The organism is Desulfofundulus thermobenzoicus, from assembly GCF_009428905.1.
Classification (GTDB): Bacteria; Bacillota; Desulfotomaculia; order Desulfotomaculales; family Desulfovirgulaceae; genus Desulfofundulus_A; species Desulfofundulus_A thermobenzoicus.
This window is the reverse complement of sequence record NZ_WHYR01000001.1, coordinates 115,343-171,672: the sequence shown is the minus strand read 5'-3', so window position 1 is coordinate 171,672 and position 56,330 is coordinate 115,343. Positions and strand designations below refer to the sequence as shown.

The following is a 56,330-nucleotide window of genomic DNA, read 5'->3' as shown; positions in this document are numbered from 1 at the left end:
GGAGGGGTACCGCCCGCCGGGAGAGTCTCTCCTCCCGTCAGTTTTTATGCCAAAATGCCTCTCAGTCAGTTATTTCCCGGTCCAAAAAAATTCCCGCAAAAGCGGGTACCAAAGGACGGGTTCATATATAACTTTACCACATCGCTGGAAAAGAAACCATCAGTTTCTTGATTTGCCCGGGGATACTTCCTGGAAATGTCCCCGCCAGGGCCTTTCTCCCCTGGGGTCCGATATTCTAATTGTTAGTTACATTACTTAGATTTCTGATTCTTTGTCTCATAATGGGCCGATTCTAATTATTAGCAACGTAAACTTAGAATTCTAACACTTGGTTATAGTATTTTGATGTATGTTTCCACCAGCAGTACCATGGCTTGCCGTCAGCAAGGACATGGGGAGACATGGCAGAAACCTCAAGGGCCGGGGGTGGGGTATCACTCGCCCGTTGGGGTGGGCCGCCAGGTGGCCGTAGCCGGGCAGGTAATAACCTTACCCGGCTTTTTCTCGTTTCCAGGGGCCTTCTCGTGTGTCAGGGGCCTATTTCTGGCCACTCTTTAAAAATCATTACTCTAACTTGCGAATGCCCCTCCCGGCTGGTCCCACGCAAGGCTTCGACCTCCAACCGCCAGAGTTGGTCCAGACGGCATTTGGCGTCAGCAATTTCTCGTTTCAATGCCCTGATTCTCTCGATAGTCGCCGTAGCTTCCTGTTGAAGTTCTTCGATAGCCTTCATGGTATCCGCATCCGGTTCAGGTTTCGGCTTTAAATGTTCAATGTTGTAGGCTACTGCTAATTTGTCCACCTGCCGTTGCAGGTATTCTTCCGAAAATTCCCTGCGTATCCTTTCGAGAAAATGAGTGACGGCTTTCAGTTTATAATCCTCGATTTCCTTTAGATTCTCTTCTCCCAGTTGCACATCTGGGCCGTGTAGGTAGGCAAAATCGGCCTTGTACGCATTTTCAACATCCTGCTTTATGACTTCCACCAGTTCGCTCAAATTGAATTTTGGTTCTCTGATGTCCTCAAGTAACTTGCGTATTCTGTTTTTACCACGCGTTTTCTCTTCGTAGAGCAGGATTTGCGTAGCCATTTGACTGACAATTTCATCGAAAATTTCACTTGTGTCCACCAGCACCCGCCGCCGGGGTTGTCCTACCATAGAAAGGTATTGGTCGTGTTCCCGCTGGCGTGCTTTGTTGTCGATTTTGCTCATACCTTATTCCTCCTTTTTTCTTCCTGCAATTATTTGCTGGCATTGATGCTCAATCTCCCTCCACGGCCAGGGGCCGGGTTTGCCTGTCAATCCGCCGTTTTTCAGCTTACCCCGGCGGGCCAGTTCCTTCCGCCGGGAACGTTCGGCAAATTCATGACAGGTTGCACATAGTCCACCGAACACCGCTCCAGCCGCGTTGCACCTTCGACACATTCGCATGTTGTCCTTTAACCGCCGGACCTTTAAATTAGTTTTTACGAAGGACGCCATTTTTACCTCCTCCTTACCGCCATCAGCATGGTTGCTATTACATTGTCCCGCTCACGTTTGATTTTCTCATACTGTTGCATCAGGCTTGCGTGTTTCTCCACGTAAGGAGACAGTTCCGTGATTCTGTTTTCGATGTCGTTCAGTATGCTCGTTAGTGCTTCAAGTTTCGTGTTTAACTCTTTCCAGGCCGCCTTATCTCCTTTTTGCAATTCGATTATACTTCCCACATTTTACCCCTCTTTTCTCCTTTTGGGATTCAATTTATAACTGCCACCCTGCCGCCAGGCCAAAAACTGCCATTGGCGAATATATGCTTCAATCGCTGCCCTAACTAAATCGCTGGTGGTTGCCTTTAAACGTTTATTGTCACGGTTTAAGCATTTCTTCAGGGCCTCCAATTGGGCCAGTTGCTCCGGGGGCAGACGGACTGTTACCCTGGGCATCGGCTTTCCCCCTTCAGCTAAAAATCTTCCATACCGCTAGGCCAATGCAGGTGAGCAGGAAAGCTATGTAAAGGCGTAGCCACATGGTTAAGCACCCCCTTCCCCAAAATGGGCCAGCAGCTCAACAACCTTTTTGGCTTTACCGCCGTCAATGGCCGTGTTACGCCATAGATACACCAGAAAGGCGGGCAAGGGCAGCCAGTCCCAGTCCGGGCCGTGGGCCTTCTTGAAAGTCGTATTACAGCGTTTATGGGTAAATCTCAATTCACCGGGTTTTTTGTGCCGCCAAAGGACGTTTCCGTCCTGCTGAATCTGCTCGCCGCACACGTCACAAAGGAAAACCGGGCAGTTTTTGCTTCCTGCGTATTGAATCGTAATCATTTTACTCCCCCCTCCTTGTCCGCCTGTCGGGGCCGTCCAGAACAATGCGTTCGCACATCTCGGTGATCCGGCTAACAACTCTTTCACCAACAAGTTCTGTGAGATCCGCTTTGCTTAAATTCGTGCTCAAGATTACCGGAAGCATTTCGTTGTAACGTTCGTTGATGAAACTGCCGAATGCCGCCTGGTCGTATTCGGAGAACCTATTTGCCCCTATATCGTCGATTATCGCCAGTTCGCATTTGTAAGCATCTTCTTCAAGCTTCATCTTTGCAAACCCGTCTTTCATGGCCGCTTTGTGGAGATCAAGGAATTGCTGACAGGTAAAAAACTTCACCTGCGTCAAATAGCGGTTAATCAACTCAATGGCTAACGAAACAATTTTTTGTGTTTTCCCGACACCCACTTTACCGGCCAGCAGTAAGCCTTTACCCTCCCGTTTCAGGGCCTCAAAACCGTTCACATAGTCAAAAAGTTTCCTTACCTCTTCCCCGTCCAAATCGGACAGTTTCAGCCTCAGAAACCGCTTTGGCAGATTGGCCTCGGCTATAGCCTCCTTTACCCCCGTTTCCCAGGCTTTAGGACACTGAACTACCTCAAACTCACCGGGCCGTTCTGTTGGGGCCTTGTATGTATGTCGCGGATCTAAAGGATGAATATTACAACAATATCCTCTCATATGTTCAGCTGCCTCCTTGAAATACCTGATGTTTTCAACAATCGCCTCATCCGGCCAGGTTGCGGTAACAGGAAAAAGTTCTTTCACCCTATCGATTAGGCGTTCATCATAGCCAGTCGTTGAGTGTTGCTGATGGTTTTGCAACGGGTTTAATTCTGCCGCCATTTTGTTTACCTCCCTCTTGTTTTTTGGAAGCTATCTCTAACCAGTTCCTTAGTTGACTACGGGGGTTAGATTTCTTCGTTAGCGGTTTATCCTGTTTGTAGATTGCCCATTTCTTTGTTTCCGTTAGAATGTCTACGGTAGGGAATAGTTCTTTTAAGTTTCGTAAGAAAACTGCGTCTCTCTTTTTATTGAAAGGGTATCCTTCTACGGAGCTTATTAAAGAGAGAAATTCTTGTTCTTCGCTGGTAAGCGTAGTAGTAATATTATCTTCTTCTTCTTTTATTTCTTCTTCTTTACATGTCGGATTTTGAGGACATGGGTATGTCGGATTTTGCGGACATGGGCATGTCGGAATATCCGTCATGGGTATGTCGGATTTTCCAACATGGGTATCCTCTCCGTCATCAGCGATAGGATTAGTAATATCAAGGCTTTTAGCTTTCATGATTTCTTCAATCCTGCAAAAAAGCTGCGTAAAATCGTAAAAGCTCCTGTCTTTGCCGCCGTCAGTTCTCCTTCGATTAATCACCACCAGCAAGCCTTTTTTCTTTAGCCGGTTAACAATCCTATGCAAGCGGTCACGCCTAACGCCGCTTATCCTGGAGAGTTTACTTAGGGAGGGATAGGGCAAGGCATCACCCCACCGGAAAGAAAGGACGTAGGATATGAACCAAACCTCTTCCGGGCCTAACCCTAACTCCTTCTGGCAGTTGAATAAGCTGAAGGGAATTGCCGCAATGCCATTTTTTAGGATTGTCTGGCCGTATCGTTCCAGGAACGAATACTTGTTGCTGCTCATGGATTACACCGCTTTCAATCAAGATCGAACAATCGGGGTTGCAGTTTTTCTTGTGTAACGTTCTTCCAATACCTATATGGTAGATATTGCCTTTTTGGGTGTTTAGGGCCAATGCTGGCAACATCGGTTTTTGGATGAGATTGCAAAATGTGCAATGGAATTTCGTATGTCGTTTCATTGCCGGATTCGTCTTTGACTATGTGTCGGATTGTGCAGTCACCCGAAAGCGGGGGTTCATATTTCAAATCAACACCCGCCGCACCCCGGATTTGCAGAATGTCTTGCTTTTTGATTCGCTGAATGAAAACTTTCTTGCCATCTTCTTCAATCAGCTTGCCAACTTTTCTAAGCTGGCCGTTGCACCAGGCCGAAACGGGGACTCCGCCGTTAGTTTTCTTCCGGGAAGATTTCATTTTCCGCCACCTCCAGGGCTTCCGCAATCCTCTTCCGCCAGCCGGGAAAAGGTTTAATGATACCGTGTTCGATTTTGTGTAGATTCGCAACGTGAATCCCCGTCCGGCGGGCAAGCTCGAATTGCGTTATGTTTTTTTGTTGACGAATTTCACGCACCCGGTTCATTTTTAAAACCTCCCTCTTGAAAAGTTTCTATGCTCATAGTACAATATTGTTAACGGACAATAACGGACAGGAGAGGGAACAGAACATGGAAATTACCGCCACCGTCACCTTGAAAACACCGGGCAAATGCCGGGCCTGGATTGAACAAAAGTTTCCCTGGGAGATTACCCTGCCGGACAGAAAAGCAGAGGAGTTTTGGGAAAGCCACAGGCTGGCCGTGGAAACAGGGGAGGATTTACCGGGAAAATACCTGCGGCCATGCCTGGTATGGGAGAATCCGAAGAAAGCCGAAGATCTGCCGGCAGACATTGACAAGGAAGTTTTTGCACTGGCCACAAGGGTATTGGACGGCAACCATACCGCCTTGATTGATTTCTGGCAGGAATACGGGCCGCTTATTAACAGAAAGGGTAACGCCGTCCTGGTAAGCGAATTGGAAAATACCCTGGGCTTTTTCTACATGGTGGTGGACATTTGGGGGGCCGTTGTCCAGGGGGAGGAATCAAGGCTAAGGGGGTATTTCCTCCGGCCATTTGAGGAAGGATTTTATTCCGAAAGAGAGGAAATGCTTGTTCAGTTTCTTCAGGAGTTAGGGGAAGGGCCAAAGGCTTACCGCCTGTATATGCGGGGCAAAACACCCGTCCTCTTCTCCGAATACAGCAGTTTTGTCCATGACTTAGGGATTTACTACCTCCAGTTGAAAAAGCCGCCGGAAAACGGGCTTGTGGACTATACCCAAAAGATACTGGATCAGAACGTCAAAAGGTATCTCAGGCATCTTAGAAATTTCACCGAATTGGACGTTATCAAAGGCCGGGCCGTTATCTCGCCGCCGAACGTGTTCACCGCCGCACTATACGCATTCTTTAACCGGGAAATGGGGAAGGAACACGAAACACCGGCGAAAAGAATGAGTAGACGAAGGGCACAAGGGCTAGACTTGAAGGCACAAGTTTTGGACAAGTACAGGAAATGGAAAGAGAGGGGGAAAATAACGCCGGAACAGTATGAAAAGATGAAGTCCTACCGGGACAGGTTGTTTGAGAAAGGACTTTGGGAGAGGGAAGAATTGGAAATGAAGATGGAAAGATATTTCAAAAGGATGGTAAGGAAGAGTTCCCGGCCACGAAACTAAAATTTCTAAAATGTAGAAACATCTCGTTTCTAAAAAGTAGAAACCTCTTGCAGTAGCCAGACCACCCGCTCACCCGGCCACCATCTTACCCGGCCATCAGCTCATCTTAATACCTGATGGTCAGGCCACAGGGCCGGGGTATAATGGAATATTTATCGTGTCTACCGGTAAATTTTATGAGAGAGGGGGAAGGAAGCGGAAAACTTCCAGCGAAAACCTGACATCACCGGACTAACTCATCAGGGGAATTGTGTAACAACTTAAGTCCGGTGGTGTTGACGATACCGAAGAGGGAAAAAGTGCAGTGTTTATGCGGGTTAGCGGGTTCAGGCAAACATTACCGGACTCAAAATCCGGTGAGGCTCACCCCTCGTGTGGGTTCGACTCCCACCTTCGGCACCAGAGCAGACGTACCAAGGACTACGGGATTTTCACCACCGCAACGGACAGGGCAATCCGGGACAGCCGCAAATATGCCGAATCCGTTAGATCCCGGTGAAACCCCTGCCACCCCAGCGGATACCCCTTTCGCTGTCTCCACAAAAAACAAGCGAAGGGGGTTATTTGTTTATGGCCGGAAAGGCAAAGGATGGGACCCCAAAATCAGTATGGAAAGCCCGCAACCTGCTGGCACCTGTTTGCCTGTCTCTAAAAAAGCAAAACCAGCGTTGTTTTCCCGGGGACTTCGCGGTAATATCTTCCCTGGAGGAGCCGCATCATAAAACGTTGACTTTCCACGAAGAAAGAAATATAATCAAAATAAATTTTGGTTTTTTGGGGTCCCTGACCACCATCCCGGCAGCAGGAGTGATTTTAAAATGACCCTTACCCAACGACGCAAGCAATTCCTGCAAAAAATTGCCATCCTGTTCCATCAAACAGGTCTTCCCGTTCATTATGCCACCGTGGCCCAGGCACTGGGTGTAAGCAAGTGGACGGCCTACGATATCATGAAGGAGCTGGAAAGGGAGGATTTCCTGTACAGCGAATACACCCTGGACCGTAACGAAAAGGCTCCCGGGCGTTCCATGGTAGTTTTCCGGCCGACGGAAAAGGCATTGCAGCTTTTATACCCCCGCACAGAAAATGCCGCAGAGGAACTAAAAGCTGACAAAATGGAAGACTGGTCCTTAATCCGGGAAAGGCTGTTATCGGTATTTGACAACCTGAAGAACTTAAACCCCCAGAAGATCAGGGAAGAACTTCTGGAGGAAATGGCCCGGGTGGAATTGCCGGTGGTTTTCAGTGCCTATACCATTGCCCTCTTACTCACCCACATCCACGAAATCAATTCCCGGGGCATGGCCACCCTGCAGCACATTCTCCAGCTGGCCCCCAAGCCTGAGCTGGTTTTAAGTCTTTTCGCCGGTTCTGCCGTGGGAACGATGCTCCGGAATATGAAGGATACCCTGAACAGTAAACTGTTATCCTCCATCCGCCGTTTTGAGGAACACATTTCCCAATGCGATACCCTGGAGCACAAGCTGCTGGCGGGCTTTTTAAACGAAGCCATTCAGCGATCACAATAATTTTTTGGCATATATTTTGGTCTTTTGGGGATATTAGGTCTATTGGGTGACATGTTGCACCCGCTGCCCATCACCGGCCGGCGGGGCATTGGCCGGATTACGCAGTGTTTAAATAACATTCACCGGGAGGAGGGATTCCAGTGGAAGATATTTAGAACGCAGTCCCGCCATTAAAAGGTCCGATACGTTAACCGTTGCTGGCACCGGTATCTCCAAATGAAAACGCTGTCCATCAACTATAGTATCCTGGGGAGGAATTGCCGATGCGTTTACCTGCTCCAAACCTGAATGGAACAAAAAATTTCCTTTCCGCACACCTGGCTCAAAACATCCTGACTTATGTGAGTAAAAGCCCGGAAACAAATTTTCCCCGTTTGCTGACCCTGGTTAAACTGCTGGCCATTCAAGAACGACATAAACGCATGGTGGAAACAGTAGCCGCTGTCTACCGGGAAAACCCGGCCATCCAGGAGTATATCAACAGGCTGGCCCGAAAACTTCACCCCAATGTACGTAACCGTTTGGCCTACAACTGGTTTATGAACGCCATGGTTTTCGGCATACCGAAACAGCGAAGCATGTCCCAAAAACTGGGGGTAAACGTCCCCAACTTCATCCTGGTGGATCCCACCAGCGCGTGCAACCTGGCCTGCGAGGGCTGCTGGGCCGGTAAATACTCGGCTAAAAATTCATTAACCCCGGAACGGCTGGACCGCCTCTTCAGCGAAGCCAAAGAGCTGGGCATTTACTGGATGGTCTTTTCCGGCGGCGAACCTCTGGTTTACCCGCACCTTTTCGACCTGATGGCCAGGCACCAGGACATGGCCTTTATGGCCTACACCAACGGTACGCTGATCAACGAAAAAATGGCCGATAAAATTGTGGAGGTGGGCAACTTCACCCCGGCCATCAGCCTGGAAGGATGGCGGGAACGCACGGACGCCCGGCGGGGTCCGGGAACCTTTGACAGGGCCATGCGGGCCATGGATCTCCTGCGGGAAAGGGGTGCGGCCTTTGGCGTTTCCATCACCATCACCCGGGAAAACGTCATGGAAGTCACCAGTGACGAATTTATCGACTTCCTTGTTGACAAAGGGGTTATTTACGGCTGGACATTCCACTATATCCCCATCGGCCGCAATCCCAATGTTAACCTGATGGTCACACCGGAACAGAGGGCCTACCTGGCCGAGCGCATCCCCTATATCCGTACCCATAAACCCATACAAATCGCCGATTTCTGGAATGACGGCGAACTGGTGGAAGGGTGTATCGCCGGCGGGCGGCGCTACTTCCACATCAACGCCGCGGGGGAAGTGGAGCCCTGTGCCTTCGTCCACTTTGCCCTGGACAACATCAATGAAAAGAGCCTGCTGGAGGTACTGCGTTCCCCTTTATTTGCCGCCTACCAGAAACGCCAGCCGTTTCATAACAACCTGCTGCGGCCCTGCCCGATCATTGATGTGCCTCAGGCGTTAAGGGACATTGTAAAGGAATCGGGAGCCCGCCCCACCCACGAAGGGGCAGATACCGTCCTGAAAGGAATTATTGCCGCCCACCTGGATGACCGTTCCCGGGAGTGGGGCCGGGTGGCCGACGACATCTGGGCGGAACGGCACAGACAGAAAAAGGCCGGGGGATTCTAGCCAGGAAATGAAACATTTTGAAAGAATCATTTGATATGTATGGCCCACCCGGGGGGTGGGCCATACGAATATGATTTTGTAAAACCCTTTTCTAAGCCGCCCGGTTTTCTTTCTTTATCAACCGGCCGTTGTCAAAGGACAGGGCACGGCGGGGACAGGCGGCCACACAGGTACCGCATTTGATACAATCGTTGTCCCCCATGATACCCTGGAGCCGGTACTCATGGGGTTCTAACTGCATGGGACATACCCGGGCGCAGGCCAGGCAGTTCACGCAGGCATCACCCACGGAAAGGGGCTTTTTACCCGTAGAAAGCCAGTGGCCCAGGGTACCCATGGGGCAGATGTGGCACCAAACCCGGGGGTGGATCATCAACCCCAGGATAATGCCCACCACCGTGGTAACGGTCAGGATGCGGACCAGGGCCAGCCCCATGGCCGCCACATTTCCCCAGGCCAGGTACCACTGCAGGCCGATCATGGTAAAGATCAAACCAATCATAAACACCCTGACGTAACTGCTGCGGAAAAGGACAGGGATTTTGACCTTCCGGGACAGGGGCCGCACGAAAAGATCGAAAAAGGCACCCCGGGGACACATCCAATCACACCACGCCCGTCCCCGGAAGGCAGCCACTCCCAGTGAACCAACCATACACCCCAGCATCAAAAAGCCCAGCCAGGGATAGAACCATCCCAGCACAGCCACCAGGGGTAAACCCACCCAGGTAACGGCCTGCCGCATTTTACGTCCCTTTTCCTTTTCCTTGAGCATTTCCTTAATCATTTCTCAGCCCTCCTAAAATAGTTTAGAATTTATTTGCTATGTTATTAGGTAGCGAAATAGGATCCTTTTAAAAACCAGTTTCAGGAAAAACATACTCCTCCCAAAACCGGATATATTGTGTATGAAAACCTTTGGCGGAAAGCTACCCCCTGGGGTAATGCTCGACATTAAATTAGCACGATTATGCCATCCTGTCAATACCTATTTTAAAGTAATTTTTTGTTGACAAAATGGCCTTGTCAGGGTTACAATTAACATACCATATGGGGTATTATAGGAGGCGATGCCAATGGTTCAGGTACATGTTTCTGATGAAGCCAGGGACTACGTGCGGGAACAGACCGATACCATCACCCTGGTCATGGAAAACTGCGGTGGCTGAGGGAGTACAACCTTTATGCCTGCCGTGTATGCAGGCAAACCCACCGACGCGGAAAACTTCCAGCAGACCGAAGCCAACGGCCTGACAGTTTTTGTGCCCAGAAATGCCTGGATAGCCCCGGAGGGAATAAAAATAACCCTTAGCGGGAAAGGTATCTGGCGCCGGTTGGATGTCCAGGGATTGCTTGGTTGATGGGACACCTGATCCCCGGTAGCTTGCCGGCGGCCAAAGATTGTATGGAGAACCGGGCGGAGGGCATCCATATGGCTGGAAGCTAGAGTTGCTCCTCTGATCCGGCAATCCCGGTGGTGGAGTTATTTTTCTGTGGTACCGCGTCCAGGTAGAGTATCGTTTTTTCCGCCACCACCACCAGGTTGACCTTCAACACATACCTGCGGCCATCCACATCAACCTGGCGCCGGTCCACCACCCGGGGAATCAACAGGTGGTCCAGACGGCTTACCTCTTGCCCCAGCAAGGGACGTAGCCATTCCCGTACCCTGTTCTCCACCACCAGGCGCGCTTTGGCCTGGTCCAGCTCGGGGATGTCCTTCCCCGGCAATGTCACATGCACCTCTATAGCTGTAATGGTCCGTACCTGGCGGGAGGCCAGGTTTTCCTTTACCTTTTCCAGCTCCTTTTCCGTACTGGCCAGCTTATCCTGCAAACCCTGGTTCACCAGTGTCAGCCGGTCCACCTGTTCGCCCAGCAAAACATTCACCAGGGCGCCTCCCATCAACATTCCTACCAGTAAAGCGGCCAGCAGGCGTTTCATTCTTTACCTCCACAAAGGGCCAGGATCAGGTAATGGGCCGTCTGGGTGCCGGCCAGGGCGCTGACAATATAAAAAAGCTGTTTGACCACGGCCCGCACTTCACCTTGAAAAAGCCCGCTTTCAAAAATTTCAAAGGTGGAAAAGGTCCCGCCGATGGCGGCGGCAATGGCCCAGATTTTCACGTCCCGGGCCAGCTTGAGCATGGTGACCACCGGCGGTTCCTGAACCAGCACGGCGGCCAGCGACCCCACCAGGGACGCCCCCAGCAAAATCCCCAGGGCCGTAAAATAGATCAACACCAGCTTGTTGAAAAAAGTTTCCACACCGGCTCACTCCAGGACAAGTTTATACAAAGTTATTTAGCCGGGAGAAAATATATGACCGGGCGATGGCAAACAGTTCCCGCCCGGGGCACTGGAGTGAGCGTGGACAACGGTACCAGAGCGGATCCATTGAACATACTTTTCTACGCTTATCATCACATCGCAAAAGGAGTGGCCGAACCACTCCTTTTTGTGTCCCTTTGGTCTCCTGTATCCGGATAACTAAACAGCCCGTGAAACAGCCCGGGCGGAAGTTGCTTCACTGGAGAAAACCCGTGTCTCGGCGGCCGACATGGGCCCCCATAAAACCTTACCCAGGAAACCCCTGGTGCGCTCTTTGCGCGGGCGCTCTTTCCTGTTTTGGTGACGGGATTGTCGTTAATTATCATCCCCCGGAAATCAAGTCTACTCGTTAACATCTTAATAAAAATAAAATTATATACCTGGTGGCAACCTATATTTATTTAATAAGTTGTCTGGGAAGGCATTATAACACCCCGCAGGAAAACATTCTTTCCTCTTTCGCCGGCTTAACCCATATATTCATGTTTTCAAACCGGCCACCAATATGGCAGTTGTTAATGAGAGTGCCCCGGAAGACATAGCCCAGCCGGTGCAAAACCAGATTCATGCCGTATGACGAGGCCCGGGCCAGGCTGTACAGGCATAGTATACCGCGTGCCAGACATATTTTCTCGATCTCGGCCAGCAGCAGGGTGTTCAATCCCATGCCCCGGTATTCCGGGAGGGTAGCGCAATTGGTCAGTTCCGCCCGCCCGTCCCGGGGCTGGATCTCGGCGGCGGCCACACCGGCCAGCCTATTCCGGCTTTGATAAACCACCATAAAAAGATCGCCCCTTTCCATGGAATGGAACAGGTAGTGGGGATCATAAACCGGTGTGGGATAACTGCGGAAAACCTGCCGGAACAAGCTGGCCATCGGCAAAATATCTTTATTGGCCGCCAGGCGCATATTAAAGCCGGACGGCAACTGACAACGGCGGTTGCGGGGTTTTTCGATGATTTCCCGCAACATTTTCCGTTCCCGGGCCACGGACAGGGAAACGCCCCGTTTTAACCGGGGAAAAGCAGCCAGGAAATGGGCGTCGGCACCACCAAAATAACCGTTAATTACCCCTTCTTCAATAAAACCGTCACCCTGTATTCTGACGGAATCCTCTTTCCTGACCGGTAAAACAATCTTGCCCATCCCCTTTAACCTGGCCAGATCCCACAGAAAACCACGGAACAAAGCCGGGTCGGAAGCCTGGTAATCAGTGACCCATATGCGCTGGCTGGTTTCCTCCAGCCGGGCGCTGAGGGAGAAACCAGGTACATGGCAATTAATCAACTCAAACACGATACTATTGTCCCCCCTTTATCCGGGCCGCCCTGATCCCGCCATGGTTGGGCAGGGTAACCCCGCTCCCCCGCATCATTCCGGCTATACCCAAACCGGGCCTGACGTACTTTTCTTCCCGCGGGCCGGGCTCGGTATAAAGGTAGACGTTCCCCTCGAAATTGCGCAGGACAACCTTCCCCGGTGCCTGGGACAGGAGGTAATTGGGCCCCACCGGAATCTTGCCCCCGCCCCCTGGAGCATCGATGACATAAGTGGGAACGGCCAGTCCGGTGGTATGTCCACGGAGGTTTTCCAGAATTTCTATCCCGGTGCTTACCGGTGTCCGGAAATGGCCAATGCCCTCTGAAAGGTCACACTGGTAAAGGTAATAAGGACGCACCCTGATCTGTAACAGCCTGTGCACCAGTTCCCTCATCACATCCGGGCTGTCGTTGATTTCCCGTAAAAGTACGGACTGGTTGCCCAGGGGGATACCGGCCCCGGCCAGCCGGGCGCAGGCTTCTGCCGCCTCCGGCGTAATTTCCCGGGGGTGATTGAAATGGGTATTGATCCACAGGGGATGATATTTTTCCAGCATGGAGCAGAGCTCCGGAGTGATGCGCTGGGGCAATACCACCGGCGTGCGTGTCCCAATACGAATGATCTCCACATGACGGATGGCCCGCAGCTTGCCCAGGACATATTCCAGCTGTTCGTCAGTTAGAGTCAGCGGGTCCCCTCCAGAAATGAGCACATCCCTTACGGCCGGGTCGTTCCGGATATAGGCAATGGCCCTGTCCACCTGGGCTCTGGGCATTGAACGGTCCCGCTGACCGGCCAGGCGGCGGCGGGTGCAGTGCCGGCAGTACATGGCACAACAGTCGGTGACCAGAAACAATACCCGGTCGGGATAGCGGTGGGTGAGGCCGGGCACCGGGGAATCAATGTCCTCATGCAGGGGATCCCGCATATCACCCCTGGTGCAGGCCAGTTCTTCCCGCCGCGGCACCGCCTGCAGGCGTACCGGACAGCGGCAGTCCGTGGGATGCATCAAACTGGCATAATAAGGGGTAATGGCCATGCGGAATTTTCGCAGGCAGGCGGCAATTTCCCCCTTCTCTTCTGCCGTTAGCTCAATGAACGGGGATAACTGTTCCACATCGGTGATCCGGTGGCTGATCTGCCAGCGCCAGTCGTTCCACTCTTCATCCGTTACCTTCCATTTCCCTTCACTTATCCATGGATTATTCACGCAATCCCCCCATCCATACATTATTTACCTGTCAACTTATAATACGACTCAGAGTTGTCTGTATGGCAACTTATTATAGCATTAAAAGTTGACTGATTCAATTGGTGCTATCCTACTGTTTTCGCGGAAATCGGTTCTATAGGTTCAAAAACATGGATAAACACTGCTATGCAGGTTATTTCCCAAATTTAATAAATACCCTTTCTCTTTTCACCGAAACTTAAGCCCGGCAAAATTAAGGACGGAATAAAAAATACCTCCGGAGGATCATATCCTCCGGAGGTACATAATTTGTTACAGGCCTGGTGCGGGCGGGGAGACTTGAACTCCCACGGGTTGCCCCACCGGATCCTAAGTCCGGCGCGTCTGCCATTCCGCCACGCCCGCTGGAACTGGTGAGCCATGGAGGACTCGAACCTCCGACACCCTGATTAAAAGTCAGGTGCTCTACCAGCTGAGCTAATGGCCCATAAACTAAAAACGTAGAAAATCTTTAAGTTATGCTGCAGTACTAACACAGATATGAGAAATGGGAAGTTAGCGGTGGGAATTGCCGGAAACCGGGCAACCGGCTTTCCCTTATTCACACTCCTAACCTCCCACTGCTCACAAATAAAAATTGGCTGGGGCGGCTGGATTCGAACCAACGCATGGCGGGTCCAAAGCCCGCTGCCTTACCGCTTGGCTACGCCCCAGCACTGGGGTGGAAGATGGGACTCGAACCCACGACCCCCAGAGCCACAATCTGGTGCTCTAACCAACTGAGCTACATCCACCACATTCACCAAACAGGTGCCGCCTTTATCCACCACCTGTGGGCAGGCAGTCACCTCTTGTCAGCATAAATCATTGTAGCAAATGCCCGGTCAAAAGTCAAGGGGAGTCCTGGAATCTTCCCCACGTCTTTAACTGCCTCACACGCAGGCCAGGGCAGGTACGTTGACCGGGGTTACCGGTTTGATGATGCGATTATGATTGTTTAATACCTTGAATAAGTCCACATCCCGGGCAAAACCACAGCTGGTGAAAAATTTGCGGCCTACACAGGTGACATCCCTGACATACAAGATACAGCCCCGGGTACAGGCCTGCTCCAGATAACCCAGCAGCAACCGGCCCAGTCCCCTTTTGCGCAGTTCCCTGTGGATCAGAATAATATCGATCTGGATTAAGCCCGCTTTCTCCGGGATAAATACACAGAATCCACAGGAACGTCCCTTTCTATCGGCCATGAGCAGCACAAAGTTTTCGGCCATTTTTTGAAAGCCCTGGTAGTCCGGGTTGATTTCTCCCAGTTCATCAAAAGAACTGATAAAAGCCTGGCAAAAAAACCAGGGTACGTTGGCCACACCCGGCAGACCCTGTACAAACCGGCGCCCCTCCCGGGCAGCCTCCTCCGGGTAGTACAAATAAAAGTTATACTGCTCCCACGGCAACATGAAAACCCACCACCCTGTCAAGAGCAATTAAAAACCCCTTACAGCGCTCCCCCAAATACCTCCTTTCCCCTGAAGGGAAAGCTGCACCCGGATGAAAAGGTTCCACCAACCCTGCATCCTGTAATTCCGGGTCCCCGCTTCCCCCATGCAAAAAGTTAATCGATAATTAATCAATTCTTAACTTAATTATAACATTTTTGAACCCTCTTAGAAAAAGTTCCTGCAGCCGGATTTCGAGAGCCCAGGGTCTAAATTTTGTCCTTTTATAAAATTTTACTCAGGAATCCCTTTAAACGTTCATTTTGCGGACGGTTGAAAACCTGTTCCGGAGTTCCCTCTTCCAAAATACGTCCTTCATCCATAAACAATACCCGGTCCCCCACTTCCCGGGCGAATCCCATCTCGTGAGTAACCACCACCATGGTCATGCCTTCCCGGGCCAGGTTCTTCATTACGGCCAGGACCTCCCCCACCATTTCCGGGTCCAGGGCCGAAGTGGGCTCGTCAAAGAGCATTACTTTGGGCCGCATGGCCAGCGCCCGGGCAATGGCCACCCTCTGCTGCTGCCCCCCGGACAGCTGATCGGGGTAGACGTCGGCCTTGTCGCTTAAACCCACCTTGGCCAGCAGGTTGTAAGCCACTTCCTGGGCCTGCTGCCGGGTCAGCCGGCGCACCTTCATGGGCGCCAGCGTGATATTTTCCAGGGCCGTCTTATGGGGGAAAAGATTGAAACGTTGAAAGACCATGCCCACTTCCTGCCTGATTTCGTTGATATTGGTTTTGGGATCCGTCAGGTTGACCCCATCCACCCATACTTCCCCGTCCGTGGGCTGCTCCAGGAGGTTCAAACAGCGCAAAAAGGTGCTTTTCCCCGAGCCGCTGGGACCGATGACCACCACCACTTCCCGGGGGGCGATATGGCAGTCGATTCCCCTCAGGACTTCCAGGCGGCCGAAGCGCTTGTGCAGGTTGATCACTTTAATCACCGGTCTTCAACCTCCTTTCCAGATAGTCCACCAGCCGGGAAAAGGATATCACCATTATCAGGTAAATAAAGGCCACTGTAAGATAAATCTGAAAGGCTTTATAAGTGGCCCCCACAATGAGCTGGCCCCGCCGGAAAAGCTCTTCAAAGCCGATAACTGAAAGAAGCGAGGTATCCTTGAGCATGGCGATGAACTCGTTGCCCAGGGGGGGAATCACCCGCTTGAAGGCCTGGGGCAATATGACGTAACGCATGGCCTGGCCGTGGGTCATGCCCAGGGAACGGGCCGCTTCCATCTGCCCCTTCTCAATGGACTGCACCCCGGCGCGGAAAATTTCGGCGATATAGGCTCCGCTGTTTAAACTGCAGGCAATGACCGCCGCCACAAAGATGGGTATGTTTTCAAACACCGGGGTTATCCCATAAGCCTGAACCAGTTGATTTTGGATATCCTTTAAGATTTGCGGAATACCAAAATAGACTATGACAATCTGCACCAGCAGAGGTGTGCCACGGAAAAAATCCACATAACAGGTGGCCAGGAAACGTAAGATGCGTTTTCTCGAAAGGCGCGCCAGCCCGGCCGCCAGACCCAGAATACATCCGATAAAAACAGCAATGGCCGTAATCTCCAGTGTTTTTACAGCACCCAGTAACAAAACCGGCAGGGAACTGATTGCCGTTTCCAAAACATTCACACTCCCATAAATCCGCTAACAGGAAATATGCGTAACACAAAAGTGTTACGCATATTTCCTGTTCACTTATTGTTTTGCCGGAGGTTCCCCGGGCAGGAATGTCGGCGGTTCTTTACCGAACCACTTTTTATATATCTCGGCATACTTGCCATTTTCCTTCAAAGTTTTTAAAGCACTATTGACCTTCTCCAGAATTTCCGGCTTGTTTTTGGGTACGGCAATACCGTAAAACTCACTGGTGCGCAGATCGCCAACGATTTTTACATCGCTGTTACCCTGCTGAATAAAGTAGTAAGTAACCGGATAATCGTTTACCACGGCATCCACATTACCATTCTTTAAAGCCATGAATGCTTCATTGATGGTGTTGTAGTCCGTTACTTTGGCCCCGGGCACCTTTCGTGCCTCGTCGGCACCGGTGGTGGCGATCTGTACGCCCAGCTTCTTGCCGTTCAGGTCGTCAAAGCCCTTGATGGTATTATTTGTGGCCTTAACCGCCACACATTGGCCGGACTGGTAATAGGGTAAAGAGAAGTTAACCTGTTCTTTGCGCTTATCGGTAATGGTCATGGCCGAAATGGCCATGTCCACACTGGCGCTTTGCAGGGCGGGCACGATACCGTCAAAGTTCATGCTGCGGATCTCATAATCCCAGTTGTTAACCTGGGCAATGGCCTGGATCAGGTCCATATCGAAGCCAACATATTTACCGGTGCTTTGATCCTGAAACTCGAAGGGCGCATAGGCCGTATCCGAGGCTATTAAAATTTTCTGCTTGGCGGCAGGCTGCTGCCCGCTGCCCGACGAAGCACTTTCCTGGCCCTTTTCTTTCGTCTGCTGCCCCCCGCAACCGGCCACCGCCAGGGCCAGGGCTGCCATTACCAGCAGAACCAGGAGAGATTTGGCCATTCTACGCAAATTTTCCTACCTCCCTCAATAATAGTCGCCGGATGATCATCAATTCGCATAGACCATCCAGGCATGCAAATTTTTCCTCCCTTACACCGTCATTATTTGTACAGTATACACAGGTGTTTGAACTCTTGGACAGCACCTCCCCGTTTCCATTCATAAGCACTAAGTTTTCGCTTATCAACTGCAAAATCCTGCCGGCGGAAGTGCAACAGTCGATCTTTTTCCCTGGTATTTGATTCCAGCAAGCTGCCCCCTGCACTTTTGCACTTTTCCCCGCCATTATTCATAGGCTGTTATAGAACCGGCAACCAGATCGAAAGGAGGTAAAAGAGCATGGCTCCCGGTCCTGGCTATTACTACCATCCCTATTTCTCCTTCATTTTGTTCCTGGTGCTGATCCTGCTGTTCTTCGGTATCTGGCCCTACCCCTGTAATCAAGCCTGACCAGGAATGATTTACCGGCCGGGCGCCCGGTGGCGCGCCCGGCTTTTATTTTTTGCCGTTGACAGCCCCGGTCAGCCGTGAGAGAATGAAAAGGATCGGGCTTATATGAGGTGATTGAATTTGCCAGGCGGTGGGAATAAATCCTTACAGTTAAAAGCAGATCTGGCTTTATTGGGAGTAACCTTCATTTGGGGTATAACCTTTGTGGTGGTACAGAACGCCCTGGATTCCATTGGACCTTATTATTTTCTGGGTGTGCGTTTTTTGCTGGCCTTTCTATTTCTGGGCGCCATTTATTACCGCCAGCTGCTGAAGCTGGATCGCACCACCCTGCAGGCCGGCTTGATCATCGGCATGTTTTTATTTGGCGGTTATGCCTTTCAAACGGTGGGGCTGCAATATACCACCGCAGCCAATGCCGGTTTTATCACCGGCCTGTCGGTGGTTTTGGTACCGGTGTTCAGCACTTTTTTCACCAGACAGTTGCCTGGTGTTTTCGCCGCAGGGGGAGTGATTCTTTCCACCACCGGTCTGGCCTTTTTATCCCTTGGCCAGGGGCTGCGGATTAACCGCGGCGATCTGCTGGTCTTCTTCTGCGCCATTTGTTTTGCCTTACATATTATCATGGTGGGCCGTTATGCCCGCCACCTGAACCCGCCGCTCCTGGCCACCATTCAGATTGGTGCGGTTTCCCTGGCCGCCTTCGCCATGGGGCTGAGCATGGAAACCTGGCCGGGGCAGTTCACCCGCCCCGTATGGATTGCTCTGCTCCTGACGGCCATACCGGCCACTTCCCTGGCCTTCCTGATTCAAAACAGCGTGCAGCGCTTTACTTCCGCCACCCACACGGCCATTATCTTCACCATGGAGCCGGTTTTTGCCGCCCTGGGCGCTTACCTGCTGGCCGGGGAAATACTCACGGCCCGGCAGCTAACCGGCTGTCTTTTGATCCTGGGCGGCATGCTGCTGGCCGAACTGAAGGGGGAGCCGGCACAAACCGAAATACAACGGACCAGGAGAGCGGAAGCCGGAGGCCATTAAAACCCGTACGGGGACAGCTATGGCCACCGGTAAATTAAATGTTTTCCGGAAACCTGACTGGATAACCACCGGGGGGAACAAAGAGTGGTCGTAGGGGTACTGGTACTGGAGCTGCGCATGGGCGAAGCCAATTCACTGAAAAGCAAGCGGCGGGTACTGAAAAGTTTACTGGATAAGGTGAAGTCCCGTTATAACGTGTCGGTGGCCGAAGTGGGAAAGCAGGATACCTGGCAGTTCTCCACCGTGGGTGTGTCCTTTATCAGCAACGACAGCGCCCACGTCCACCAGACCCTGTCCGCGGTGGTCCGTTTTGTGGAGGGTATGGGCACGGTGGAACTGCTGGATGTACGCACGGAACTGCTATAAAAAATTGTCAAAAACCAAACAAAGATACAAGCGGCTGTTTTACCTGTTAATGTTTGGTTAAACCGCTACCATGACAACGCGGTGCCAAAGCGGGTTCACTGATCATTTACGAACACCGTGCCTCTGTAGCCAACAGGGCGGTTCTACTGAACATTTAAGTTGCGACAGCAATGATTTATACCAAAAAAGCACAAGCGTTAATTTCGCCTGTGCTTTTTACGTCTATAAACCGTTTGTCCTTTACTTTCCGGCTGCTGTTTTTTTAAGCTGTTTCCTCTTTCTTTTTCTTGCGGTCCACGGCCACCAGCAGGGGCTTTTCCTTCTTTAAGATGGTTTCCCTGGTAATAATCACCTTGGTGATGTCGTCCCGGGAAGGAATGTCATACATTACCTCCAGCATAACATCCTCCAGGATGGCCCGCAGCCCCCGGGCGCCCGTATTGCGCTTTAATGCTTCCTGGGCCACGGTCTTTAAAGCGTCGGGATGGAATTCCAGAGTTACCCCGTCCAGCTCAAAAAGCTTTTCGTACTGCTTGACCAGGGCGTTCCTGGGCTCGGTGAGGATACGTATAAGCGCGTCCTCATCCAGCGCATCCAGGGTGACAATAATGGGCAGGCGGCCGACAAACTCGGGAATCAGGCCGTATTTCAACAGGTCTTCGGGCAGAATATGAGACAGGATCTCGCCAATCTTCCGCTCCCGCCTGGCCTGGATATCGGCGCCGAAGCCCATGGCTTTTCTGCCAATTCGGTTCATGATGATCTTTTCAATGCCGTCAAAGGCACCACCACAGATAAACAGGATATTGGTGGTGTCCAGCTGGATGAATTCCTGGTGGGGGTGCTTGCGCCCGCCCTGGGGCGGCACGCTGGCCACCGTACCTTCCAGGATTTTCAGCAGAGCCTGCTGCACACCCTCCCCGGAAACGTCCCGGGTAATGGAGGGGTTCTCGGACTTGCGGGCTATTTTATCTATTTCGTCAATATAAACTATCCCTTTTTCGGCCTTCTCCACATCGTAATCGGCGGCCTGAATGAGTTTTAGCAGGATGTTTTCCACATCCTCACCCACATAACCGGCCTCCGTCAGCGAAGTGGCATCGGCAATGGCAAAGGGAACGTTCAGCAACCTGGCCAGGGTCTGGGCCAGCAGGGTTTTACCGCAACCGGTGGGCCCCAGCATGACGATGTTGCTCTTTTGAAGCTCCACATCATCGATCTTGCCCCCCAGGTTAATGCGCTTGTAGTGGTTGTATACCGCCACGGCCAGGGATTTTTTGGCGCTCTCCTGGCCTATGACATACTGATCCAGGATATCCTTAATCTCCCTGGGCTTCGGTATATCACTCAGGTCCAGCCCCAGGTCTTCATTTAATTCTTCCTCAATAATCTCGTTACACAGCTCAATGCACTCGTCGCAAATATACACACCGGGTCCGGCCACCAGTTTTTTCACCTGGTCCTGCAGCTTCCCGCAAAAGGAGCACTTGAGCTGACCCTTGTCGTTAAACATGCATTTCCACCTCTCTTACTTGGACTTGCGCCCGGTGAACACCTCGTCTATGATCCCGTATTCCTTTGCCTCCTGGGCGGACATGAAGAAATCCCGTTCGGTGTCCCGGGCAATTTTTTCCTTGGGCTGGCCGGTATGCTTGGCCAGCAATTCATTGAGCACATCCTTCATGCGTAGAATTTCCCGGGCATGAATCTCTATTTCCGTCGCCTGGCCCTGCACTCCACCCAGGGGCTGGTGCAGCATAATCCGGGCGTAGGGAAGGGCGTAACGCTTGCCTTTGGCGCCGGCAGCCAGCAGGAAGGAGCCCATGCTGGCGGCCTGCCCCAGACAAATGGTGGAAACATCCGGCCGGATATATTGCATGGTATCGTAGATGGCCATACCCGCTGTGACCACCCCGCCCGGAGAGTTAATGTAAAAATGGATGTCCTTTTCCGGGTCCTCGGCTTCCAGGAAAAGCATCTGGGCAATGACCAGATTGGCCACGTAATCGTCAATGGGACCGCCGATGAAGATGATGCGGTCCTTCAACAGCCGCGAATAAATATCATATGCCCGCTCACCGCGGTTGGTTTGTTCCACAACAATGGGGACCAACGTAGACATTTACAGGTTACCTCCCGGTTCAAAGTAAATGGATTTTCTGGTGTTATCGTCAACCCGGCTTATTGTTCAGCTGCCGGCTCATCTACCGGTTTGGCCTCCGGCTCTTCATCATGCTCAATGATATTGGCCCGGTCCAGCAGCAACTGCATTACCTTTTCCCGAACCAGGCCCTGGGTCACCGCTTCCAGCTGGCCCTGACTTTCCACTACCTTACGCACCACGGCGGGATCCTGATGCATCTCCGCGGCCATCTTTTCAATCTCGGCCTGTATTTCTTCCTCGCTGACCTTGATGTTTTCCACCCTGGCTATGGCGTCCAGCACCAGCATGGTCTTTAAACTGTCATGGGCATCGGGACGGAACTTTTCCCGCATTTGTTCCAGGGTGGTGTCCTGGTATTTCAGATACATATCCAGGTTAATCCCCTCGGCCAGCAAACGCCGTTCCACGCTTTGGAGCATTTCCTCCACCCGGCTGTCAATCATTTCCTGTGGGATATCCACCCGGGCGTTATCCACGGCCTTTTGCAACACTTCCCGGCGCATTTCGGCCCTGGCTTTGGCCCCGGCGGCCTCCTTTAATTTATTCTCCAGATCGGACCGTAATTCCTCCAGGGTATCAAATTCACTGACATCCTTGGCAAACTCGTCGTCCAGGGAAGCCAGTTCCTTACGCTTGACGGCCTTTATCGTAACGGTGAATTCGGCCTCCTTCCCCGCCAGTTCCTTGTTGGGATAATCACCGGGGAAACGGACCTGGATATCGCGGCTTTCATTAATGGCCATACCCACCAGCTGGTCCTCGAAGCCGGGGACAAAGCGGCCGGAACCCACTTCCAGGGTATAATCCGTCGCCTGTCCCCCTTCAAAGGGCTCTCCATTTACCCGGCCGGTAAAATCCAGGGTAACCAGGTCCCCCTTTTCCACAGTGCCCTCATCCAGGGTAACCAGCTGTGCGTAGCGTTGCTGCAACCGCTCCAGTTCCCTTTGCACATCATCGGCAGTCACTTCCCCGTGGCGCCGGGTTACTTCCAATCCGCTGTACTGCCCCAGTTCCACTTCCGGCTTTACCACCACCCGGGCTTTAAAGACCACGGGTTTACCCTCTTCCACCTGAACCAGTTCCAGCTGCGGCTGGGCCACCGGCTCGATGCCCGTGTCCTCCACCGCCTGAAAATATGCCTCGGGGATTACCATCTCCACCGCTTCATTTATCAGCGCCTGTTTGCCGATATGCCGCTCCAGGATAATCCGGGGAGCTTTGCCGGGCCTGAAACCAGGCACGTTTACCTTTTTAACCAGTTTACGGTAGGCCCGCTCCATGGCCCTGGAAAATTGTTCATTGTCTACCTCTACTTCCAGTAGAACGGTATTTTTTTCTATCCTTTCCGCGTTTGCTTTCATTTATGCTCCCCCTTTAAACCGATTTACTTGAAACCCCTGTCCGCTCCAAAATTAGCCCCTTTTGCCATTATAGCCCGGACAGTACTATAGTGTAACCACTTCGGAGCTAAATACTTAGGTAATTCTACGGGTGACGGTTTTTTCCTCTTTAAAAAACTCCCCTTCCCCAAACCTTTTTTTTATTCCGGGTCAATATAAAAATTTTTACACCAAAAAATGGCTATCCCACCTGGAACACTGGCCCGGTTCATGCTAATATGTAATTGTACCGGATATCAGCCAAACCTTCAATAAGAATTTATGTCAGAAAATGCGGCATTCACCGGGATGACACAAAGGGCAAAAAGCAGCCCCCCACTGAAAGAATACCCTTGAATTAAACAGTAAAAAATAAATTTTCCGAATCTCGGAAGGAAAGCCGGTCCTTATAATATTTAGAAAGTTGTATTAGCTTTTAGAATGAGGGGGTGGTTTCTTCTAAAATCTGTATACAGCATACTGTTCAGTGAATACATGGAACAGTATGAATGCCGGCAGCAAGAAAATACCAGAGGAGGTGTGATGCAAAATGGTGGATTGGTATCAGGCATTGACAGTGGCCATTACCGGCATTGTTTCAGTATTTCTGGCTCTGGGCATACTAAGCGCGGTGGTGGGATTGGCAGGACGTCTGTTTGCTCAGGCAGACTTAAGGCAAAAGCAAAAACAAGCGGTTCAAAAGGATGCCACGCAGAAAGGTTCCGCCAAAGTGGGATCGGTGGCCTGAAAACCGGGATAATTGTTCTTTAAAAACCGCTATTGCTGGCATTACCGGGGAAATCACCGGACATCTGCAGGCCGAAAGGGTACAGGCAGCAAAACTAAATTCTTAATAAAATTAAGGAGGTTTCAATATGAGCGTTCCAGTAAATGCACCCATGGTGGGAAAACTGATTTCGGTGGATGTAAACGTGGGCGATCAGGTCAAGGAAAACGACCCGGTGGCCACCATTGAAGCCATGAAAATGTATGTAAAAATCTATGCCCCTGCCAGCGGGGTGGTCAAAGAAATCAATGCCAATCCCGGGGATGTGGTTAATCCGGATACGGTGATCTTAACTCTGGGCTGAAGGGAAAGGGGGAACCGCCATGCTGGAGCAATTGACGGAAGCCATCAACAGCACCGGGCTCCTCAATTTAACCCCTGGCAATATCGTCATGTGGGCCATAGCCTTTGTGCTGATGTACCTGGCCATTAAAAAGGGCATCGAGCCCCTGCTGCTGGTGCCCATCAGTTTTGGTATCTTTGCCGCCAATTTCCCCCTCACCGGGCTGATGGATGAGGGCGGTTTGTTCTATATGTTTTTCCATAATGGGATCCAGAACGAGTTGATCCCGCCCCTGATCTTTCTGGGCCTGGGGGCCATGACCGATTTCGGCCCGTGCATAGCCAACCCCAAAACCATACTGCTGGGGGCGGCCGCCCAGCTGGGGGTCTATGGGGCTTTCTTTACCGCACTGCTATTTGGTTTTAGCGTCCCTGAGGCGGCCACCATCGGGATCATCGGCGGCGCCGACGGACCCACCACCATCTACCTGTCGGCCAACCTGGCACCCCACCTGATGGGAGCGGTTTCCGTGGCCGCCTACTCCTATATGGCCCTGGTTCCCCTGATCATCCCGCCGGTGGCCAGGCTCCTGACCACCCCTAAAGAAAGGGCCATGGTGATGAAACAAATGCGCCCGGTGAGCAAGGGAGAAAAGGTTATTTTCCCCATCCTGGCCACCATCGTCATTGTCATACTGGTGCCCAAGTCGGCCCCCCTGATGGCCATGTTCATGCTGGGCAACCTGTTCATGGAATCGGGTGTGGTGCAGCGCCTGACCGATGTTTCCCGCAATGAATTGATGAATATAGTGACCATCTTCCTGGGAGTGGGCGTGGGCGCCACCATGTCGGCGGAAAACTTCCTCAGACCGCAAACCATATACATTTTCATCCTGGGTGTGCTGGCTTTTGCCTTTGCCGTAGCCGGCGGCATACTGATTGCCAAGCTGATGAACCTGTTCAGCAAAAACAAAGTGAACCCGCTCATCGGTGCGGCCGGCGTTTCCGCCGTTCCCATGTCCGCCCGGGTGGTGCATACGCTGGGATCCCAGGCCAACCCGCAGAACTACCTGCTCATGCACGCCATGGGACCAAACGTGGCCGGCGTTATCGGCACCGCCGTGGCTGCCGGGGCCTTTATCTCGGCCATCCACTAAATGGGTCGCCCGGCGGAAAGGGCGTACCGAAAAGGGCAGGGGAACGCCTCCCCTGCCATTTTTTTGTTTCCTGCAGATCCGGTGTAAAGTCTTTATTCATTGCCATTCTCGCGGGCCTTTTCCCCTTTTCCCGGATGATGTTTTATTCACGGCTTTATTGACATTCTGCCGCTTCCTCTGATATGATATTATGGAAATTGAATGCGGACAACCCGGGACTCTTTTGCCGGCACAACGGCAAATAAAGGCGGAAAGACCCATGCAAAAACAGCCTCTTTGTCACTGCCTGAAGGCAAAGGGGCGTTTTCGTGTTCGTACCAGGAGGAAACACCGGTGGTCAAAATAGAAAACCTGAGCAAGGTATATAAAACCCGGGACGGCAATGACATCAGGGCACTGGAAAAGGTGGACCTGACCATCCCCGAAGGGGAAATTTTCGGCATCATCGGCTTAAGCGGCGCAGGTAAAAGCACCCTGATCCGGTGCATAAACATGCTGGAGAAACCCACCAGCGGGCGGGTGATCATTGACGGGCGGGATCTGACCGCCCTCCCGGAACGGCAGTTGCGCGCCGCCCGCCGCCAGATCGGCATGATCTTCCAGCATTTCAACCTGCTGTCTTCCCGTACGGTGGCCGGCAATGTAGCCTTTCCCCTGGAAATCGCCGGCCTGCCCCGCCAGGCCATCCGGGAGAAGGTGAAACAGCTGCTGGAGATGGTGGGCCTGGCCGACAAGGCCGGGGTCTATCCATCGGAGCTGTCCGGGGGGCAGAAACAGCGGGTGGGCATTGCCCGGGCACTGGCCAATGATCCCAGACTGCTGCTCTGCGACGAACCCACTTCCGCCCTGGATCCCCAGACCACCCATTCCATTTTGCGGCTGCTGCAGGACATCAACAGGCAGCTGAAGCTGACCATTATCATTATTACCCATGAAATGCCGGTGATCAAAGAAATCTGCGACCGGGTGGCCGTGATCGATCAGGCGCGCATTGTGGAAACGGGACCGGTGCTGGACGTATTCACCGCGCCCCGCACCCCCACGGCCCGGGAGTTTGTCAAAAGCGTCTGGAACACCGCCATCCCGGAAGAACTACTGTACAGGCACCGCCCGGCCCGGGAGGGCGAAAGCCGGCTGGTGCGTCTTTCCTTCATCGGTCAATCGGCCGGTGAGCCGGTTATTTCCACCATGATTCAGAAATACGGCATCCACGCCAACATTCTTTTCGGGAAAATAGACCAGATCAAAAACACTCCCTTCGGCACCCTCACCCTGGAATTACTCGGGTCGCCGGAAGATATCAGCAAAGCCATTGATTTTTTACAAAACCAGCATTTAACCATTGAGGTGTTGGACAACCATGAATGAGTGGACCGGCCAGTTAATTCAGATGGTGGCTCAGGGCACGCTGGAAACCGTTTATATGGTGCTTGTTTCGGTCATCATCGCCTATATTTTCGGCCTTCCCCTGGGGGTGATCCTGGTTATCACCGGTGAAGGACATATCAAACCCGGTCCACGGATAAACCAGGTTCTGGGCACCCTGGTGAACATCGGGCGATCATTCCCCTTTATCATCCTGCTCATCGCCATCATACCCTTTACCCGCCTGGTGGTGGGCACCTTCATCGGCACCACCGCCTCCATTGTCCCCCTTTCCGTGGGGGCCATTCCCTTTGTGGCCCGGCTGGTGGAAACTTCCCTGCGGGAAGTGCCCTGGGGAGTAATCGAAGCCGCCCAGGCCATGGGCGCCTCCCCCTGGCAGATCATCACCCGGGTGCTCATACCGGAATCCATGCCTTCCCTGGTGGCCGGCTTCGTCCTGACCACCATCACCCTGGTGGGTTACTCCGCCATGGCCGGCGTGGTGGGAGGAGGTGGTCTGGGTACACTGGCCTACCAGTACGGTTTTCAGCGCTACCAAAATGACGTGATGGTCGTGACCGTAATCCTGCTCATTATTCTGGTGCAGCTCATTCAAACCGTGGGCGACCGGATCACGGCCAGGGTAAACAAACGTTGAGAAGGAGGTAGGTAAATACCATGAAAAAAATTCTGGCCATCGTCCTTTCCCTGGCTTTTGCCGGTGTCCTTCTGGCCGGCTGCGGGCAGCAGGAAAAGTCAGCCGAGAAACAGCCGGACAAAAAGGAGATCACTGTAGGGGCAACGGCCCGTCCCCATGCGGAAATTCTGGAAAAGGTGAAACCCGTCCTGGAAAAGGAAGGGATCACCCTGAATATCAAAACGTTCAACGACTATGCCCAGCTGAACCCGGCCCTGGCCGACAAGCAAATTGACGCCAACTTCTTCCAGCACATTCCCTACCTGGAGGACTACAATCAAAAAACCGGCAAAAATCTGGTTTACATTGCCAAAGTACATGTGGAACCCATGGGCATTTATTCCAATAAAATTAAAAACGCCGCCGATCTGAAAAACGCCAGAACCATCGCCATCCCCAACGACGCTACCAACGGCGGTCGTGCCCTGATGCTTTTGGAAAAGGCCGGGGTCATTAAACTCAAGGAAGGCAAGGGCATCATGGCCACCAAAATGGATATCTTGGAAAAACCGGCCGGCCTGACCATCCGGGAACTGGATGCGGCCATGCTGCCCCGGGCGCTGACTGACGTGGATGCGGCCGTTATCAACGGCAACTACGCCCTGGAAGCCAAGCTGAATCCGGTGAAGGACGCCGTTTTCCTCGAGGATAAAAGTTCTCCCTTTGCCAACGTACTGGTAGTACGCCCCGAAGATAAAGACAACCCCGCTTTGCAAAAGCTGGCCGAAGCGCTGAACACCCCGGAGATCAAGAAGTTCCTGGAAGAACAGTACCAGGGTGCGGTGATTCCGGCTTTCTAAACAGTTTTGCGGACTGTGCAGGCAAACGGGGCGGTAATGGAGACAAGTGATTCCAGCTTTTTAAACTATTTTAAGGGGCTCCTCCTCTGCCGGGGGGAGCCCCGGCAGTTTTTTCCAAAAGCCGGCTTCCCCTTGCCGGCCGGCCGCGGCCTCGCTCAACCGGGAAATTAAAAAAATTTTTGACCTCCTATCAAAAATTAATTAATAATCAGCCGGCAGTGGGAACATTTTGCCAGGGAGATACGTCAATATGGAATAAACGGCCGGTTGCCGGAACCGGACAAAATCCCCGTGAAAGGAGCAAGGGTATGAACAGGCGGATTAAACTATCCTGTGCGCTGGCTGCCCTTCTGCTGACCGCTGCCCTTCTGCTGGGCACCACTTTACCAACGCACCGGGCATCGGCGGCGGCAATGAAAAGCTTCTCTACATACGAAGAGCTGGTGGCTTACGTCCAGAAAAACACGGCCCTGGCCCGGCAGGTGGGAGGAATGCTTTTTGATGGTGCGGAAAAGGGTTCAGGTACTGGAAGCGTTCCGGCAGCAACTGAACAGGCTCCCCAGGGAATAAAAGGGATGGCCGAAAACGGTGTGGTGCGACAACCTGCTGAGGCCCCGGCGGATTTTTCCACCACCAATGTGCAGGTGGAAGGGGTGGATGAAGCGGACATGGTCAAAAGCGACGGCCGGCACCTGTACGCAGTATCGGGGACCAGGGTGGCCATAGTCATGGCCCAACCGGCCCGGGAGGCAAAAGTGGTCTCCACCATCCAGTGTGACGGCTGGCCGGAGGAGATCATGATCAACAAAGATACCCTGGTCATATTCGGCCGGCAGGCTCCATCCCACCCCGGGCCGCAGCAGTCCGGCAACGGGGATACTAATGGCGGTATTGTGCCAGTTTACCCCGACCGTGTATTTGTTCAGGTTTACAACCTGCAAAACCGGGAGAAACCGGTACGGCAAAGGAACATCACTTTTCAGGGACATTACCTTACATCCCGTATGATTGGCGATTATGTCTATTCCATCTTTAACATGCCCCTGGCGCAGGATCAAATAGAGCTGCCCGAGTTAAATACAAATGGACAGGCCCACCAGATTCAACCCGCAGATATCTTTTATTTTGATTACCCGGATCGTTCTTACCGGTACACCCTGGTCCTCGCCATCAATACCCAAAGCGGCGACAGCAGCACCAGAACCTTTCTCACCGGAACCGGGCAGAGCATTTACGCCTCTACGGGCCACCTCTATTTAACGGGACCCAAAACGCCGGACTTCACGGCTTATACCGGTAAAGTACTGGAGGAAATGTCCACCCTGGTGCCGGCCAAAATAAAAGCAGACATAGATCGCATCAAGAACTCGAATAAGGATCCCGGCCAGAAGTTACAGGAACTGGACCTTTTGCTGGATGGTTTTCTAAGCAGCCTGGACGAAAGGGTGGCCGTTGCCCTGGAAGAACAGTATATAGACATACGCAACAAGTGGAAACAGGAGATGGCCCGGGAAAGGGACAAGACCCTCATCCACAAGCTGGCCCTGAACAAAGACAACGTGGAATACCGCTGCAGCGGAGAGGTGCCGGGGCAGGTGCTCAATCAGTTTTCCATGGATGAATACCAGGGTATGTTTAGAATAGCCACCACCTCCACCGGCAATTTGATCTTCAACGAGCGGCCCGTTACCAGGAATAATATTTATATTCTGAACGAAAACCTGCAAACCGTGGGCAAATTGCAGGGCCTGGCCCCCGCCGAAAGGATCTACGCCGCCCGGTTTATGGGCAGCCGGGCTTATCTGGTCACCTTCCGGAATGTGGATCCCCTGTTCGTGGTAGACTTAAAAGACCCGCGCCAGCCGAAAGTGCTGGGTGAATTAAAGATTCCCGGTTACTCGGGTTACCTGCATCCTTACGATGAGAATCACCTGATCGGCATCGGCCGGGAAATCATAGAGCAGCCGGTACCGCTGGCCCAATCCCGGCCCGAAATAGCCATTTTCCAGCCGCCGGTGCCCCGGGACGAAGGGATCAAAGTTGCCTTCTTCGATGTCAGCGACCCGTCCAATCCAAAAGAAACGGCCAAATATGTAATCCAGGGAGATGCCGATTCGCCGGCCCTGCAGGACCACAGGGCGGTACTGTTCAGCCGGTCGAAAAACCTGCTGGCCATACCGGTTTCCTTTTCGCCCCGTTTCATTATCATGGAGCAACCGGAGACCAAACCAGGGAAAAAACCCGTTGATCCGGGTTTCTGGACCGGAGTCTATGTCTTTACCCTTTCACCGGAACAGGACATTAACCTGAAAGGGAAAGTGATCCACGGTGAAAACCTTTCCGCACCGCCGGAAGCGCCCGCACTGGTAAAAAGATCCCTTTACATCGACAACGTTTTGTACACCGTCTCGGAACAAACGATCAAATTAAGTGATCTGGAAAACCTTAAAGAAATTAAACAAATCCGGCTGCAATAAGTTATAATTTACGGCCCGCCGGCCCCCATACCCCACAAAGGGCCGGCGGCAACCATATGGCCCGCAAACTTACAGGCCGGCCGTGGAATCAAGGCATTCCTGCCAGCAGGCTCTGAACCCTTGAAAGCAGCCCAATGGGCCCCCCCTCCCCCCGAAACACCCTGAGCAGTGGACTTTCACCACCAAGTTAACGCCCATGCCGGGCGCACAAAAATTCACGGGCCCCGGCAAGCCGGGGCCTTCTCAATCCCTGTCACCTACCGCACCACCAGCACCGGGCACTTGCAACGGCGCACCACCCGCTGGCTGATGCTGCCCAGCAGCCACTCATCCACATCGTCCCAGCCCCGGCTGCCCATTACCACCAGGTCATACCGGCCTTCGGCCGCTTCCTGGATAATCTCCCTGGCCGGTTCTCCCCATACCGCCTTTTCTTTAAAAATAACTTTAAAACCCTCACAATCTTTCAGTGCATCTTCCAGCACCCGGCTGCCGAATCTGGCTATGCGGTCCTTCACCTGGTAATATATTTCCCCCAGTTTGCCGCTGAAGGTCTCGAACATTTCCGTGGGCGAGGGCAGCTGCATCACATGAAAGAGCATCACTTCCGCCCCGAATTTTTCGGCCATGCGAGCGGCCGTTTTTACAGCCAGCCGGGAAGCCTCGGACCCGTCCACGGGCACCAGGATTTTTTTAAACATTAACCTCTACCCCCTTGGTTAAAACTTGCCCCGGGCCGTATAACGGGTGTGCAGCAGGTGGTGGGATTTTTCACCCAGGGGCTGGCCCAGGAATTCTGCATAGAGCCTTTTGATGGACGGGTTTTCATGGGACTTGCGGAGCTTTAAATCCCTGTCCTCCTGGTACAGCGCCCGGGCGCGCAGTTCTCTGATTTCGTTGTTTACCGGCAGGGGCTGCCCGCCGCCGCTGACACATCCCCCGGGACAGGCCATGATTTCAATAAAATGATAGCCGGCGCTGCCGTTCTTTATCTTTTCCAGTATCTTCCGGGCATTGCCCAGCCCGTGGGCCACAGCCACCTTTAACTCACCAAGACCGTCCAGGGGCACCACCGCCTCCTTGATGCCTTCCAGGCCCCTGACGGCGGTAAACTCCAGATTCTCCAGGGTTTTCCCGGTAGCCACCTCACAGGCGGTGCGCAGCGCCGCTTCCATCACCCCGCCGGTGGCGCCGAAAATGGTGCCCGCGCCGCTGTACTCGCCCAGGGGATCGTCGTAGTAGCCGTCCTCCAGGCCGGCAAAATCTATGCCCGCCTGCTTGATCATCCGGGCCAGTTCCCGGGTGGTGAGCACATAATCCACATCTTTGTAACCGCTGCCGTTCATTTCGGGGCGGCTGCACTCAAACTTTTTGGCCGTGCAGGGCATCACCGAGACCACCACCATGTCCTGCGGGTCTATACCCGTCTTCCGGGCATAATAGGTCTTCACCAAAGCGCCCATCATCTGATGGGGGGACTTGCAGGTGGACAGGTGGGGCAGCAGTTCCGGGTAGAAGTGCTCGATGAATTTGATCCAGCCCGGGCTGCAGCTGGTGATCATGGGCAGCACGCCGCCCTCTTTGATCCTCTTTAACAGTTCGTGGCCCTCTTCCATAATGGTCAGGTCGGCGGCAAAGTTGGTGTCAAAGACCCGGTTGAAGCCCAGCCGCCGCACCGCCGAGAGCATTTTCCCGGTCACCAGCGTACCGGGTGGATAGCCAAATTCCTCCCCCAGGGCCGCCCGCACCGCCGGGGCGTCCTGCACCACCACAAATTTGGTGGGGTCGAAAATGGCCTGCCATACTTCCTCTATGTTCTCCTTCTCCTGCAGGGCGCCCACCGGACAGGCCAGTATGCACTGGCCGCACAGGGCGCAGGCCACGTCATGCAGGCTCTGGCCGAAGGCCGGTTCCACCCGGGTCTTGAAGCCCCGGCCCTGGACCGAGATGGCCGCCACCCCCTGCACCTCCCTGCAGACGGTGACACAGCGGCGGCAGAGGATGCATTTGCTCTGGTCCCGGACAATGGAAGGGGAAAGGTCGTCCAGGCGCCCTTCGCTTTTCTCGCCGGTAAACCGCACCTCCCGGATCCCCAGTTCATCGGCCAGCCGCTGCAATTCGCACCGCTGGTTGCGGGGACAGGTCAGGCAGTCATCCATGGGGTGGTTGGAGACAATCATTTCCACCGTAAACTTTCTGGCCCGGCGCACCCGGGGGGTATTGGTATGCACCACCATGCCCTCGCTCACCGGGAACACGCAGGCCGGCTGCAGGTTGCGGTTGCCCTCCACCTCCACCAGGCATACCCGGCAGGCCCCGATGGCCTGTACTTCGGGCAGGTAGCAGAGGGTGGGAATGCGAATGCTGGCCCCTTTAGCCGCTTCCAGAATGGTGCTGCCCGGTGGGGCCTGCACCCTGTGGCCGTCTATGGTTAACGTTACCATGCCCTTCACCCTCCCGTTCTTAAGAAATCTTTACTGCCGGCTGTTTCTTCAGGCGCCTGCACACCCCGGCCCGGCAATGCTTATCCCGGATGTGCTCCAGGTACTCGTCCCGGAAGTACCTGATGGTGGTCAGCACCGGGTTGGGCGCGGTCTGCCCCAGGCCGCACAGGGCGGCGTCCTTGATGCTCAGACACAGCTCTTCCAGCCGGTCCAGATCGTCCTCCCGGCCCCGGCCCTGGGTGATGCGGACGAGGATTTCCAGAATCCTTTTGGTGCCGATGCGGCAGGGGGGACATTTGCCGCAGGACTCGTTCTGGGTAAAGTCCATGAAGAAGCGGGCGAAGTCCACAATGCAGGTGTCCTCGTCGGTGATGATCAAACCGCCCGATCCCACAATGGCGCCAATTTTACTCAACGACTCGTAGTCAATGGGTATATCCAGATACGCCGCCGGGATGCAGCCCCCCGAGGGCCCGCCGGTCTGGGCGGCCTTGAAATTCTTACCGTCCCTGATGCCGCCGCCGATTTTATACACCAGGTCCCTCAAGGTGGTGCCCAGGGGCACTTCCACCAGGCCGGTGTTCACCACACTGCCGGCCAGGGCAAAGACCTTGGTCCCCTTGCTTTTTTCCGTGCCGAAACCGGCAAACCAGTCGGCCCCCTTCAAGATGATCACGGGGATATTGGCAAGTGTTTCCACATTGTTGATCACCGTGGGACAGCCAAAGAGGCCCTTTTCGGCGGGGAAGGGAGGCCTGGGCCGGGGCTCGCCCCTTTTACCTTCAATGGAGGTCAACAGGGCCGTCTCCTCGCCGCAGACAAAGGCGCCGGCGCCGATTCTTATTTCCACATCAAAGTGAAAACCGGTGCCGAAAATGTCCTCCCCCAGGTAGCGGTGTTCCCTGGCCTGCTCAATGGCCCGGGTCAATCGCTCGATGGCCAGGGGATATTCCGCCCGGATATACACGTAGCCCTGGCTGGCCCCGATGGTGTAGCCGGCAATGGCCATGGCTTCAATGACACTGTGGGGATCCCCCTCCAGTACGCTGCGATCCATGAAGGCGCCCGGGTCACCCTCATCGGCGTTGCACACCACATATTTGGTTGTGCCCGCGGCCTGGCGGGCAAACTGCCACTTCAACCCGGTGGGGAATCCGGCTCCCCCCCGCCCCCGCAGCCCGGACCGGGTGACCACATCAATCACTTCCCCGGGGGTCATGGCCGTCAGCGCCCGGTGCAGCGCCCGGTAGCCGTCCCGGGCCACATATTCCTCTATGTTCATGGGGTCGATCAGGCCGCAGTTACGCAGGACGATCTTCTCCTGATATTTAAAGAAATCAATATCCCGCATGCGGGGGATGCTTTTGCCCGTGACCGGATCCTTGTAAAGCAACCTTTCCACGGGCCGACCCTTGATCAGGTGCTCCACCACAATTTCTTCCGCATCCGGCGGAACGAGCTTCTGGTAAAGGATCCCCTCCGGGTTGATCAGCACCAGCGGACCCAGGTTGCAGGAGCCTATGCAGCCGGTCTCAATCACCTTGACCTCCTGCTGCAGGCCGTGATTTTCAATTTTCTCCACCAGGGCATCCCTGATCTTGCGGCATCCGGAGGATACACAACCGGCGCCGGCACAGACCAGGACCTGCGCACGCCATGATTTCACCCCGACCCCCTCCTTCTTACTCATATTTGTCCAGGATTTCACTAATCCGGGCAGGCTCCACCCGGGCATAGACATCCTCATCGATCAAAACCGCCGGCGCCAGGCTGCAGGCGCCCACACAGCGCACTTCGTTTAAAGAGAAGCGTCTATCTTTAGTGGTATCCCCCACCCGGACCCCCAGGTCCTTTTCCAGATATTCCACTATTTTTTGTCCGCCGCGCACATAGCAGGCCGTGCCCAGGCACACCCGGATCTCGTGCCTGCCCCGGGGCACCAGGGAAAAGAAGGCGTAAAAGGTAGCCACACCGTATACCTCGCTCAAGGGGACAGAAAGCCCTTCGGCCACCATCTCCTGCACTTTCCGGGGCAGGTAGCCGAAAAGACTCTGGGCCCTGTGCAGCACCGTGATCAGGGCGTTGGGGTTGCCGCGGTGCTGATCGATATACCGCGCCATTTCGGGATAGAGTTCCTCCTCATTGATCGGAGCGCAGGTGCAGCCTTGCTCTTTCATAATCCAGACCTCCCTGTATTGGTCGTCGGTTGTTGGTCGTTGGAAATTAATGTACCTGGTTGTCAACTTACCGGACGGAGGCATTCTTTTGCGCCACATCCCGGGTCAAGCACTTCCGGACAAAGGCGGTTACTCCTTTCATACCACCACCCACATGTTGCCCGCAGCGATATTCATCCGGTGTGGGAATTTTTGTTTATTACCACCTCCCCGGATTAGGATAGTGATTGTGTTCTCTATCACATTTACTGATATAAAAGAGGCCTGAGAAGATCTCTTCCCGGGCTGCAATAACAAGGGCAGTCATTTGTAATACTTATTGCTCTTAAATTATATCATACGGAAAAATTTATGACAATCGCTTGCGGCGGACACAAAAAAGTTGTTATTTAATAAATGTTTGCACTTTTGCAAAATACGTCATCCCCAGCTTTTCCTGAACCCGGTTAAAAACTCATTAAGCTTATTAGACTTTTTACCGGGCGTACTTTCCCGGTCAGGAAATGCTTGCTCCAATGATCAGGCTGGCCGCCAGGGAAAAGACCATGGACAGCGCACCCACCGCCACATTGCCCCCGGCTATCTCTTCGTTTACCTTCAACCGGGGAGTCAACCATTCAAAGGCCAGATAAACCAGGAGCAGCAGAACCATTCCCGCCATACCCCAGGCTACAATTTCCACGGCGCCCATATTGCTCATGATGGCAAAGCGCATGACGTTGGCCAGGCCCAGAACCTTGCCGCCCAGGGCCAGGGCGGCGGCCACGTTGCCCCGCTGGATTTCCTCCCAATCGTTATACCTGGTTAACCGGCAGAAAAGAAAAACCATCAGCAGGACAAGAAAAATAGACACCGCAAAACAAATCAGGCTGGATGCCAGCTGGTGCCAGTACAACCTTTCATCCCCCTTATACCGGTTTATTTTTTTTTACATGGTATATGTTTTCGTTATTTGATTTGCGCCCGCTTAAGGGATTTTTTCCAACGTACCGGCGGTTGTGCATCACCCCCTGGTCAAAATATTTGAAATGGGGATGGTGCATGATTGCGGTCCATCTCCGGTAGTAGGACCCGGACGGCAGTTTTCTCCGTTCAAACATTTTCCCGACCATTATATCATAGCAGGCGCCATCCTAAAACCGGGAAAGCGGTTTTTACCCGTGAGGAGATTCTGGATGATATCCACTCCTGAGTGTGATATTATATCACCAGGTAATTTATAGAGGTGCAAGATGAAAACTATTATAGCAATCAACAATCTAGGCAAACGCTATGCAAGGTCACCAGGCTGGGCACTAAAGGACATTTCCTTGACCATTCACTCAGGCGAAGTTTTTGGACTGGTGGGCGAAAACGGAGCGGGAAAGACCACTTTCATCCGTCTTCTTTTGGGTTTAATCCGCCCCACAACCGGTCAGGTTAAGTTCTCACACTCTCCAGGGATTGGCTATGTCCCCGACCGGCCCGTTTTCTATACAACATTCACAGTGACGGAATACCTCAATTTGCTGGGACAGTTAACCGGGCTAAAAGGCAAAAGGCTTAAGGATAGAGTGGATCATGCTCTTCACCTGGCTAACCTCGCGGATAGGGCCGGATACAGGATAGGAACTCTTTCGCGGGGCATGCTGCAGCGACTGGGGATTGCCCAGGCCATTCTTGGTGATCCGGAAATCATTATTATGGACGAGCCGGCAGCGGGCCTTGATCCCTTCGGGCAAAAAGGAATCAGAGATATCATTCTCCGGCTTCATCAGCAGGGCAAAACCATATTATTCAGCTCCCATTACCTTGCGGAGATTGAACGCGTATGCAGTCGTGTGGGGGTTCTTCACAAGGGGCGACTCGTCCTTAACCGCGGCATTGGTGAACTGATGCGGGAGCGGCGACAGATGGTGGCAATTGAAATTGACGCAGAGGCCATTGTACTGGAAGAAGCGCTTTCGCGTCTGGAATTGGATTGCGAACTTGAAGGGCATAGAATTATTTTTCACCATTTAGATGACGACCGCTACTTTGCCGTCATGCAATTGCTCGGTGAACGCCGCATCCGGGTGTTGTCACTCAGCCACCCCGGATTATTCCTGGAGGACGTTTTCCTGACGGCAACCAATCATTTAGAGAGAGGGAGAAGCCGGTGAAAGTATTTGCCCTGGCCTGGTTTTTTTTGCGGGATCACTTTAGAACTTATGCCGTTTGGGCTGAGGTGATTATAATTGCTCTGTTTCTGGCCATCTTTTTTGGTCCCACCCCTAAACAAGAACCACATACCTGGGCCTCTCTTGCAGTTGGCCTGGGTTTTTTTACCATAGTCCTGTCCGCCGTATGTACGACCTCTCTTATCTGGCGTAATGCTGATAGCAAGATGACCGTTTTTATGTTAAAAGCAGGAAAAACTGCATACTATACTGGTTTATTGCTTGCTTCCCTATCCCTTAGCGCCTTCTGGATAGCTATTGTTACCGCCTGTACGATCCTGGTTTTGCCGTTATCCGGACATATTTTGCCATTAACTTTGCTGGCTGCCGTTACCGGCAACCTGTTCGTCGTCACGGGACTTTTTATTTTGTTTTCATCCCTGACTGGAAGGGCCATTGATCCTGTTTACGCTGTTATCCTGGTACTCCTCGGTTTAGGCAGCTATTTTTTTAATGAACTGGGAGGCCCCTGGATATGGCTGAACGTCTTCCTGCCGCCTCTATTGTCGAACATCAACGCAACAACTGGCGCCTCAAGCGTACCGATCATCCGGTCTTTAACATACTTTACGGTAACTGTCGCCCTGGGTCTGATCCGTTTTACCCGGCGTGAATTTATCTGGTCTTAATATTAGCTTCTTGCCTGAAACTTTAAAACGGTGTGATTGAACTCGTCCGGCTTGTCCCGCGGCGCCAGTGTCCACACGCTGGGATAATGTGGAGCTCGGAGTTTTTAATCAACCTGTGTGCGTCTATGCCGGACTTACCGGAGGTGAAAAGGCGTAAAAGCCAGCCAGGTACAGGAGGTCAGGGCCATCCTTGGTGAACTTAAGTTAACCACCATCCGGGACAACCTGGAGGAATTCCTCAGACGGCGATTTTGGATAACCTTTCCTGTCTGGATTTTGTGCACCGGTTATTTTGGGCGGTATTCCAGTCGCCCTACGGGCTCCTTCCATACCGCCCAAAACTATATTATGTTCATTAACTGAAAAATCGTCTAAAATTATTGACCGTTCACAATAGTATAGTGTAGTATAATATTCAAAATGACTTCTCCGTTCCGGGCGGCCTTAACCACAAAGGTGTGATTATCAGGCCGTGGAACCGGGTCAAGGCTTTTTAACAGCTGAACATCGAGCTCTCCGAGCCAAAATACCTAAGGCACTGCGGAGCTATGGTTTTTGGCCGTCAGGGTGCGCTGGGAAACCAGCGTGCCTTCCATTGCGAAAAGGAGGGCTGAGCCGGGCAACGATGTCGGGCTGGCTTTGCTTTTTGCAATGCCGCCCGGCATTTCACTTTACCGGAGGAAACAGCAATGAATGAGAACACCGGCACGTCTCTTTCCCTTTATACGAAACGCAACATCACCATATTCGACCGGAGCGGGATGCAATCCGGCAGCGCCCTGATTGTGAGTGAAATGCCGCTGACAATATTTTTGAACGATGTGGAACTGGTCACCCTGACCTGTTCACCAGGCGCAGGCGAAGAATTGGCCGCCGGTTTTTTGCTCAGCGAGGGGCTGGTGCAAAGCCCTGCGGACATCAGGGAAATTACCTGCTGTGAAGAAGAAGGGTTGCTGCGGGTCCGAACCAATTCCCCCGTGTCCCCAGGGGAGAACTTCCTGCGTCGCCATATCGCCGTCTGCTGCGGCAAGGTGCGGGCAGCCCCGTACATTGCCAGCGATGCTCTCCGGCTGCAACCAGTGCAGTCTTCAAACGTGTTCGCCGCCCCCCATCTTTTACAGCTGATGGTCCTGCTGGATGAGAAATCCGCTACCTTCCGCCTGACGGGCGGGGTGCACTGCGCAGCCCTGGCCGACGGCAGGGACTTGCTGGTAATGTACGAGGATATAGGCCGCCATAATGCCGTGGACAAGGTTCTGGGCCACGCCTTTTTAAGACGCATCGCACCTGCGGACAAATGCCTGTTGCTCAGCGGGCGCATTTCCTCGGAAATTATCATCAAAGCGGTTCGCAGCGGCATCCCGCTGGTGGTGTCGCGATCGGCACCCACGCTGCTGGCCGTGGATCTGGCCGAACAGCTGGGCATAGCCCTGGTTGGCTTTGCCCGCGGGCAGCGTTTGAACGTATACAGCCATAAAGAGAAGGTGGTGACGTAAGCACCCGTTCAAAGGCGGCCGCAGAGCAGGCATCGAGTGGCCGTTCCGGACCCCGGGTTCGCAATCCATATCTTCAACCCAAGGTATGCAACCGTGAAAATAGTTAAAGCCGTATATGCTCCGAGCCTTTCTGCCTAAAGCTGGTCTGCCATGGCGAAAGGCCGCCGGGTAAACCTGGAAACGGGTTTGCCTCCCGTGGTTGGAAAGGAGCTTCGATTTGTCGCAAGGGACGGGGCCGGGCCCCGGTCCGTTGCAAACCCGGTCTTGACCCGTTCTATTATGCGGGCGGAACCGAAGTTCCGAAGGAAGCACGTATTGCACCTCCAGCCAGGGGCGGAGGTTTTTTTGTTGGTGAACCGGCCGATGGCCATCTGTGGCCCCTAAATTATAAAAAAACCGGAAGGAGTGGTTCGTTTGGATCTGGTCAAACTACAAATTGACGGCAAAGAGGTTGAAGTTCCGGCCGGGAGGACGGTGCTCGAAGCTGCGGAACAAGCCGGCATCCACATCCCCCGGCTCTGCCACGACCCGGAGCTTTCCCCCTGGGGCGGCTGCCGGCTTTGTGTGGTGGAAATCGAAGGGATGCGCAACCTGCCGGCCTCGTGCGTGACCAGGGTGGCGCCGGGCATGGTGGTGCGGACCAGGTCGCCGGTGGTGGTCGAGGCAAGACGGGCCATCCTCGAGTTGCTGCTCGCCAACCACCCCCTGGACTGCCTCACCTGCGAAAAGACCGGCGACTGCAAGCTGGCTGAGTATTGCTATGAATACGGTGTAAAAGAAAGCCCCTTCACAGGGGAAAAACATCACTACGCCGTTGAAGACAACAACCCCTTTATCGTCCGCGACCCGAACAAGTGCATTTTATGCGGCAAGTGCGTAAGAGCCTGCGCGGAAATTACCGGAAAAGACAACCTGGACTTCGCATACCGGGGCTTCAACACCAGGGTGAGCACCTTCGGCGACATGTCCTACCTGGAATCGGACTGTGTCTTCTGCGGCAACTGTGTTGCCGTGTGCCCGACGGGCGCCCTGACGGAAAAACAAATGCAGGGCAGGGCCCGCCGGTGGGAGTTGAAACGGGTGAAAACCACCTGTCCCTTCTGCGGCACCGGCTGCAACTTCGATCTTTGCGTTAAGGACGGAAAAATCGTCGGCGTGCTCTCCAACCCGGACAGCATTGTCAACGGCCGGGTGCTCTGCATCAAGGGCCGGTTCGGCTGGGACTTCGTTTACAGCGACAAACGATTGAAAACGCCGTTGATCAAGCGGAACGGGGAATTTGTGCCCGCTTCCTGGGACGAGGCCCTGGACCTGGTTGCCGCCCGGCTGAAAGAAATCAAGGAAAAGTACGGGCCCGGCTCCTTCGCCGCGCTGAGCTCCGCCCGGTGCACCAACGAAGAAAACTACCTTCTGCAAAAGTTTGTAAGGGCGGTGATGGGCACAAATAACATAGACCATTGCGCCCGTACCTGACACGCGCCCACGGTGGCCGGTCTGGCCACTTCTTTCGGCAGCGGCGCGATGACCAATTCCATTTCCGAGATAGCAGGGGCCGAATTGTTATTCCTGATCGGGACCAACACCACGGAAGCCCACCCGGTGATCGGCTACAAGATCAGGCAGGCGGCCCGCCGGGGCGCCAGGCTCATCGTGGCGGACCCCAGGCGTATCGAACTGGCGGAGGAAGCCGACTACTGGCTCAGGCTCCGGCCAGGCACCGACATTCCCCTGCTCAACGGCCTGATGCACATCATTATCAAAGAAAACCTTTACGACAAGGCGTTTGTTGCGGAACGGACGGAAAACTTCGCAGCTCTCAAGGAAACAGTGGAAAAATACACCCCCGGCTACGTGTCCCGGTTGACCGGTGTGCCCGAGGAGGATCTGCATGCCGTGGCGCGGCTGTACGCCACCACGGACAAAGCGATGATTTTCTATACCCTGGGTATTACGGAGCACGTCTGCGGCACCGGCAACGTCATGAGCATCGCCAACCTGGCCATGCTGACCGGCCATGTCGGGCGTCCCAGCACCGGGGTCAACCCCCTGCGGGGCCAGAACAACGTGCAGGGAGCCTGCGACATGGGAGCACTGCCCAACGTCTATCCCGGCTACCAGCGGGTGACCGACCCGGCCGTAAGGGGCAGGTTCCAGGAGGCCTGGGGCGTGTCCCTGCCGGCCGAAGTGGGGCTGATGATACCCGAAATGTTCGACGGGGCCAACACCGGGGAGATCAAAGGGATGTACATCCTCGGCGAAAACCCGGTCCTCACCGATCCCAACAGCAACCATATCCGGTCCGGCCTGGAAAAGCTGGAATTCCTGGTGGTGCACGAGCTTTTCCTGACCGAAACGGCGCAATACGCCGACGTGGTGCTTCCAGCCGCCAGTTTCGCCGAAACGGACGGTACTTTCACCAATACCGAACGCCGCGTCCAGCGGGTGCGCAGGGCCATAGCACCAGTGCCGGGGATGACGAACTGGCAGGCCATCGCGGCCCTCTGCTCAAAAATGGGCTACCCCATGCACTACCGCAACCCGGAGGAGATTTTTGCCGAAATGGCCTCCCTCACCCCCTCTTATGCCGGCATCAACTACAGCCGGATTGAAAAGGAGGGGATCCAGTGGCCCTGCCCCGCCCCCGACCACCCGGGCACACCGTATCTGCACGCCCGGAGTTTCGCCCGCGGCAAGGGGCTCTTCCAGGCCATCGACCACATTCCCCCGGCGGAACTGCCGGACAGGGACTATCCCTTCCTGCTCTCCACCGGCCGGATCCTGTACCATTACAATGTGACCACCCCCTATTCCGCGGGTATTCGCAGTCTCTGGTCCGAGGAGTACGCCGAAGTCAACCCCGACGACGCGGTACGGCTGGGCGTGGAGACCGGGAGCAAGGTGAAAGTTGTTTCCCGGCGCGGCGAAGTGATCACCAGGGTACAGGTCACGGACCGGGTACCGCCGGGGATCATCTGGATGTCCTTCCACTACCGGGAAACCCCGACCAACGTGCTGACCAGCCACGCTCTGGACCCCGTCAGCAAGACCGGTGAATACAAGGTCTGCGCCGTAAGGATTGAAAAAATGCAAGTGCTCACTGAAACCGGCGGTTAATCCAAAGGCACGGCAGCCCCCCTGCTGTGGCGTCGGGCCGCAGCGGCCTGTGCGAAGAGTGCGCGGTTTGCCGCCACCCGGTCTGTTCCTTCGGCAAAGCAACTTTGAGGCGCTGGAGGTATCGGCAAATGCTGGTCAACGCAACCTGGGAGGAGGCCCTGGAATTCCTCCTGGACCGCATCACCCCCTTACCCGGCGAATCCGTCTCCTTGCTGCAGGCCCTGGGTAGGGTTGTCGCCCGGGACATACCTGTCACCCGGGATATACCCCCCCATCCCCAGGCGGCTGTGGACGGCTTCGCCGTCCATGTCGAGGATCTGGGCCGCCGCACCAGTTTCGTCGTCAAAAAATATCTCAGGAACGGGGATCTTCCCGTCTTTCCGCTGAAACCCGGGGAGACGGTCGGTGTTGTGACGGGAGGCCCCCTGCCCGGCGGTACGGGGGCGGTTATCCGACGGGAGTCAATCGTGATTGACGGAAACCGCATGGTCTTCACGGGCGAATTCTCCCAGGGCAGCAACATCAGGCAGGCCGGGGAGGATTTTCGGGCCGGGGAACTGCTTGTCAGGCGCGGTACCCGTCTGGATCCGGGCACGATCGGCGTGCTGGCGGCCCTCGGTGAGAGTGAAGTGCCGGTGTACCGCCGTCCCCGGGTGACGATCCTCAGCCTGGGACGTGAAATCGTTCCCTGCCATGTCAAACCCGCTCCCGGCCAGGTTCGGGACAGCAACGGACCCTTTTTGGCCTCCCTCGTGCTCCGGGACGGGGGAGAGGTTACCGGTGTGGAGGTCGTTGGCAGGGAAAGCCCGGCCGGGATCAAAAAACACCTGGAAAAAATGCTTAAACAGTCCGACCTCGTGATTACCGTGGGGGGGACCGCATCCGGAGCATGCGACCAGGCCCTCCAGATATTGCGGGAAATAGGGGCCGGCGTGTTATTCTGGGGGGTCAGAATAAAACCGGGCGGTCACAGCGGCGCCGCAGCCCTGGACGCCAAGCCGGTCCTCTGTCTCCCCGGAAACCCGGCGGCCTGCGCGGTGAGCTACCAGTTGTTTGCCGCACCCGTTTTACGCGCCTTTCAGGCGCTCAACCCGTACCCTCCCCGTCTTCCGGCCCTGTGTACCGGCTCTTTTCCTAAGAAGGGGGGGCCGCGGCGCTTCCTGCGGGGTTGTGCGGTATGCCGTCAGGGCGGCTGGGAGGTAAGTTTGCTGCCGGGCCAGAAATCCAGCATGCTGCGCTCCCTCATCAACTGGAACGCGTTGATCGACCTCCCGGCGGGACACCCTCCCCTGGAGCCGGGCTCACGGGTACCCACGCTCCTCCTGACCCCCTTGCCGCTCAGGGAAGGAGAACCAAACAGTGAAAGATACCTCATGCAACCTTGAAATAATAGAACTGTTCCTGAAGTCCAGCCTGCCGGGCGACAGGCATCGCCAGAAGGTTATCGGCAGGGTGACCGCCAAACTGTTAACGGCAGGATACGGTTTGGGAGAAGCCCTGTCCCTGTTTTTCTGGGAGCTGGCCGACCTGGAGCCGCCGGTATCCCACGAGGAACAACTGTTTTTTCGCGCCCTTTACCGTACGTTCCACACCATTTGCGGTGTCCAGATTGATAACGGGGAGACCGCTTTGGAAATCCTTAAAATACCGGGGGAAAAGCTGGACTTAGCGCAGAAAGATTTGTTGAAAGAAGTCAAACTGGCCTACTGGAAGCAATTCAACGAACTAACCCGCGAGTCCCCAAATTTACTGGTAAACACCCGTAAAATGATCATTGCGAAAAAAGCGTTCGATTTCCTGCGAACGCACCTGCAAGCGGGCCGGTTTTAAATAGCTGCAAAATAAAATCAAACGGGGTCGGTCAAAATCACACCTTTTTGTGTGCTTGAGCTTCCCCAAAATTGTTCAGAAAGTGATAGGCAACCCGTTGGTTTTAAACGGTTTTCACTTCTGCAAATCGTACAATAGACCACAATTTTCGATGGTAGAAATGAGAGGTTTAGAACCAGATACCTGTTCGCAAGCAATTTTTAATGGAACCCTTCTGCCAGTTGCTGGTGGAGAAGGCGGAAAAACTGGTGGTGGGCGATCCCACCGACCTGAAAACGGACGTGGGGCCGATGATCAGCGAGGATGCGGCTCGCCGGGCGGAACAATGGGTAAGGGAGGCCGTAGAAAGGGGCGCCACCCTGCTCACCGGCGGCAGGCGGGAGGGCAACCTCTTTTACCCCACCGTGTTAACCGGGGTACAGCCGGACATGAAGGTGGTTTGTGAAGAAATTTTCGCCCCGGTGGTATCGGTGATGCCCTACGAGACCTTCGAGCAGGCGCTGGAAATGGCCAACGATTCCCCGTACGGCTTGCAGGCGGGGGTATTTACCGGTTCCCTTGATCTGGCCATGCTGGCGGCGCGGAAACTGGAGGTGGGGGGAGTGATCATCAATGATACCTCGGTTTACCGGGCCGATGAGATGCCTTACGGCGGAGTAAAAGGCAGCGGTGTGGGCAGGGAAGGCCCCAAATACGCCATTAGCGAAATGACCGAGACACGAATAGTGGTGGTTACTTTATAGATTTTTCGGCGAAGTCCCGGGAACCGATGTGGTTCCCGGGACTTCGCCAAAAATACGCCGGTCTGGAACAAAGGCTGGCCCCCCACCGGACGGCAGGTATAAATATTCACCGGTCGAAGGAAACGCCGCCAGCCCGGTCAAGGAGCGAGACGCGATACTGTCAGCGCGGAAGCCGAGGAGTGAGCGTGGACCCGGCATTCACTGATTTACCAGTTCGTTCTGTAACCTGATGTGTTAATAAAACCTGGAATACCGGGATCAGGGTTATGTTCTGGTGAGTGCGGGGCGGCATTCTATAATGTTGACATTAACCAAAAAGTCCAAAAACATGGTTCACCGTGACCACCCTGAAACCGCCGGCATCCAGCGCGATAATATTCAGGCACCCGTAATCCTGGGTGATTCTGAACAGGTTTTGCAAAGGCAGTCCCAGTGCCCGGCAAATAATAATCCGGTTGACACCGGCATGTCCCACGATGAGCACGTCCCCTTCAGTACTATTAATTATATCATTCAGTGCGGTCAGGACCCTGCCGGCGCACCGGGCGTAGCTTTCGCCCCCGGGCGGCCGGTAATGGACTATGTCCTCGCCCCGCCTTTTGAAATCCACGGGGTACTTCCGGCAGACCTCGTCAAAGGTCAGGCCTTCCCACGCTCCGAGGTTGATTTCCCGTAAATCCTTTCTGGCCACGGGCTCCAGGTGGTGTTTTTCGCCAATAATACGGGCGGTGGAAAAAGAGCGGCCCAGGTCACTGCAGAAAATGCCGCTTATTTTTAGTCCGGACAGCTCCTCGCGCAGGCGGGCGGCCTGTTTTCTGCCGGCATCGCTCAGGGGCAAATCGATCTGGCCGATGAAACGCCGCCGGCCATCCGCAGCGATCTCCCCGTGCCGCACCAGGTAGATTTTTCTGGGCACCGTATTTTTGCTTCGCCGATTTATAAATTCATTCTCCGTCAATTGTTTCACCGGGTACAAAAGCAATCAAGACCTCCACGCCGCCTGCGGCGGCACCAACAGAGAAACGAAAATGTATTTATAGAGCAGCACATGAAGTTTTCCGTCGCCTATACCTTCCCGAAGGAACAGGCCGGGAACCGGCACGTCGGACATCCCCGGCAAAGCCCGCCATGCCCCAGAGCCACAATATCCCGGCGGTCGATAACCTCTCCGGCCATAATGCGGGGCAAAACCAGGTCGAACACGGTGCTTTTGGCAAACATCACGCAGCCGGGCAGGCCCAGTACCGGCGTTTCCCCGATGTAAGCCACCATAAACATGGCCCCTGGCAACACGGGGGCACCGTAAGACACGATTTTCCCGCCGGCGGCTACAACTCCCGCCGGGGTCAGATCGTCGGGATCCACCGACATTCCGCCGGTAATCACAATCAAGTCGGCTTTTTCCACCATAAGGGACTGAATGGCCCCGGCAATCATCCGGGTATCGTCCGTTACATTGATTTTCCGAAACACATGGCTGCCCAGGTTTTCGATCTTCTCCTTTACCACCGGACTGAATCTGTCTTCAATACGCCCCTTGTAAACCTCGCTGCCCGTTACCACCATCCCCACCCGGAGGCTGGCCAGGGGTTTGACTTCCACGACAGGACCATACCCGGCACATTGCTCTTCCACCTGTTCAATAATTTTTTCGTCAATATACAGGGGAATCACCCTGGTACCGGCAACCACCGTGTTTATTTCCACCACCTGGTTGGTGTGCAGTGACGCCAGCATTACCTGTTCAATATTATTGATTGCTTGAAGGGCGCCGACGTTGATTTTCAACAACCCCCGGAGAGTGGAGAGCAAATTGATTCTTCCCTCCGTGGGCTCGGTCAGCGCAACACCGCTCCCGGCCACCGCCCGGGCCATCCTGCAGGCGGCCTCGTCTTCGTGCAAAACCCCTTCCTTCTTCTCCCAAACGTACAGGTTTTCTTTCCCGAGCCGCAAAAGTTTCGGTATATCTTCCTCCCTCACGATATGGCCTTTTTTAAAAGCACAACCTTTAAACTTCCCGGGCACGATCTCGGTGATGTCATGGCAGAGAATCATTCCCACCGCCTTCTCCACCGGAACTTTAAGCATTTACTTCAACCTCCGTACTGTTAGTTTCTCTCGAAAGCCAGTTCTCCGGCTGTACTGCTTCCACCGGCCGGCCCAGAATTTTTTCCACTTTCTTTTTGATCAATTCAGCTTTTTTTAGCCTTTGCCGGGCAGCCCGGCAGGCCTGCCGGTCATAACAATACGTTTCCAGCATCCCGGCGAGACGGTCTGAAATGGAAACGATGCCCCGTCCCTTAACCATCTTATCCGCCAGAAATACCACCTCTGCTTCCGCAAGCGGCTTCGCCTCGTCCACATCAATATCCATATGGGCGGCCACGACCGCCGCCACCCGGGGATACCCCCTGGCTTGAAGGAGTTCCGCTCCGGCCCGGGCGTGTTGCGGTTGCGCACGGGCCACATCGTGCAGTAAGGCTCCGGCCAGAACCAGATCTTCGTCCAGCTCGACGCCGGCCCTGTTCAGATGCTTGACCAGCGAAAAGGCAAGAGCGGCCACCGTATGGCAGTGCTCCCAAACCGCTTCGCTCACCCGGGCTTCCCGCAGGATCCGGCGGCATTCCTCCACGGTGGGAACTGCCCGGCTTTCCAGGTAATATAGAAGGTTCCGGTAATCTTCCGGAGTATCCATGTCAAGCACCACCCCCTCGTCCTCCACCGCCACGTCCAGGGCGTCGTGCTCATACTTGTTTAACAGTTCCTGCAACCCGTCTGGATATGTCCCGTTCCGTATTTCATACACATACCTGGCGGAAATCAGGGGCGGGTGTCCCCGCCGGCCACCGTAAGCGGGGTAAATAATCCCTTTTTTCCCGGTCCGGTAATAGTGAAGCATTTTTTCTATTGTGGAGACCCGGATCAGCGGGTGATCCGCTGGCAAAAGGAAAAACGCCTCCACTTCCGCCCCCAGGGTTTCGACCCCCGCCTGCACGGAGGAATACATGCCCTGGTCGAAACGGGGATTGAAAATCACCCCGGCCCCCAGGGGCCTTACTGCTGCCGCCACCGCCTCCGCCCGGTGACCGGTCACCACCCGCACATCCCGGATACCGGCCCGGAAAAAGCACCGGACGGCGTGCTCGACGGCGCTGTACGGCCCCAGCCTCAGCAACGGCTTGCAATCCCCCATGCGGGAGGAGTACCCGGCCGCCAGGACAATGGCGGCAATGCCTTCCGGCTCACCCATTCATCAATTCTCCCCTCACCTTGATCAGTTCGGCCACGATGCTGACGGCGATTTCCTCGGGCGTCTCCGCCCCGATGGGCAGGCCGATGGGAGAGTGAACCCTGGCCAGCTGCTCCCCGGTCACCCCGGCTTCGCGCAGGGCACGGTAAATGGCATCCCGTTTCCCGGTGCTGCCGATCATGCCGATATAGCCGGCGCCGGTCTGCAGGGCCTGGGCCAGCACGGTCAGATCATACCGGTGCCCCCGGGTGACGATGACCAGGTAACTGTCCCTGCCTATGGGCAGGTCCTTCATGGCGTGCTCAAAATCGTCCAGGACAATAATTTTTTCGGCCCGGGGAAACCGCTGCCGGTTGGCGAATTCTTCCCGGTCGTCCAGTACCACCGTGCGAAAACCCACGAAAGAAGCCAACCAGGCTACTTTCTGCGCAACGTGACCCGCTCCGAAGAGATAAACCGTATGAGGTGAACTGACGGGTTCTACCAGAAAAGTGTCCCCGTCCACCTGCAACAGTTGGGGATACCTGCTGCCGCCGGCCTGCAGCAAGGGCTCCAGCCGGCCGGCCGGCAGGCTGCACCCAACCGGCCGGCCTTCCTGGAGCAGGAGGCACCTGCCGGACCGGTCACGGCATCCGTCCCGGTCCGGCAGCCGGGTTACCAGGAGCGCCCTTTGCCCGGAAGGCAGCAAACCGGCGATGGTCCGGTAGATCTGCACATTTTCGGGCACGCCGGCGGACAGATAATCGACAAAAACCTCCAGCCGGCCGCCGCAAATCATATCCATGCCCGCCGCGTCGTCGCCGGTCAGGTGAAACTCCCGGAGCGACGGCCGGCCGCTCTGGAACACTTCCCCGGCCTCCTGCAGCACCTTCGCTTCTAGCAGGCCGCCACCGATGGTACCCACAAAGGAGCCGTCCCGGCGTACCAGCATCCTGGTTCCTGCCGTGCGGGGGGCAGAACCGCTCCGGCTGATGATGGTGGCCATCACCAGGTCTTCTCCCTCCGCCAGCAGGCGGGCGCAAGTTTCATACAACTCTTTCATGAGCCGTCCCTCCTTTTTCGCGCAAGTCCTGGATCATTCGCTTGACCGGCCTCCAGAGTTCCCCGGCATCGTCCGCTGCGACGGAACCCAGGGTTAAGGTACCTTTACAGAGGTTTTCAGCAATTACGGGAAGGGAAAGGAGCGCCCTTTCGACCAGTTTCGGCATTTCGTCACCGGCCCACGGGGCTGTCTGGATCCGTACTTCCAGGCAATCAGTGCCGCCTTTGGAATAAATAACCGCCTGAAAGTTCACCAGGCCGTTTATTTTAAACAGCGTTTCATCCAGCATGGACATGCTGAGAAAGCCGCCACCGCTTAAAAGAATCCTGCCCTCAACCCGGTCCTTCACCGGGGCCATGCGCTTCAACACGCTGCCGCAGGGACACGGTCCGGGAAGGAACCGGGCGAGATCCCCGGTGCGATACCGGATCAACGGCATCCCCCGGCGGGTGAGGGTGGTGAAAACCACCTCCCCCTCTTCCCCTTCCGGAACAATTTCCCCGGTAACAGGGTCGACAATTTCAAAAAACAAGTCCGCCTCCCGCAAGTGGTAACCCGCCCGGGCCTCGCACTCCACGCCACCTCCCAGGCCCATTTCCGTCATCCCGTAATGATTGAAGACCCGGCAGTCCCACGTCCTTTCCAGGTCGTCGACAATAACCCGGGGCACGTGGTCGGTGGTAAGCAGCACATTCTTCACCCGCACCGGGGGTTCTTTTTGCCCCGGAAACCGCCAGCGGGCCAGGGCCAGCACCTGGGTGGGGATGCCCACCAGCGCGTCGACCTTCTCCCGGACCATGATTTCCAGCGTCTCCCGGGGGTCCCGCACAAAGCCGTGGGGAATACCCCGCACCTGCATTCGCCCCAGCGCCTCCACCAGCAAATTCCCCACACTCCCGGGCAACTGGCCGGGCAGCAAAATCAGCACCGTGTCGCCCGGCTGCACCAGGGTGGACATGCCGTGGTGAAAAAAGTCCCGGATCAGCTCCTGGTCGCCGGGGGTGAAGAAAACTCGCTTCGGTAAACCGGTGGTACCGGAACTGTTCAGGGTGACCACCCGGCTGATCCGGTCCTGGGAAACGCAGAGAAACAGCAGCGGGTTCTGGCTGAGATCACGAGCAGTGGTAAGAGGAAGTTCCTGCAGGTCCCTTAACGACTTAACCCGCTCCACCGGGTAATCGTTCAACAGGCGGCGGTAAAAGGGACTTCTGTCCCTGGCCAGAGCCAGGGTTTCCCTCAGTTTTTGCAGCTGGTAGGATTCGATCAGGGCGCGGGTCAGAGACCCGGCCTTCCCGGGGTTGCCCCCCATTTTTTGCAAAGCCCAGGCCTCCAGCGGTGTTTTTCTGAACATACATCCCTACCTTCCCCTGTAAAGCGATCTGCCCGTTCTGTCCGTAAGGTTGTAGGCACAAAAGGGTATGATCCTCCCGTCGGGGGCCACGGTGTGAATGCAACAGTCCTTCAACCGCTCCAGGTCGATGTTCCAGACGTCCTGAAAAGCCATGGCGGAAAGGCAAAGGGTATGAGTTTTAGCCCTCTCTAAAAACATGTCCATACTATTTTTAGAAGTCATCTGCTCCTCACGGCTGCATTGGCAACTGCATTTTTGCTGCTTCAGGATTGGCGGAGGAGCGGACCAGCGGCTCGACACAAAATTCCTCGCTTTCCGCGCCCCCTCTTCCGCCCGCTCCGGCGTGCCGCAACAGTTTCTTTCTTGCCGTACCGGGTCATGCCTGGTGGTGGCCACCAATTCCCCGTCCGGCATTAAAACAAAGTTGCCGTGAAAGGAACACAGGGCGTTTTCACAGCCCGGCGGCCGGAAGCTTTCCGCTTTGATCCGTCCGGCCGTTTGACGTTCAATCCGGCCGATGATCTCCGGCAGGGTTATGCGCATCGCATCCGACGGGGGTTGGGGATAGCGCCCGAAATAGCTCACGGGCTGGAAGTGAACCCCCCGCACCACCGGCAGGAGATCCAGCGCCAGGTCGATGATCTGCCCCAGATTATGGTCGTTAATGCCGGGGACCACCGTGGGCACCAGGATCACCCCGATCCCCAGCTCCCCGCACAGACGTACCGCCTCCAGCTTTTCTTCCAGAAAATCGCCGCCTCTCAGCTGGCGGTGAATTTCCCGCTCAGTCCCGTCGAACTGCAGGAATACAGAAGCCAGCCCTGCATCCTTCAAGGATTCAAGGAATTCGGGCTCCCGGGCCAGCCTCAGGCCGTTGGTATTCAACTGGATGAAGTTAAAGCCCATGGACCGGCCCAGCGCCACCAGTGCGGGCAGGTCGTCCCGCAGGGTGGGTTCCCCGCCGGAAAGCTGGATGTTGTACGGCCCGCCGGCGTCCAGCAGGCGCTGGTACCATCCCCTGACTGTTTTCTGATCCGGATCCGGGCCACTACCTCCGGCATCAGCAAAGCAAAAGGTGCATTTTAAATGGCAGCGACCGGTGACCTCCAGCAGCGCCGTACAAGTATGCTGGCGGTGGGCGGGGCAAAGACCGCAGTCAAAGGGACAGCCCCGGTCGACCTCTGTAAAGGGAACGTTAATCGCTGCCGGTATTTTAGGCCTGACCCAGGATTGAAAAGACGGTTGCCCTTCCCAGATCTTCGTCCGGAAGCTGCCGTGTTCCGGACAGGTTTTTTCCAGAAACACACAATCTCCCCGGGCCACCCTTTTTGCCGGTATCTTCCCGAGGCATTCGGGACACAGGCTTTCTGTTTCCGACAGAATATTGCCCCGTTCACCCATTGCGCCCACCCGCAGGCTCGATCCCGCTGGCAATCAGTATTTCCTTGACTCTGGCATAGGTGCTCCCGACAATATTGCCGCACTGGCTGCCCACCGTTTTGCTGGCCAGCTTTTCTCCCATAATCTCTGCGCAATTGATTCCGCCGTAAGAACGGCCGATCTCCTGCTCAAACCACTGCACCAGTTCCTCAACCATTAAAAGAAAACGGTCGTGCTCCCTTTCCCCCCGTACCCCCCTGCCGGCATACAGGCCCAGCAAGCAAACCCCGCCGGTCAGCGCGCCGCAGGTTTTCCCGGAAAAACCCAGCCCGCCGCCCAGGCCGGTCATGGCCCGGATCAGGTCCGGGTTGCTTTTCCCCAGGGTTTCCAGCCCCAGCAAAAGCAGGATCTGGCTGCAGTTAAAGCCCTGCCGGTACAGTTCCAGCATGCGTAACAGTTCGTCGTTCATCCCAACCGTGCGCTCCTTTCCGGCAAATGGGAACCCACCCCCTGCTTCCGGGCAATCAACAGGAAGTATCCCGGCCGGGACTTTTTGATCGCCTCCCGGATGTCCCGGCCTTGCGCCGCCCCGCAGGCGGAATGGCCATAAAATATTTCCAGTGAACCGCCGGCCAAAATGATCCGGCCGGCCAGTTCCGCCAGCAACCGGGAATGATCCTCCCACAATACAATAGCGAAGCCGCCCCGTTCTATTTTCTTTTTTAACTCCCGTCCGCCCATGGCCCCGGTCAGGCAACTGGCCGCGGGAAGCTTCCGCAGGTCGGCAACTCCTTCCGGGTTGCGGGCGTAGACATCGGTCACCACCAGCCAGCCGCCGTCCTTCAACACCCGGTAACATTCCGCCAGAGCCCCGTCCGGGTCTTCCATCACGGTCAGAGCGCACTCCATAAAGACACCGTCCATTTCCCCGTCCCCGAAAGGAAGGCTTTCCCCCGCCGCCTCCAGCAGCGGCAGCCCGGGACACCTCCGCCGTCCCTGCTCCAGCAGAACCGGGGAAGGGTCCACCCCCACGGCATCCAGTTTATACCTGGTTATCAGGTGTTCCACTGTGGCGCCGGTGCCGCAGCCCACGTCCAGCACCCTGGCCCCCGGGGTGAAAGAACAAAAGACCAGGGCCCGGCCGGTTAAAGTAAAACCGCCCGGCCTGACGGTATCACCGGTAATCCTGCGCAAATCACCGTTTTCATAAACCCGGTAACGTCCGGCGAAAGGCATTACCAGCACCCCTATTTGTCCTCCAGAACCTTTTCCACTTCCAGCATCCTGCCCAGTGCCAGCTCCTCCGTGACCAGGACCTGCCCGCATTTTTTGCATTTTAACAGTTCAACCGGAAAGCTGCTGCCCATATAGGAAACCGTAACTTTGCCCGGTTCCAGCGGAACGCCGCATTTAAGACACTCATAAACATTTTCTGCGTTCAAATCCTTGCCGGCCAACTTTTTCACATCCTTAACTATTGCCCTCCACCACCATCCGGTGCGAGTAAACATTGTGGACGGCAAAACCGTCCTCCAGCGGGGTGTACTCCACCCAGTAAGTGACGCTTACCGGCCTGTGGCAGGCCAGAATGTGGCCGCTACTCCGGTTAAGTATCTTATTGCCCGTCCGCTCGGCATACTCAATCACTTTCTGGATGTCTTCCAGCAGGATCATGCGTTCTTCCATAATTTCGCCCACTGCGGCGGGAACAATCAATTTAATAGTTTCATACGACCTCTTCACTTCCGCCACTTCATCCCCCCATACCTCTTTGAGCATTTTATTTTTAAGCCTGACCCTGTTTTCACGCCTCCGGGAGTAACCCGGCCCCTTTTTCACCGGTGAAGCGTCATCTATCCTGCCGTAAATCAGGTCCAGCAGATGGTAGGTTCGCTTGCCCCGGGCCGCAAAATTGTCGCGGCACATGGCGCAGTAAGCGACATAGTCGGCGGGGCTTTCGCCGGTACGCCGCCTGATCACGTCATCCGCCAGTCTCCGATTGGCATACAGCATCAACCCCCCGTACCCGCAGCACTTCGTTTTTTCGCGACTGTCCGGCAGTTCTTCGATCCTGTAACCGAGCTTCTGCAATATCCTCCGGACGCTTGCGTGGATATGTTTCTCATGCCTGGTGGTACAGGCGTCATGTACAGCCACCACACCGGGATTTGGGGACCCGCCGGCCTCCGGCAGCCCGAACCGGTCGTACAGTTCCCAGAGAGAGACAATTTCAACCCCGGGAAGGTATTTCTTAAATATCTGGTAACATGTCGAGCAGGCCAGGATCAGGCGCGGCCCGCCCATTTCCCGCCACTGGTTCTCAATTTCCTGCAGCCCCGCCTGAAAAAGGCCGGTCCGTCCGGACCACTCCGCCGGAGCGCCGCAACACCGCAGCATCAGGCCGACCCCTCCGGCCACCTTTTCCATTAAGTAAGAATAAGCCCTCTCCACGTGGTCCGGCGCGGAAGCGCTCAACTGGCAGCCCGGGAAGAAGAGGTGGCTGCTTGACCCGTACCCCGGCTGGTGACGGGTCAGAACACACAGCTCACTATTGCTGAATTCCATGTCCCGGAGGGGAAAATCGTGGGCGGAAGGCGGCATTTTCCCCTTATTGAACATTTCTATCCGGGCCTCCCGGCACAACTCCCCCATGTGGAAACCTTCCGGGCAAACCTCCCGGCAGAGGCCGCACAGGCTGCAGGAATTAATCAAGATGTTGGCCTCGTGCCGCCCCATGACCATTTTCAGGTTGTGGCTGATCTGGCGGACATATTTTTTGGGATAACCTTGAAAATGGGCAAGGTATGCGCAGGCCTTCACGCACTCCAGGCACTGGCACTGGAGACAGCGTCCGGCTTCCCGGACGGCTTCCTCCGGCGTGTAACCCCGTGCGGGATCAGCCGGCACAACGGCAGGAAGGGGTTGGACCCCCTCAATACTGGTAAAAAGCCGTGTCCGGTAAGACTCCTCGTTCTCCCGGCCGGCGGTAAGGGAAACGCCCTGCAGATAGCGGTCTATGGATACGGCCGCCCGCCTGCCGTCGGAAAGGGAACCGACGGGGGAATAGCCCGGCCCGGCACGCCGCACGCCGCCCCCGGCAAAAACCCCGTCCGCACCGGTGGCAAAAGTAACCGGGTCGATCCGGATGCGGCCCTGCCGGTCCGTTTCCAGACCGAATGCATCCCCGGGATTATATCCGGGGCTGAGATAGATGGCGTCGAATTCGCGGCGCAGGTCCGGAAGGGGAAGGGACCGCCCTACAGGGGTGTTGAACCGGACCAGCACACCCAGGGTATCGAGCACAGCCGTTTCTTCCCTGATCACCTGCCGCGGTAAAACCTCCTCCGGTATTTCCCACAGCCTGCCCCCCAGGCGGCCCGAGGCTTCGAAGACAGCAACACTGTAACCCTTCCGGGCCAGCTCAAAGGCTGCCGCCAGGCCGCTCAGCCCTCCCCCGACCACGGCCACCCGCCTGTTTTTGGGGGGTGAAACGGTAGTTTTTACCGGCCGGGCGGAACTCATCCGCACACAGGCCCTCTCCAGGGAGGCTATGGAGAGCGCCTCGCCCACCTCCCCCAGCCTGCAGGCGGCCTGGCAGGGATGATCGCAGATGCGGCCGACGATGCCGGGAAAGGGAACTGTTCCGGCAAAAATATCGAATGCCTGGTCGATGTTCCCCTTTTTCATTTCCGCCACGAAACTCCTGACATCCACGTGCAGGGGACAGGCCGCCGTGCAGGCCGGGGGATACTCCTGGGTGCATTTTTCTTCAAACTCGACTATTCGCCTTTGATCCATTTTACCCCCACCGTTTCGCACCGGACTTGCCGGTCCGGAAATACAGCCGTCAGATCAATGTTAATTAAAATACAACAACCTGGAGCGAGCCGGGTGCATTCTGGGGGCGGGTCGCCGGTTAAATAACTGCCGGAATGTTTGTTCGGCATTCGCCTTTGCGAACTCTTCCCCTCCGCTTACCG

At 54.9% G+C, this 56,330-nt stretch carries 56 protein-coding genes, 4 tRNA genes and 2 riboswitches; of the genes, 20 read left to right on the top strand and 40 right to left on the bottom strand.

Going from position 1 to position 56,330, the window contains the following annotated elements:
* Positions 1–529 precede the first annotated feature (529 nt).
* The 9 genes from GFC01_RS00815 to GFC01_RS00775 all read right to left on the bottom strand — a co-directional run bounded on the left by GFC01_RS00815 (position 530) and on the right by GFC01_RS00775 (position 4,529).
* On the bottom strand, positions 530–1,213 hold the full coding sequence (locus GFC01_RS00815) for a hypothetical protein (RefSeq protein WP_152944736.1): 684 nt from the start codon (positions 1,211–1,213) through the stop codon (positions 530–532).
* Positions 1,214–1,216: 3 nt separating this feature from the next.
* On the bottom strand, positions 1,217–1,483 hold the full coding sequence (locus tag GFC01_RS00810; RefSeq protein WP_152944735.1) for a hypothetical protein: 267 nt from the start codon (positions 1,481–1,483) through the stop codon (positions 1,217–1,219).
* 2 nt (positions 1,484–1,485) lie between these two features.
* Positions 1,486–1,710 carry a hypothetical protein gene (locus GFC01_RS00805; protein ID WP_152944734.1) on the bottom strand — a complete coding sequence of 75 codons (225 nt, stop codon included), beginning with the start codon at positions 1,708–1,710 and terminating at the stop codon, positions 1,486–1,488.
* A gap of 3 nt (positions 1,711–1,713) precedes the next feature.
* Positions 1,714–1,926 (bottom strand): ribbon-helix-helix domain-containing protein, encoded by a 213-nt coding sequence (locus tag GFC01_RS00800; protein ID WP_152944733.1) that lies wholly within the window; start codon positions 1,924–1,926, stop codon positions 1,714–1,716.
* Between the two features lie 87 nt (positions 1,927–2,013).
* Positions 2,014–2,307 (bottom strand): hypothetical protein, encoded by a 294-nt coding sequence (locus GFC01_RS00795; RefSeq protein WP_152944732.1) that lies wholly within the window; start codon positions 2,305–2,307, stop codon positions 2,014–2,016.
* Between the two features lies 1 nt (position 2,308).
* A complete protein-coding gene (locus GFC01_RS00790) occupies positions 2,309–3,151 on the bottom strand; it encodes an ATP-binding protein (RefSeq protein ID WP_152944731.1) in 843 nt (280 codons plus the stop codon).
* A complete protein-coding gene (locus GFC01_RS00785) occupies positions 3,093–3,950 on the bottom strand; it encodes a hypothetical protein (RefSeq protein WP_152944730.1) in 858 nt (285 codons plus the stop codon). Before GFC01_RS00785 ends, GFC01_RS00790 begins: the two co-directional genes overlap by 59 nt.
* A 14-nt stretch (positions 3,951–3,964) precedes the next feature.
* The gene (locus GFC01_RS00780; protein WP_152944729.1) at positions 3,965–4,363 is read right to left on the bottom strand and encodes a hypothetical protein; all 399 of its coding nucleotides are present in this window, start codon (positions 4,361–4,363) and stop codon (positions 3,965–3,967) included.
* Positions 4,338–4,529 carry a helix-turn-helix domain-containing protein gene (locus GFC01_RS00775; protein WP_152944728.1) on the bottom strand — a complete coding sequence of 64 codons (192 nt, stop codon included), beginning with the start codon at positions 4,527–4,529 and terminating at the stop codon, positions 4,338–4,340. Before GFC01_RS00775 ends, GFC01_RS00780 begins: the two co-directional genes overlap by 26 nt.
* A gap of 364 nt (positions 4,530–4,893) precedes the next feature.
* Between GFC01_RS00775 and GFC01_RS00770 the strand changes: the two genes are divergently transcribed.
* From GFC01_RS00770 to GFC01_RS00760, 3 genes are all read left to right on the top strand, one after another.
* Positions 4,894–5,664: a hypothetical protein gene (locus GFC01_RS00770; protein ID WP_152944727.1), complete on the top strand. Its 771-nt coding sequence runs from the start codon at positions 4,894–4,896 to the stop codon at positions 5,662–5,664.
* Between the two features lie 818 nt (positions 5,665–6,482).
* Positions 6,483–7,193: a LexA family transcriptional regulator gene (locus tag GFC01_RS00765; protein ID WP_152944726.1), complete on the top strand. Its 711-nt coding sequence runs from the start codon at positions 6,483–6,485 to the stop codon at positions 7,191–7,193.
* A gap of 263 nt (positions 7,194–7,456) precedes the next feature.
* On the top strand, positions 7,457–8,839 hold the full coding sequence (locus GFC01_RS00760; protein ID WP_152944725.1) for a radical SAM/SPASM domain-containing protein: 1,383 nt from the start codon (positions 7,457–7,459) through the stop codon (positions 8,837–8,839).
* Between the two features lie 91 nt (positions 8,840–8,930).
* On the opposite strand, the gene GFC01_RS00755 is transcribed toward GFC01_RS00760, so the two are convergent.
* On the bottom strand, positions 8,931–9,626 hold the full coding sequence (locus GFC01_RS00755; protein WP_243137109.1) for a 4Fe-4S binding protein: 696 nt from the start codon (positions 9,624–9,626) through the stop codon (positions 8,931–8,933).
* Between the two features lie 289 nt (positions 9,627–9,915).
* Between GFC01_RS00755 and GFC01_RS19640 the strand changes: the two genes are divergently transcribed.
* A complete protein-coding gene (locus GFC01_RS19640; RefSeq protein WP_279233408.1) occupies positions 9,916–10,200 on the top strand; it encodes a CC/Se motif family (seleno)protein in 285 nt (94 codons plus the stop codon).
* An 82-nt stretch (positions 10,201–10,282) separates the two neighbouring features.
* Here GFC01_RS19640 and GFC01_RS00745 read toward each other — a convergent pair whose 3' ends face one another.
* From GFC01_RS00745 to GFC01_RS00690, 12 genes are all read right to left on the bottom strand, one after another.
* Positions 10,283–10,783 (bottom strand): sporulation membrane protein YtrI, encoded by a 501-nt coding sequence (locus GFC01_RS00745; protein ID WP_152944723.1) that lies wholly within the window; start codon positions 10,781–10,783, stop codon positions 10,283–10,285.
* A complete protein-coding gene (locus GFC01_RS00740; protein ID WP_341473670.1) occupies positions 10,780–11,106 on the bottom strand; it encodes a YtrH family sporulation protein in 327 nt (108 codons plus the stop codon). The genes GFC01_RS00745 and GFC01_RS00740 overlap by 4 nt, the downstream gene beginning before the upstream one ends.
* Positions 11,107–11,593: 487 nt before the next feature.
* On the bottom strand, positions 11,594–12,466 hold the full coding sequence (ablB, locus tag GFC01_RS00735; RefSeq protein WP_341473669.1) for a putative beta-lysine N-acetyltransferase: 873 nt from the start codon (positions 12,464–12,466) through the stop codon (positions 11,594–11,596).
* 4 nt (positions 12,467–12,470) lie between these two features.
* Positions 12,471–13,700, bottom strand: a complete 1,230-nt coding sequence (gene kamA, locus GFC01_RS00730; RefSeq protein WP_341473668.1) for a lysine 2,3-aminomutase — start codon at positions 13,698–13,700, stop codon at positions 12,471–12,473.
* Positions 13,701–14,003: 303 nt separating this feature from the next.
* Positions 14,004–14,087, bottom strand: a tRNA-Leu gene (locus GFC01_RS00725).
* Positions 14,088–14,093: 6 nt separating this feature from the next.
* Positions 14,094–14,169: transfer RNA gene (locus tag GFC01_RS00720), tRNA-Lys, on the bottom strand.
* A 151-nt stretch (positions 14,170–14,320) separates the two neighbouring features.
* Positions 14,321–14,395 (bottom strand) — tRNA-Gln (locus tag GFC01_RS00715).
* A 4-nt stretch (positions 14,396–14,399) separates the two neighbouring features.
* Positions 14,400–14,476, bottom strand: a tRNA-His gene (locus GFC01_RS00710).
* Between the two features lie 138 nt (positions 14,477–14,614).
* Positions 14,615–15,139 carry a GNAT family N-acetyltransferase gene (locus GFC01_RS00705; protein WP_152944721.1) on the bottom strand — a complete coding sequence of 175 codons (525 nt, stop codon included), beginning with the start codon at positions 15,137–15,139 and terminating at the stop codon, positions 14,615–14,617.
* 263 nt (positions 15,140–15,402) lie between these two features.
* Positions 15,403–16,125 carry an amino acid ABC transporter ATP-binding protein gene (locus GFC01_RS00700; RefSeq protein WP_341473667.1) on the bottom strand — a complete coding sequence of 241 codons (723 nt, stop codon included), beginning with the start codon at positions 16,123–16,125 and terminating at the stop codon, positions 15,403–15,405.
* Complete coding sequence (locus GFC01_RS00695) at positions 16,118–16,813, bottom strand: amino acid ABC transporter permease (RefSeq protein WP_152944720.1); 696 nt, start codon at positions 16,811–16,813, stop codon at positions 16,118–16,120. Before GFC01_RS00695 ends, GFC01_RS00700 begins: the two co-directional genes overlap by 8 nt.
* Before the next feature lie 75 nt (positions 16,814–16,888).
* Positions 16,889–17,731, bottom strand: a complete 843-nt coding sequence (locus GFC01_RS00690; protein WP_152944757.1) for a transporter substrate-binding domain-containing protein — start codon at positions 17,729–17,731, stop codon at positions 16,889–16,891.
* Positions 17,732–18,295: 564 nt separating this feature from the next.
* On the opposite strand from GFC01_RS00690, the gene GFC01_RS00685 reads away from it, so the two are divergent.
* Complete coding sequence (locus GFC01_RS00685) at positions 18,296–19,222, top strand: DMT family transporter (protein WP_423244349.1); 927 nt, start codon at positions 18,296–18,298, stop codon at positions 19,220–19,222.
* An 84-nt stretch (positions 19,223–19,306) separates the two neighbouring features.
* Complete coding sequence (locus GFC01_RS00680; RefSeq protein ID WP_341473666.1) at positions 19,307–19,588, top strand: DUF503 domain-containing protein; 282 nt, start codon at positions 19,307–19,309, stop codon at positions 19,586–19,588.
* A gap of 262 nt (positions 19,589–19,850) precedes the next feature.
* Here the strand turns inward: GFC01_RS00680 and clpX are convergent, their stop codons facing one another.
* The 3 genes from clpX to tig are packed head-to-tail and all read right to left on the bottom strand — an operon-like array spanning position 19,851 to position 23,113.
* Positions 19,851–21,101 (bottom strand): ATP-dependent Clp protease ATP-binding subunit ClpX, encoded by a 1,251-nt coding sequence (clpX, locus tag GFC01_RS00675; protein WP_152944718.1) that lies wholly within the window; start codon positions 21,099–21,101, stop codon positions 19,851–19,853.
* Between the two features lie 15 nt (positions 21,102–21,116).
* Positions 21,117–21,710 carry an ATP-dependent Clp endopeptidase proteolytic subunit ClpP gene (clpP, locus tag GFC01_RS00670; protein WP_152944717.1) on the bottom strand — a complete coding sequence of 198 codons (594 nt, stop codon included), beginning with the start codon at positions 21,708–21,710 and terminating at the stop codon, positions 21,117–21,119.
* A gap of 59 nt (positions 21,711–21,769) precedes the next feature.
* Positions 21,770–23,113, bottom strand: coding sequence for a trigger factor (gene tig / locus GFC01_RS00665; RefSeq protein WP_152944716.1), 1,344 nt, complete (start codon positions 23,111–23,113; stop codon positions 21,770–21,772).
* Positions 23,114–23,681: 568 nt separating this feature from the next.
* Between tig and GFC01_RS00660 the strand changes: the two genes are divergently transcribed.
* From GFC01_RS00660 to GFC01_RS00630, 7 genes are all read left to right on the top strand, one after another.
* Positions 23,682–23,879: an OadG family transporter subunit gene (locus GFC01_RS00660; protein ID WP_152944715.1), complete on the top strand. Its 198-nt coding sequence runs from the start codon at positions 23,682–23,684 to the stop codon at positions 23,877–23,879.
* A 127-nt stretch (positions 23,880–24,006) separates the two neighbouring features.
* The gene (locus GFC01_RS00655) at positions 24,007–24,222 is read left to right on the top strand and encodes a biotin/lipoyl-containing protein (RefSeq protein WP_152944714.1); all 216 of its coding nucleotides are present in this window, start codon (positions 24,007–24,009) and stop codon (positions 24,220–24,222) included.
* Between the two features lie 19 nt (positions 24,223–24,241).
* Positions 24,242–25,357, top strand: coding sequence for a sodium ion-translocating decarboxylase subunit beta (locus GFC01_RS00650; RefSeq protein WP_152944713.1), 1,116 nt, complete (start codon positions 24,242–24,244; stop codon positions 25,355–25,357).
* A gap of 333 nt (positions 25,358–25,690) precedes the next feature.
* Positions 25,691–26,725, top strand: coding sequence for a methionine ABC transporter ATP-binding protein (locus tag GFC01_RS00645; RefSeq protein ID WP_341473665.1), 1,035 nt, complete (start codon positions 25,691–25,693; stop codon positions 26,723–26,725).
* A complete protein-coding gene (locus tag GFC01_RS00640; RefSeq protein WP_194174728.1) occupies positions 26,718–27,380 on the top strand; it encodes a methionine ABC transporter permease in 663 nt (220 codons plus the stop codon). Before GFC01_RS00645 ends, GFC01_RS00640 begins: the two co-directional genes overlap by 8 nt.
* Positions 27,381–27,400: 20 nt before the next feature.
* Complete coding sequence (locus GFC01_RS00635; RefSeq protein WP_152944711.1) at positions 27,401–28,219, top strand: MetQ/NlpA family ABC transporter substrate-binding protein; 819 nt, start codon at positions 27,401–27,403, stop codon at positions 28,217–28,219.
* Between the two features lie 308 nt (positions 28,220–28,527).
* Complete coding sequence (locus tag GFC01_RS00630; RefSeq protein WP_152944710.1) at positions 28,528–30,696, top strand: beta-propeller domain-containing protein; 2,169 nt, start codon at positions 28,528–28,530, stop codon at positions 30,694–30,696.
* A 257-nt stretch (positions 30,697–30,953) separates the two neighbouring features.
* Here the strand turns inward: GFC01_RS00630 and GFC01_RS00625 are convergent, their stop codons facing one another.
* From GFC01_RS00625 to GFC01_RS00605, 5 genes are all read right to left on the bottom strand, one after another.
* Positions 30,954–31,397: a universal stress protein gene (locus tag GFC01_RS00625; protein WP_152944709.1), complete on the bottom strand. Its 444-nt coding sequence runs from the start codon at positions 31,395–31,397 to the stop codon at positions 30,954–30,956.
* Positions 31,398–31,415: 18 nt separating this feature from the next.
* Entirely contained in the window at positions 31,416–33,140 is a 1,725-nt protein-coding gene (locus GFC01_RS00620; protein ID WP_152944708.1) for an NADH-dependent [FeFe] hydrogenase, group A6, read from the bottom strand.
* Positions 33,141–33,159: 19 nt separating this feature from the next.
* Positions 33,160–34,830, bottom strand: a complete 1,671-nt coding sequence (gene nuoF / locus GFC01_RS00615) for an NADH-quinone oxidoreductase subunit NuoF (protein WP_152944707.1) — start codon at positions 34,828–34,830, stop codon at positions 33,160–33,162.
* The gene (nuoE, locus tag GFC01_RS00610; protein WP_152944706.1) at positions 34,823–35,317 is read right to left on the bottom strand and encodes an NADH-quinone oxidoreductase subunit NuoE; all 495 of its coding nucleotides are present in this window, start codon (positions 35,315–35,317) and stop codon (positions 34,823–34,825) included. The genes nuoF and nuoE overlap by 8 nt, the downstream gene beginning before the upstream one ends.
* Positions 35,318–35,813: 496 nt before the next feature.
* Positions 35,814–36,212, bottom strand: coding sequence for a DUF350 domain-containing protein (locus GFC01_RS00605; RefSeq protein ID WP_243137107.1), 399 nt, complete (start codon positions 36,210–36,212; stop codon positions 35,814–35,816).
* 337 nt (positions 36,213–36,549) lie between these two features.
* Between GFC01_RS00605 and GFC01_RS00600 the strand changes: the two genes are divergently transcribed.
* From GFC01_RS00600 to GFC01_RS00570, 7 genes are all read left to right on the top strand, one after another.
* Positions 36,550–37,458, top strand: a complete 909-nt coding sequence (locus tag GFC01_RS00600) for an ABC transporter ATP-binding protein (RefSeq protein ID WP_152944705.1) — start codon at positions 36,550–36,552, stop codon at positions 37,456–37,458.
* Positions 37,455–38,144 (top strand): hypothetical protein, encoded by a 690-nt coding sequence (locus GFC01_RS00595; protein WP_152944704.1) that lies wholly within the window; start codon positions 37,455–37,457, stop codon positions 38,142–38,144. The genes GFC01_RS00600 and GFC01_RS00595 overlap by 4 nt, the downstream gene beginning before the upstream one ends.
* Positions 38,145–38,646: 502 nt before the next feature.
* Positions 38,647–38,768, top strand: a riboswitch (molybdenum cofactor riboswitch).
* A 65-nt stretch (positions 38,769–38,833) separates the two neighbouring features.
* Positions 38,834–39,640 carry a formate dehydrogenase accessory sulfurtransferase FdhD gene (gene fdhD, locus GFC01_RS00590; RefSeq protein ID WP_243137106.1) on the top strand — a complete coding sequence of 269 codons (807 nt, stop codon included), beginning with the start codon at positions 38,834–38,836 and terminating at the stop codon, positions 39,638–39,640.
* A gap of 106 nt (positions 39,641–39,746) precedes the next feature.
* Positions 39,747–39,866: riboswitch (molybdenum cofactor riboswitch) on the top strand.
* A gap of 188 nt (positions 39,867–40,054) precedes the next feature.
* On the top strand, positions 40,055–42,754 hold the full coding sequence (gene fdhF, locus GFC01_RS00585) for a formate dehydrogenase subunit alpha (RefSeq protein ID WP_152944703.1): 2,700 nt from the start codon (positions 40,055–40,057) through the stop codon (positions 42,752–42,754).
* Between the two features lie 128 nt (positions 42,755–42,882).
* Complete coding sequence (locus GFC01_RS00580; RefSeq protein WP_152944702.1) at positions 42,883–44,139, top strand: molybdopterin molybdotransferase MoeA; 1,257 nt, start codon at positions 42,883–42,885, stop codon at positions 44,137–44,139.
* The gene (locus GFC01_RS00575) at positions 44,114–44,584 is read left to right on the top strand and encodes a hypothetical protein (RefSeq protein WP_152944701.1); all 471 of its coding nucleotides are present in this window, start codon (positions 44,114–44,116) and stop codon (positions 44,582–44,584) included. Before GFC01_RS00580 ends, GFC01_RS00575 begins: the two co-directional genes overlap by 26 nt.
* Before the next feature lie 203 nt (positions 44,585–44,787).
* A complete protein-coding gene (locus tag GFC01_RS00570; RefSeq protein ID WP_152944700.1) occupies positions 44,788–45,327 on the top strand; it encodes an aldehyde dehydrogenase family protein in 540 nt (179 codons plus the stop codon).
* 307 nt (positions 45,328–45,634) lie between these two features.
* Here GFC01_RS00570 and cobC read toward each other — a convergent pair whose 3' ends face one another.
* From cobC to GFC01_RS00520, 10 genes are all read right to left on the bottom strand, one after another.
* A complete protein-coding gene (gene cobC, locus GFC01_RS00565; protein WP_341473663.1) occupies positions 45,635–46,243 on the bottom strand; it encodes an alpha-ribazole phosphatase in 609 nt (202 codons plus the stop codon).
* 149 nt (positions 46,244–46,392) lie between these two features.
* Complete coding sequence (locus GFC01_RS00560) at positions 46,393–47,415, bottom strand: molybdopterin-binding protein (RefSeq protein ID WP_152944699.1); 1,023 nt, start codon at positions 47,413–47,415, stop codon at positions 46,393–46,395.
* Positions 47,408–48,577, bottom strand: coding sequence for a DVU_1551 family NTP transferase (locus GFC01_RS00555; RefSeq protein WP_152944698.1), 1,170 nt, complete (start codon positions 48,575–48,577; stop codon positions 47,408–47,410). The genes GFC01_RS00560 and GFC01_RS00555 overlap by 8 nt, the downstream gene beginning before the upstream one ends.
* Complete coding sequence (locus tag GFC01_RS00550; protein ID WP_152944697.1) at positions 48,570–49,619, bottom strand: XdhC family aldehyde oxidoreductase maturation factor; 1,050 nt, start codon at positions 49,617–49,619, stop codon at positions 48,570–48,572. The genes GFC01_RS00555 and GFC01_RS00550 overlap by 8 nt, the downstream gene beginning before the upstream one ends.
* Positions 49,603–50,970 carry a DVU_1553 family AMP-dependent CoA ligase gene (locus tag GFC01_RS00545; protein WP_152944696.1) on the bottom strand — a complete coding sequence of 456 codons (1,368 nt, stop codon included), beginning with the start codon at positions 50,968–50,970 and terminating at the stop codon, positions 49,603–49,605. Before GFC01_RS00545 ends, GFC01_RS00550 begins: the two co-directional genes overlap by 17 nt.
* 6 nt (positions 50,971–50,976) lie before the next feature.
* Positions 50,977–52,371, bottom strand: coding sequence for a radical SAM (seleno)protein TrsS (gene trsS, locus GFC01_RS00540; protein WP_152944695.1), 1,395 nt, complete (start codon positions 52,369–52,371; stop codon positions 50,977–50,979).
* The gene (locus GFC01_RS00535) at positions 52,364–52,819 is read right to left on the bottom strand and encodes a DVU_1555 family C-GCAxxG-C-C protein (protein WP_152944694.1); all 456 of its coding nucleotides are present in this window, start codon (positions 52,817–52,819) and stop codon (positions 52,364–52,366) included. The genes trsS and GFC01_RS00535 overlap by 8 nt, the downstream gene beginning before the upstream one ends.
* The gene (gene trsM / locus GFC01_RS00530) at positions 52,816–53,586 is read right to left on the bottom strand and encodes a DVU_1556 family methyltransferase (RefSeq protein WP_152944751.1); all 771 of its coding nucleotides are present in this window, start codon (positions 53,584–53,586) and stop codon (positions 52,816–52,818) included. Before trsM ends, GFC01_RS00535 begins: the two co-directional genes overlap by 4 nt.
* An 11-nt stretch (positions 53,587–53,597) precedes the next feature.
* A complete protein-coding gene (locus GFC01_RS00525) occupies positions 53,598–53,807 on the bottom strand; it encodes a DVU_1557 family redox protein (protein WP_152944693.1) in 210 nt (69 codons plus the stop codon).
* A 13-nt stretch (positions 53,808–53,820) separates the two neighbouring features.
* Positions 53,821–56,148, bottom strand: coding sequence for a pyridine nucleotide-disulfide oxidoreductase/dicluster-binding protein (locus tag GFC01_RS00520; RefSeq protein ID WP_152944692.1), 2,328 nt, complete (start codon positions 56,146–56,148; stop codon positions 53,821–53,823).
* Positions 56,149–56,330 lie beyond the last annotated feature (182 nt).

What these genes read in the sequence shown, in the direction of transcription:
- GFC01_RS00760 (WP_152944725.1), top strand. Translation starts at nt 7,457, where the DNA reads ATGCGTTTACCTGCTCCAAACCTGAATGGAACAAAAAATTTCCTTTCC.
- GFC01_RS00640 (WP_194174728.1), top strand. Translation starts at nt 26,718, where the DNA reads ATGAATGAGTGGACCGGCCAGTTAATTCAGATGGTGGCTCAGGGCACG.
- GFC01_RS00765 (WP_152944726.1), top strand. Translation starts at nt 6,483, where the DNA reads ATGACCCTTACCCAACGACGCAAGCAATTCCTGCAAAAAATTGCCATC.
- GFC01_RS00555 (WP_152944698.1), bottom strand. Translation starts at nt 48,577, where the DNA reads ATGGGTGAGCCGGAAGGCATTGCCGCCATTGTCCTGGCGGCCGGGTAC.
- GFC01_RS00620 (WP_152944708.1), bottom strand. Translation starts at nt 33,140, where the DNA reads ATGGTAACGTTAACCATAGACGGCCACAGGGTGCAGGCCCCACCGGGC.
- GFC01_RS00545 (WP_152944696.1), bottom strand. Translation starts at nt 50,970, where the DNA reads ATGTTCAGAAAAACACCGCTGGAGGCCTGGGCTTTGCAAAAAATGGGG.
- fdhD (WP_243137106.1), top strand. Translation starts at nt 38,834, where the DNA reads ATGAATGAGAACACCGGCACGTCTCTTTCCCTTTATACGAAACGCAAC.
- GFC01_RS00800 (WP_152944733.1), bottom strand. Translation starts at nt 1,926, where the DNA reads ATGCCCAGGGTAACAGTCCGTCTGCCCCCGGAGCAACTGGCCCAATTG.
- clpP (WP_152944717.1), bottom strand. Translation starts at nt 21,710, where the DNA reads ATGTCTACGTTGGTCCCCATTGTTGTGGAACAAACCAACCGCGGTGAG.
- GFC01_RS00785 (WP_152944730.1), bottom strand. Translation starts at nt 3,950, where the DNA reads ATGAGCAGCAACAAGTATTCGTTCCTGGAACGATACGGCCAGACAATC.
- GFC01_RS00810 (WP_152944735.1), bottom strand. Translation starts at nt 1,483, where the DNA reads ATGGCGTCCTTCGTAAAAACTAATTTAAAGGTCCGGCGGTTAAAGGAC.
- GFC01_RS00780 (WP_152944729.1), bottom strand. Translation starts at nt 4,363, where the DNA reads ATGAAATCTTCCCGGAAGAAAACTAACGGCGGAGTCCCCGTTTCGGCC.
- GFC01_RS00775 (WP_152944728.1), bottom strand. Translation starts at nt 4,529, where the DNA reads ATGAACCGGGTGCGTGAAATTCGTCAACAAAAAAACATAACGCAATTC.
- GFC01_RS00520 (WP_152944692.1), bottom strand. Translation starts at nt 56,148, where the DNA reads ATGGATCAAAGGCGAATAGTCGAGTTTGAAGAAAAATGCACCCAGGAG.
- GFC01_RS00690 (WP_152944757.1), bottom strand. Translation starts at nt 17,731, where the DNA reads ATGGCCAAATCTCTCCTGGTTCTGCTGGTAATGGCAGCCCTGGCCCTG.
- GFC01_RS00705 (WP_152944721.1), bottom strand. Translation starts at nt 15,139, where the DNA reads ATGTTGCCGTGGGAGCAGTATAACTTTTATTTGTACTACCCGGAGGAG.
- GFC01_RS00755 (WP_243137109.1), bottom strand. Translation starts at nt 9,626, where the DNA reads ATGATTAAGGAAATGCTCAAGGAAAAGGAAAAGGGACGTAAAATGCGG.
- tig (WP_152944716.1), bottom strand. Translation starts at nt 23,113, where the DNA reads ATGAAAGCAAACGCGGAAAGGATAGAAAAAAATACCGTTCTACTGGAA.
- nuoE (WP_152944706.1), bottom strand. Translation starts at nt 35,317, where the DNA reads ATGAAAGAGCAAGGCTGCACCTGCGCTCCGATCAATGAGGAGGAACTC.
- GFC01_RS00795 (WP_152944732.1), bottom strand. Translation starts at nt 2,307, where the DNA reads ATGATTACGATTCAATACGCAGGAAGCAAAAACTGCCCGGTTTTCCTT.
- GFC01_RS00570 (WP_152944700.1), top strand. Translation starts at nt 44,788, where the DNA reads ATGGAACCCTTCTGCCAGTTGCTGGTGGAGAAGGCGGAAAAACTGGTG.
- GFC01_RS00635 (WP_152944711.1), top strand. Translation starts at nt 27,401, where the DNA reads ATGAAAAAAATTCTGGCCATCGTCCTTTCCCTGGCTTTTGCCGGTGTC.
- nuoF (WP_152944707.1), bottom strand. Translation starts at nt 34,830, where the DNA reads ATGAGTAAGAAGGAGGGGGTCGGGGTGAAATCATGGCGTGCGCAGGTC.
- GFC01_RS00650 (WP_152944713.1), top strand. Translation starts at nt 24,242, where the DNA reads ATGCTGGAGCAATTGACGGAAGCCATCAACAGCACCGGGCTCCTCAAT.
- GFC01_RS00660 (WP_152944715.1), top strand. Translation starts at nt 23,682, where the DNA reads ATGGTGGATTGGTATCAGGCATTGACAGTGGCCATTACCGGCATTGTT.
- GFC01_RS00550 (WP_152944697.1), bottom strand. Translation starts at nt 49,619, where the DNA reads ATGAAAGAGTTGTATGAAACTTGCGCCCGCCTGCTGGCGGAGGGAGAA.
- GFC01_RS00745 (WP_152944723.1), bottom strand. Translation starts at nt 10,783, where the DNA reads ATGAAACGCCTGCTGGCCGCTTTACTGGTAGGAATGTTGATGGGAGGC.
- GFC01_RS00655 (WP_152944714.1), top strand. Translation starts at nt 24,007, where the DNA reads ATGAGCGTTCCAGTAAATGCACCCATGGTGGGAAAACTGATTTCGGTG.
- GFC01_RS00625 (WP_152944709.1), bottom strand. Translation starts at nt 31,397, where the DNA reads ATGTTTAAAAAAATCCTGGTGCCCGTGGACGGGTCCGAGGCTTCCCGG.
- GFC01_RS00600 (WP_152944705.1), top strand. Translation starts at nt 36,550, where the DNA reads ATGAAAACTATTATAGCAATCAACAATCTAGGCAAACGCTATGCAAGG.
- trsS (WP_152944695.1), bottom strand. Translation starts at nt 52,371, where the DNA reads ATGGGTGAACGGGGCAATATTCTGTCGGAAACAGAAAGCCTGTGTCCC.
- GFC01_RS00790 (WP_152944731.1), bottom strand. Translation starts at nt 3,151, where the DNA reads ATGGCGGCAGAATTAAACCCGTTGCAAAACCATCAGCAACACTCAACG.
- GFC01_RS00535 (WP_152944694.1), bottom strand. Translation starts at nt 52,819, where the DNA reads ATGAACGACGAACTGTTACGCATGCTGGAACTGTACCGGCAGGGCTTT.
- clpX (WP_152944718.1), bottom strand. Translation starts at nt 21,101, where the DNA reads ATGTTTAACGACAAGGGTCAGCTCAAGTGCTCCTTTTGCGGGAAGCTG.
- GFC01_RS00560 (WP_152944699.1), bottom strand. Translation starts at nt 47,415, where the DNA reads ATGCTTAAAGTTCCGGTGGAGAAGGCGGTGGGAATGATTCTCTGCCAT.
- GFC01_RS00630 (WP_152944710.1), top strand. Translation starts at nt 28,528, where the DNA reads ATGAACAGGCGGATTAAACTATCCTGTGCGCTGGCTGCCCTTCTGCTG.
- GFC01_RS00580 (WP_152944702.1), top strand. Translation starts at nt 42,883, where the DNA reads ATGCTGGTCAACGCAACCTGGGAGGAGGCCCTGGAATTCCTCCTGGAC.
- trsM (WP_152944751.1), bottom strand. Translation starts at nt 53,586, where the DNA reads ATGCCTTTCGCCGGACGTTACCGGGTTTATGAAAACGGTGATTTGCGC.
- GFC01_RS00815 (WP_152944736.1), bottom strand. Translation starts at nt 1,213, where the DNA reads ATGAGCAAAATCGACAACAAAGCACGCCAGCGGGAACACGACCAATAC.